Genomic DNA, 42,386 nt, shown 5'->3' with positions numbered 1-42,386 from the left:
GCATCGGGTGTCCCGAAAGTGGCTTTCGCGACACCCGAGGCCGACGCACGGGCGAGCGACACAACACGCCACATTGGCCTTGCCCCTCAATAAGTCCCTATTCGGTTACCGCCCGCCGGGGTAGAAAGGACATAGGGGAAGGGACGCAATCAAAGGCGAGGTGCAACCGTGCTCGAAGTCGAACTCGACATCTTCTCAGGGATGCCTAATCCGACCTGGACTCTCTCGGGAAGAGAGGAACAGGAACTGATCGACAGAATCGTGGCGGACCCGGCACAGGTGTCGCCCGCGGTCACTCCCGACGAACAGTTCAGCCTCGGCTACCGGGGTCTGCTCGTCCGGGTGGCCAAGACGGACGACGGACCGTGGAACGAACGCGCGTCCGCCTGGGGAACCCGGCTTCCGGCCGAATTCCGGATCGGCAGCAGACCCGCGGCGGAACCGGCCGCCGACTGGCTCCTGCGGACGTCGGAGGCCTATCCGGACGCCGGAGTCGACGACGAATTGCGCGAGGTCGCGTCGAACGGGGTCGCCTTGCTGCAATCGTCCTTCGACGCGGTGAATCCCACCGGATTCGTCAGCCGCCACGCGGACGGCACCGCTCTTTCCGATCTCGAAGGCGAGGGAGCGCATTCGCCCAACGAACCGGGCGAGGTGCACACCGAGGGCGCGACGTGGTGGGACTGCAATTCCAACTTCTTCAGTGCGAACGCGGACCTGTTCAACCGGCCCGAAAACGTCGGCCGGAACAACTGTTACTGCTTCGCCAGCAACCATCTGGCGGGCGTGCGGTTCGCGCTGCCGGGGAGGCGGGGCGGACGGCCCGCGACCTCCATCACCTGTGGCGGCGTGACCAACGGTCTCTACGCCGACGGCTGGAAGGACGGCTGCCAGACCAACGGTCTCACGATCGTGCTGGTGATCTGGCCGAACCGCGACTACCACTTCTACCGGCTCGTCACCGACGCGCCGTACTGGTGGTGGGGCCACAAACCGGGCGGGACGCCCGCCAAGTACACCGACGACTGCGGCCACAGTATTTACCAGTACAACGGCCGGGGCTACGCTCCCAACAACTGCTGTCGGGGGAACTACACCGACTTCTGCGGTTACTTCTACCAAAACAACAGCACAGCCCTCGTCGCCTAGGAGCAGCCATCATCGTCTGTTCGGGTCTCCGGTGGGTCCTCCTGGCGCTCGTCCTCTGTGCGTGCGGCACGGCTCCGACGACGTCAGGAGGGAACACCACCGTGGCCGACAACGTCTCCGTCGAACTCGACATCTTCTCGGGGATGCCGAACCCGGCATGGACCCTGCGGAACGCCGAAGCCGCCGAATTCCAGCGCAGGCTCGAATCGTTGCCGCGGGCCTCCGACGGCCGGATCGCCAACGATCTCGGCTATCGCGGCTTCGTCACGCACGCGGGCGCGACGACCGCGCACGTCCAGCGCGGGACCGTGCGGGTCGGCAGGGACGGCGAAACCGACTTCCGCACCGACTCCGGCCGCGAACTCGAGCGCTGGCTGTTGCAGTCGGGGAAACCTTTCGTCGATCCTGGAACCTTCGCTCTCGCGGAGCGCGAGTTCGGCTAGCGCTGCCGGGCGGGGCGTCGCCGCGATCTTCATGCCCGCCACTGCGATTCCACAACATTCCCACAGGAGCGCCGACCTAACTTCCTCCAAGTCTCAACCACTTCGGAGGAAACATGATCGCGATACGCAGCAGACGCGGCACCGGCTTCGCGGCCGGTCCGCCGAGCCGCCGGGTACTGGTCAGAGCACTGGCGGGGGTGGCCATGGCCGCCCTTGTCCGGAACGGCGCACAGCGCTGGCGCCGCGGTCGCGGCCTCGGCAAGGTTGAATCACCGGTCAGGCAAGGGCCGACCGCATCGCTCGACAGCGATTCGTAAATGGCGTCACGAATTTCGCATGGATGCCGATCCTCCCAAAGGAGATCCGAAAAATGCTTCGTATTCGTCTTCGTCCTGTCCTCATTCCTTTGGCCATGGCGGTCACCGCCGCGGCCCTCACGGCGACCGTGCCCGCGACCGCGACCGCATCGACCGGAACCGGTCCGGAGATTCAGCGGGGCTGCGCGTCCTTGGCCGCCAACGGGCCCGGCAAAGCGAAGATCAAGAACATCTGTACCCACCGGATCAACGCCACCGTCGAGGTCGACGGGTTCAACCCCGACTGCATCTCGATCAACGCGGGCAAGACCGGAACCATCCGTCCCGATCCACAGCCGTGAGCCGGGCCGGGGGCGCGTCGGAGCCCCCGGCCCGGCCGCGGGCGAACCCGGCTCAGGTGTCCGCCTGAAGGCCTTCTGGATCGGGCCGCACAGGCATGGGCGGCGCGGAGATCGGCGGTCCGGAAAGCGTCGCACCCAAGCGCGGGTCAGTGCCCCGGGAAACGGTCCGCCGCGAACCGCGCGTACCAGCGCAGCGCGTCCGGATCGTCGACGGAGGCCAGGTTCGCCGCGCGTTCGAGTTTCTTGCCCGCCAGCAGTTTCTTGATCGGGACTTCGAGGCGTTTGCCGCTCAAGGTGTGCGGCACGGCGGGCGCCTCGACGATCTCGTCCGGGACGTGCCGGGGTGTCAGACGCGACCGCAGGGTGGTGACGATCTTCCGTTCGAGCGCGTCGTCGAGGTCGTGTCCGGGTGCCGGGACCACGAACAGCCCCAGCCAGTACTCGTCGTCGGGCAGGTCGATCCCGATGACCAGGGTCTCGGTGATCTCCTCCATGGCCTCCAGCACGTCGTAGAAGTCGCCGCTGCCCAGCCGCACGCCCTGACGGTTGAGCGTCGAGTCCGACCGGCCGTGGATCGAGACGCTGCCGTCGGAATGCATCGTCACCCAGTCGCCATGTCGCCAAACACCGGGCCAGGTGTCGAAATAGGACTCCGTGTACCGGACGGCGCCGGGGTCGTTCCACAGCGACACCGGCATCGACGGCATCGGCTGGGTGATCACGAGGTCACCGACCTCGTCGACCACCGGCTCGCCTCTCTCGTCCCAGGCCGCGCAGTCGACTCCGGCCAGCCGCCCGCCGACGCGGCCCACCCGGACCGGGGCGTACTCGTTGGCGCCGACGAACGAACCGGAGATGTCGGTACCGCCGCTGGTCGAGTCGATCCGCAGGTCGGGGCTGACGTGGTCGCTCACCCAGTGGTAGCCGGCCGGGGGCAGCGCCGAGCCGCTGACCATCACGTGCCGCAATCCGCTCAGGTCGTGCTGTTCCCGGGGCGAGACCCCGGTTTTCGCCGTGGCGGTGATGACCGCGGCCCCGAGCAGCATGAGATCCGTCCGGGTGCGGGCCACGACCTCCCAGACCGCGCCCGGCGGATGGTGGGGACCGCCGTCGTAGAGCGTGATCGCCGCGCCCTGGGTGAGCGCGCCCAGCTGCATGTTCCACAACGCCCAGCCGGTCGAGGTGTAAGTGAACATCCGTTCACCGGCCCGCAGCCCGCAATACAGCCCGGACCATTTCAGCCCTTCCAGCGTGATTCCGCCGTGCCCGTGCACCAGCCCCTTGGGCAGCCCCGTGGTGCCGGAGGTGAACAGCACCCACAGCGGATGGGAGAACTCGACCTGCTCGAACACGAGCGGTTCCTCGTGTGCCAGCAGTTCGTCCCACGGTGTCGAACCTTCGGGATGCGGACGGTCGAACGCATACGGGACGTGGACGACGTGACGCAGCGTCGGAAGCTCCTCGCGCAGCCGCGTGACGACGTCGGCGCGGTCGATCTTCTTCCCGTTCCAGTGGTAGCCGTCGGCCGCGATGAGCACGCAGGGCTCCAGCTGGGCGAGACGGCTGATCGTGCCGTCGGCGCCGAAGTCCGGAGAACAGCACGCCCACACCGCGCCGACGGCCGCGGTGGCGAGACAGGCGATCACCGCGTGCTCGGTGTTGGGCAGAGAGGCGCCGACCCGGTCACCGGGCCGCACCCCCGCCCGCCGCAACCAGCCCGCCGCGGCCGCCACCGACCGGCGCAGGGCGCCGAAGGTGATCTCGCGTGCGGGCAGGCCTCCTTCTTGGACACACACGAGCGCCGTGGCGTCCTCTGCGCCCTTGCGCAACGCGTGCTGGGCCCAGTTCAGATGCGCCCCGGTGAACCAGCGGGTGTGCGGCATGGGGTCGGCGGTGCGCACCCGCGTCCACGGCTCGGCGAAGTCGACGCCGTAGTAGTCGACGACGGAGAGCCAGAACCGGTCCAGCTCCTCCACCGACCAGATCCAGAACGCGTCGTGATCGGGGAACGATCGCCCCTCGCGCCCCTCCAGCCAGTTCAGATAGGCCCGCAGCGCGGACTTCTCGACGCGGTCCGCCGCAGGGCTCCACAGCACGTCCATGGAGGGAACATAGAGAGGGTTCGCGCCACCCGTCGGCGCTGTTGTCCGGGATTTGAGATTCGCGTGTGATCACGTTGAGGCGGTCTGGGCACGATCAGCGTGACGACGACGTCTCGAGGAGGCCGGACGCATGAAGCTCGCTCTCTACCTGCCCAACTTCCGCGACGAGGTGACCGTCAAGGAGCTCGAAGATCTCACGGCCCTCGCCGAAGACCTCGACTTCGACTCCGTCTGGACACTCGACCGGGTCATCGTCCCGGAGACCTCCGACCGCGCCGAAATGACGTACCCGTTCGGCATGATGTCCGACCTGCCCAACGCGCTGCCGGTGGTCTCGCGCGGCAAATGGTTCCAGGGCATGACGCTGATCCCCTGGCTCGCCGCGAAGACCACGAAGGTCCGGATCGGGATGAGCATCATCGACACGCCGTACCGCTCCCCCGGTGTGCTGGCGGCCGAGCTCGCCACCCAGGACCACCTGTCGGGCGGCAGGCTCAACGTCGGCATCGGCTCGGGATGGATGCCCGAGGAGTTCGCCGCCGCCAGCGTCCCGCAGCTGTTCCCGCGCCGCCACGCCCACGTCCGCGAGACAATCGAGATCATGCAGGGCATCTGGTCCAACGACCTGTTCGAGTACCACGGCGAGTTCGCGGACTTCCCGCTGTCGGGCTTCGGCCACAAGCCGGTCCAGCAGCCCCCGCCGATCTTCTTCTCCGGGCTGAAGGATCCGAAGCGGTCGGCCAAGCGCATCGCGAAGTACGGCCTGCAGGGCTGGATCGGCATCCAGGACACCCCCGAGGACATCAAGCGCTGGAAGGGCGAGATGGAGCGCGAGCTGGGCGAGCTCGGCCGCGGTTTCCCGGACGGCTTCGAGATGTGCAGCATGATCTGGTTCGTCATCACCGACGAGCCGATGGACCAGACCCCGGCGGGCAAGGGCACGAACCTGCTGGCGGGCAGCGCCCGGCAGATCGAGGACATCCTCAAGCGCTACAAGGAAGCCGGGTTGACGATGCCGCTGCTGTGGCCGCCGTTCCGGGACGTGCCGACGTCCAAGACCCTCGACGACCTCAAGCGGCTGACCGAGGAGATCATGCCGAAGGTCGAGGCCGCCTGAGCGGGAGTCGCCGATCTGGCCGCTGCGCCGCAGGTGAGGCACCATGGGTGTCGGCCGCGACGCGGAGGCCGGACGTCGGTGAAGGAGCTCGCGATGGAAGCGCAGGCGACGCTCGCCGGCGGTCGTGAGGCCGCCGGAGGGCTGGTCCTCGTCGTCGACGACGACCCCCGGGTGCGGACGGTCGTGACGTGGCAGCTGGAGGCCGAAGGGTTCCGGGTCACCGAAGCGGCCGACGGGCGGCGCGCCCTCGAAACCATCGAACGCGAACGGCTGGACCTCGTCATCCTGGACCTCGCCCTGCCCGGGGTCGGCGGGCTCGACGTGCTGCGGAGCCTGCGCGGCGGCGAGCACGCCACGCTGCCGGTGATCGTGCTGTCCGGCCGCAGCGGCGAGACCGACCGGATCGTCGGACTCGACCTCGGCGCCGACGACTACCTCGTCAAACCGTTCTCCCCCGGCGAACTGGCGGCGCGCGTCCGGTCGGTGCTGCGCCGGGCCGCTCCCGCCCCGGTGGTGACCGCGACCGGTCTCCGGATCGACCACGGCGCGCGCGAAGTGTTCCTCGACGGCCAGGAGCTCACCATGACGGCCAAGGAGTTCGACCTGCTGGCGTTCCTGGCTGCGCATCCGCGGCAGGTGTTCACCCGCGCCCAGTTGCTCGAACGGGTCTGGGCGAGCGCCGCCGAGTGGCAGGGCGAAGCGACCGTGACCGAACACGTCCATCGCTTGCGCCAGAAGATCGGACCGGGGCCGGTACGGACCGTCCGCGGCGTCGGATACCGGTTCGAACCGTGACCACGTCCGAAGCCGTCTCCGACACCGAAGCGCTGCTGCGGGCGCAGTCCGACGTCCTCGAACGCATCGCGGGCGGCGCGCCGCTGACAGCGGTGCTGACGGAGGTCGCGAGCACCCTCGAACGGCTCATGCCGGGCTGCCACTGCTCGATCCTGCTGCTCGACGTCGGATCGGCGACGTTGCGCCACGGCGCCGCGCCCTCGCTGCCGCCGGCCTACTCGTCGAGCATCGACGGCCTCCCCATCGGCCGCGACGCCGGGTCCTGCGGCGCGGCCGCGTACCTGGGGGTGCCGGTCGTCGCCGAGGACGTCACCACCGACCCGCGCTGGGTCCGCTACCGCCACCTCGCGGGCGCGCACAGCCTGCGGTCGTGCTGGTCGACGCCGATCCGCGGACGGGACAACGTGGTCGGCACCTTCGCGGTGTACCACGAGCAGCCGCATCAGCCGACGCCTCGCGAACAGGATCTGGTCGATCGGCTCACCCACCTGGCGTCGGTGGCCATCGACCACGACATCCTGTTCGGCGCGCTCGCCGACAGCGAGGAGCGGTTCCGGCGGGCCTTCGACGACAACGCGATCGGCATGGCGATCACCGAACCCGACGGGGCGGTGACCAGGACCAACCAGGCGCTGCGGCAGCTGCTCGGCCGTTCGGAACACGAACTGACCGGGGTCCGGCTCACCGAGCTGTTCACCACGGCGGGCCCGCCGGAGGCGCCCTACGAGGCGATGCTGCGCCATCCGGACGGCAGGACGCTCGACGTGGTCGTCTCGGTCTCGCCGGTGGCCGGGCCCGACGGCAGGCCGGTCCGGCTGATCGCCAACGTCCTGGACGTCACCCAGCGCCGCGCCGCCGAACGGGAACGCCGGGGCCGCCACGAGGCGGATGTCGCGCGTCAGGCCGCCGAGCAGGCGAGCCGCGCCAAGACCGACTTCGTCGCGGCCCTCGGCCACGAACTCCGCACGCCCTTGCAGGCCATCACCGGGTTCACCGAACTGCTCGGGTCTCTCGACCTGCCGCCGGAACGCCGCCGGGCGGCGCTGGAACACATCAACGGCGCGGCCGGGCACATCCTCGCCATGGTGGACGACGTCCTGGACATCGCCCGGATCGAGGCCCGCGCCCTGCCGCTGCTCCCGGCGGACATCGACCTGCCCACGGTGGTGGCGGAGGTGCTGAACCTGCTGGAACCTCTGGCCGACGCCGAGGGAGTCGGTTTCCGCGACGAGAGCGAACCGATCATGGTGCGCTGCGACGAGCGCAGGCTCAAGCAGATCCTGCTCAACCTCACGGGGAACGCCGTCCGCTACAACCGCCCGGACGGCATCGTCACGATCACCACGCGCGCCGGAACGGACGCGGTGACCATCACCATCGCCGACACCGGCCGCGGCATCACGCCGGAGAACCTCGGCCGCCTGTTCACCCCGTTCGACCGGCTCGGCGCCGATTCCGGTCAAGGCATCGGCCTCGGCCTGCCGCTCGCGAAGGGACTCGTCGAGGCCATGGGAGGCAGGCTCGCGGTCACCAGCACGCTCGACGAGGGCACGACGGTCGAGGTGACACTGCCGCGGTGAGCGGGCTCCGGATCAGAGCCAGTCCGCCTCGATACCGCGCGCACGCAACATCTTCAGCGCCTCTTCGTTGCCCGTGTAGAGCAGCGTCATCGACTTAAGGTGGGGAAAGTGCGCCAGGTCGGCGAACTCGTCGACGTCGAACAGGCTGTCCTCGCCGTCCCAGTTCGGCGCGATCTCGAGGTAGATCTCGTTGCCACCGTCCATCTCGATCTCGGTGATCTTCTCCGCGAGCTCGACAGGAACTTCGAGCGCCTCGAAGTAGGCCAGGGCCTCGGGCACCGCCTCGACGCCGCCGTCGTCGTAGGTGAAGCCCTGCTCGGCGGCGTACTCCCGCAGGCTGAACCTCGGGAGGAGGTCCTGGTTGTACATCAGCTCCTGGACGACGGCGATCTTGAAGTTGGGGTCGGTGAACGGGATCGACTGGCTCATGCCCGGAACCCTATAGACGGTCCGGCCCTCCGGAAGCCGGAACGGGAAAGAGGTATCCAGCGCCGCGGCGTCCCGCCCTTCCCCCGGTGACCGTGCCCTTCGGCGCGGCAGCACGAGGGAGGACCACCATGCCGGACGATCACGCCGCCAGCCCGGCGCGGTCCCCGCTTCCTCGCAATCCCGGACGCCCGATGATCGTGCTTCGCCCACCGAAGTGCGAGTGTGAATGCACGGTCGGGAAATGCGGCTTTCCGGTAACGATATCGGGCGGATCACGGTAATGCGATCACCGCGAGTTTTTCAACGAACGGAACCAATCCAGTACGATGAACGGGCGCGAACGGATATGTCGAGTGCCGGTTCCCGGCCCGGCGGGAACCGAATGAAGTCGAACCCATCGGATCATCCCTCCCCGAGGGGAACTTGACAACACAACAGCGTGCGGACTTCCACGTGTCCGGCGCGGCGCGTTCGGAATGTGTATCGCCGATCCGCCGTCCGGCCCAAATCCGGCCTCCTCGCGTGGCGGCTTTTCTCCCGTGTCACCCGATTGCTGGTCCTCACTCGCGAGGAGAAGCGGGAAGATCCATGCCGGACCGCGACGAAAGAGGATTCGACGAACAAATGAGTACCGACGTCGCCGCGGCGGTCGGTTTGACGGATCGCCCGAGCGAGCGACCCTGTTCTCGGCGAATGCGGGCGCCGCACGGCCCGGGGCCACACCGGGCGCCCGTCGATACCCCAAGGGGAACCATGAACCGCGTCACCATGCTCGTAGTAGACGATCAACCCCTCATCAGATACGCGCTCAGCAGGCTGCTGCGCGATTCGGCGGGGGTGGAGGCGGTGGCCGAAGCCGCGAGCGAGCCGGAAGCGTTGTGGCAGTGCGAAAAGCGTCATCCCGACATGGTCATCACGGAACTGTCGATCTGGGGCGAACCCGCCGGGACCGCGATCTGCAGGTTCGCAGCCGGACGCCTCCGCAGTCTGTGCGAGTACCACCGACGCACTTTCCCAAGACACTGGAGGAAACATGAACCGGATGCGGACACTCGCACTGGCGGTCGTCACAGCGGGAGCCGGCCTCGGCGCGATCGCGGGTCCCGCGATCGCCTCGCCGTCCACCGACGGCACGCCCATCGTCACCGCGGAAGACGGCACCACGCTGGTCTCCCAGCAGACCGGCGAAATGGGCGCCTTCAGCGCGACCGTCACCAACCGCAACGGCAAGTACATCGGCCACGGCAACAAGGTCTGCGGTTCCATCGAGGGCCTCGACGTCGCGTGCGTGAAGATCAAGAAGTAGCCGCGTCCAGCGCGGTGGCGGACCGCGGGTCCGCCACCGCGATCCCTTCGCGTGAGCGGTGGCCGATAGCGTTCGGCGGAACCCCGTGCGGGCTTTTCCCGGAGCAGATGCAATACGGTCGGGCGATGACCGTATCGCTGCAGCCCCTTTCCCGTGAGAACGTCCGCGCGGTGTGCGAGCTGCGTCTGGCCGAAGATCAACGCCATCTGGTCGCACCGGCCGCCTTCACCGTCGCCGAGGGCAATTACGAACCGGGCGCCGTCCTGCGGGCCATCCACCTCGACGACCTGCCGGTCGGCGTCCTGCTCGTCGAAGTCGAGACCGGCACTCCGCACCTGGTCCGGTTCATGGTCGACGCGGACCACCAGGGCCGCGGCATCGGCGGCCGTGCCGTCGAACTGATGGTGGACGAACTGCGCGCCGCCGGCTGGGAATCGCTGGAGACCAGCGTCGTGCCGGTCGCGGGCGGCGCCGAGGGTTTCTGGCGCCGGTGCGGTTTCCAGAGCACCGACCGCACCTAGTTCGATGAACCGGTGTTCGTCCGCCGGCTCACCTGATCTTCGGACTCGACCATTCTGGCACCCCGAGGCTAAAATTCGTATGGCGATAGCTGTATTCCGCCATGCGGATAAGTCCGAAGACGTCTTCGGGAGGCAAGATGGCAGGCTCGCTCGACGGCATCACGGTGGTCGAGGTCGGCGTTTTCCTGGCGGCGCCGTTCGCCACCGCCCAGCTGGCCGATCTCGGCGCCAGAGTGATCAAGGTCGAGTCGCGCGAGGCACGCGACCCCGTCCGCGCCACCGGCCCCTTCGTCGGCGGGGTGAGCAGCACTTTTCTCCGTCTCAACCGGAACAAGGAAGCCGTCGAGCTGAACCTGAAGTCCGAGGAGGGCCGGGCGGCGTTCCTCCGGCTGGCCGCCGCCGCGGACGTGGTGGTGGAGAACCTCCGCCCCGGCGCGATGCGACGACTGGGCCTCGGCCCCGACGAACTGCTGGCCGCGAATCCCGGTCTGGTCTACGCGTCGGCCTCGGGCTGGGGGCAGGACGGCCCGCTGGCCGATCAGCCCGGGCTGGACATCATGGCGCAGGCCCGGTCCGGGCTGATGTCGGTGACCGGTGAGCCCGGGGCCGGACCGGCGAAGGTCGGCGTGCCGATCTGCGATCTGACCTGCGGGCTGTACGTCGCACTGGCGGTGACCGCGGCGCTGCGCCACCGCGACCGCACCGGCGAGGGCCAGCACGTGGACGTTTCCCTGCTGGAATCCGGGGTTTCGCTGGCGGTCTGGGAGGCCGGGCAGTACTTCGCCACCGGCGAGCCGGGGGAACGGCACGGCACCGCGCATCAGTCGCAGGCGCCGTATCAGGCTGTCGAGACGGCCGATGGCTGGATCACCGTCGGCGCGATCACGCCGAACACCTGGGCCGCGTTCACCAAGGCGCTCGGCAGGGAGGACCTGTACGACGATCCACGCTACGAAAGCAGCACCTCGCGGCTCGAACTGCGCGGCGAGCTGATCCCGGACATCGAGCGCACCACCCGGGAGCGCACCACCGCCGAGCTGGTCACGACGCTGGTCGCGGCCGGAGTGCCGTGCGCGCCGATCTCGGATCACACCGAGGTGTTCACCGACGAACACCTGAACCATCGCGGATTCTTCTGGGACACCGCGCATCCCGACGCCGGACAGGTGCGCCAGCTCGGCTCGCCCATGCGTTTCTCCCGCACCCCCACCCGCCGGGAGACCGCCGGACCCGATTTCGGCGAACACACCGAGAAGGTGCTCGCCGAGTTCGCGCCGAAGCCCGTCTCCGGCCCCGGTGACGATCTGCTCGTCGACCTCGACGACGACGTGCTGACCGTGACGTTCAACCGGCCCGATTCGCGCAACGCGCTCACTTTCGCCATGTACGAGGGGCTGCACGCGGCCTGCGAACGGGCCGACGCCGATCCGGACGTCCGGATGCTCGTGTTGCGGGGCGGCGGGGACAAGGCGTTCGTCGCGGGCACGGACATCGGGCAGTTCGCCGGGTTCCGCACGGGACAGGACGGCGTCGACTACGAGGCCTCGATCGCGCGAGTGGTCGACAGGCTGGAAGCGGTCCGGAAACCGACGGTGGCCGTGGTGCGCGGCGCCTGCACGGGTGGCGGCCTTGCCCTCGCGGCGGCGTGCGACCTGCGGGTCGCGGACACCAGCGCCCGCTTCGGCGTGCCGATCGCCAGAACGCTCGGGAACTGCTTGTCCGCCAACACGATCTCCCTGCTGATAGGGCACGTGGGCCCGGGCGCGACACTGGACCTGCTGCTGCGCGGGCGTCTGCTGGACGCCACCACCGCCGAAAGCGCGGGCCTGCTCACCGAACTCGTGCCGCCGGAGGAACTGGACGACGCGGTCGACCGCGTGCTCGCCGATCTCCGGCGAGGCGCGCCGCTGACCCAGTGGGCCGCCAAGGAGATCGCCCGCCGGATGCGGCGGCGGCTTCTGGTACCGGACGAGGACGTCGTCTCCGCGGTGTTCGGCAGCGAGGACTTCGCCGTCGGCGTGCGCTCGTTCCTGGCCAAGGAGAAACCGGACTGGACAGGCCGCTGAGAATGCCGGTTCGGACGAACACGACCTCTACGCCCGGCTCACCCCCTGAGCCGCCGCGAGAGAACCGTCGGGCCGAGGGATCCGCCGGGCCCGTGACAGCAGCGCGATCTCGCGGGTGACGCTCATCGCGAGCGCCATCAGCAGGAAGAACGCGCCCACGCCGTCGGGGCTGCCGTCCAGCCGGTCGAGGAGCCGGCCGAACGAGACGGCGAACGACGGGGAATGCTCCAGCGCGGCGATGAACGCGATCCGCCCCACCAGCACGAACAGCCAGATGGCCAGGTAGACGGCGCCGCCACGGGTGTACAGGCGGCCGTTCCGGTGCGGATCCCGGTACAGGGTCATGGCGCGGTTGAGGCACAACCCGAAGAAGACGCCGATCGCCACCCCGGCCGCGGCGATGCCGGGATCCCCGGAGGCGTATCGATGTGAGCCCAGACCGAGGACGAGGTAGCCCATCACGACAGAGGTCACGAAGGGCATCGCGGCCAGGAAGAGGTTGTGCGGGCGCACGCCGATCTGGGTGATCAGCACGATGATCAGGAAGATCGCGCCGACTATCAGGGCGTCGGTCATGGAGTTCTCCGTCCGTCAGTTTTATAGCACGGTCATGCTACATCAGAAATAGCACAGTTGTGCTACAAAAGCGGCGAAGCGAGCCCGAGCAGGGGACAGACGGCTGGCACGGTGCTCCACCGCCAGAGTGAGCGCTAGCTGTTCGTGACTTGAGTGGCAGCCGAATCAGCGCACCGCAGAGGGGTAGAAGGACGCCCTGAACGGATCATTCCGGTATGGGGTGTTCTGCTCTGTTCGAGTGGTTGTGATTTTCGGGTACTGCGGGTGGTGATCACCGAACGCTAGCGTCGGCTGGGTCCGGCGGCGAACCGCCGCCTGGGGAGAGCCTTCGGGCACAAGGGGAGATTTTCTTATCATGCAAAGAAAATTGTTGCGGACTTCGACGATGATCCGACTCGTGGCCGCGTTCACCGCGGCCGGGTTGATCGCCACCACGGGCACCGCGCACGCCGGCACCGACACCGACCGCGAGGTCGTGCAGGAGGCGCTGGACCAGATCGTCGCGAGCGGAGGGGCGCTCGGCGCGCAGGTCAGGGTGACCGACGGTCACCAACGATTCTCCGCACGCTCCGGCAAGGCGGAACTGAATTCGAACCGCCCGGTCCCGGAAAACGGCCGGTTCCGCGTCGGCAGCATCACCAAGACGTTCGTGTCGACGGTACTGCTCCAGCTCCAAGGCGAAGGCAAGTTCGCGCTCGACGCGCCGGTCGTCCGCTATCTGCCCGGCCTGATCGACAGCCGCATCACGGTACGCCAGGTCATGCAGCACACCAGCGGTCTCTACGACTACACCAAAGCGCTGCCGCTCGACCCCGACGAGTTCGAGCAGATCCGCTACAAGCACTGGACGCCCCAGGAAATGCTCAAGATCTCCACCGACCGGCCGCTCGACTTCGATCCCGGCACCCGGTGGAGCTATTCCAACACCAACTACGTGGTCGCGGGCCTGCTGGTGGAGAAGCTGACCGGCAAGCCGTACGGGAAAGCGGTCGAACAGCGGATCCTGAAGCCGTTGCACCTCGACGGCACCGAGGTGCCCGGTGACAACCCTGACATCCGGGGTCCGCACGCCCATGGCTACGTGACCGTGGCGGGCAAGCCGAACGACATCACCCGCATCAACCCGTCGGTCGCGTGGGCCGCCGGCGAGATCATCTCCACGACCCGCGACCTCGACACGTTCGGTGTGGCGCTGGCCGAAGGCAAGCTGCTCAAGCCCGCGCAACAGCGGGAAATCACCAAGACCACCGCCGTCAGCCCCGAATACGGCCTCGGCCTGCAGGTGCAGCCCCTGCCGTGCGGCACCAAGGTGTGGGGCCACGGCGGCGGCATCCCCGGCTACTCCTCGCAGCTGCTGACCACGCCGGACACCACCAAACGGCTGGAGCTTTCGATCACGAGCGCACCGACCGAGGGCGATCCCAACCCGGCGTTCGTCAAGCTGCTCAACGCGGTTTTCTGCTGATATAGAAACAACGAAGCGCGCCACCGGCTTTCGCTTCTCCAGCCGCTGTCAACCGGCGAAAGACGGTGGCGCGCCGGAAACCTTCGTCGCAGACTGTCGCGGCGAGGTGAGCCATGACCGAGACCGACGAGTTCGCCGAGGCGCTGCGGGCCGGGCCGTTCTGCCGCGCGCTGTCGATGGCGGCGCAGGCCCGCGGCCTCAGCCTCCGGCAGTTGCACTACCGCCTCAGTGCCCGGGGCACTTCGGTGAGCACGATGACGCTGAGTCATTGGCAGAGCGGCCGAAGCGTCCCGGAACGGGAGGAATCGCTTCGGGCGGTGGAAATCCTGGAAGAGGTACTCGCGGTGCAGGCCGGCTCCCTGCGACGGCTGATCGGTTCCCCACGCCCGCGAGGTCGCGGGGTGCGTTCCGCGACGTCGCTTCACCGTCGGTGCCGGGCGTGGGGACATCCGGCTTTTCTGCCGCCACTGCTGGAAGAATTCCGGGACAGCCTGGTGGACCCGGTCCGCAAGATCGAACTGCACGAGACGTTCCATGTTCGACCGGACCGGCAGACCGGCCGCCTCGTGGTGCGGGAGCTCGTCGAAGCGAGACAGGACCGCACACGCACGATGATCTTCGCGGCCAGAAGCAAGCCGGGCGTTCCGCCGCCGCTGGTGGTCGACGGCGACGGTTGCCGTCCCGGCACGGTGCTCACCCTCGACGAAGAGGGCTTCTCGCTGACGGAATTGTTGCTGGACAAGACTTTGCGGCGCGGCGAGCGGCTGGCCATCGGCTTCGTCCAGGAGTACCCGCGGCCTTTCGTCGCCGAAAACCATCACCGGCGGATCGCGGAATCCGTGGGGCATTACCACTGTGAGGTCGTCTTCGCCCCGGGAGCGGAGCCGGTCGCGTGCCGGACTTGGCGGACCCGCACGCCCGAAAACCGGACCACCGGGTGGATCACTGTGCGCCCCGACGCCACGCGCACCGTCCACGTGTCGCGGCGGAACGCGGCTCCCGGAGTCCACGGCCTGCAATGGAGCTGGGAATAGCGTTATGGTCGTGCACGCCAGTGATGCCGCACCGACGGGTCCCCCGGAGACAGCCATCTGCTGCGCCTGGTCATCCGCAGGCTGAGCCCGGCGCGATTCGACGAGGTCACTTTTCGGATCAAGGTCCACTCGCATATCGCCCCGATGGGCGTCACCTCGGCACCACCCCGATGGCCTACCTGCGAAAAGCCCGGATGGACTGCGCGCATCGTGACCTGCTCGCCGCCTCCCCTCCTCACGACACCGTCGCCGCCATCGCCGCGCGGTGGGGTTTCTCCAACCCCGGCAGACTCGCCGCCGCTCACCGCGCAGCCTTCGGGCACCCGCCCAGCCATACCCTCCACCGATGACCGGGCCGTCGAAGCATGTGCGCCAGCGGCCGGGGTCCGGAGCCAGTGGCGCACGGACAGCGTGCTCGCCCACCCAGTGAGGTCACCAGCCACGATCCGCATCCGCACAGGACAGATGGCGTGACGGCCGTCCGCCCCGCGCCTCGTACAGCGGCATCTCCTCCCAGCGTATGCGGCGTGAACACGGACAACTATCTCCTTAGTACTAAAAGTAATAGTAGACAGCCGGGGCGGCGTGACCTTACTGTGACCGCCAGGCCTTCGGGGAGGCCGACCACGCCGCACATTCGCACGACAGGAGATCCAGTACCCGTGACACCGCACCGGCGTCGCTCCCTCCGGCACCCTCTCGCCGCAACCGCCGCACTCATGGTTCTCGGCATAGGCGCGCTTCCCGCCGGCGCGCAACCCGCGCCACCACCCTCGGGGAGCCAAGATCCGATGCAGCGCTACCAGGAGCTCGGCTCACAGGCCGCGAAGGCCGACGAGGATCTACGTGAATCGGAAGACCGGCTCAAGACCCGCGAGGCCGACCGGGACAACGCGAATGCCGCCCTGGGCAAGGCGAACAGCGATCTCACGGAGGCACAGGACGCCATCACGCGATTCCGCCCGCAGGTCGAGACGATCGCCCGCTCGGCGCTGGCGGGTGAGCGACTCAACACCGGCATGGCGCTCCTGGACAGCACCAGCAGACAGGATTTCCTCGACCGCTCGTCCGCGCTCGCGCTCCTGGCCGACCACAAGTCCCGGGCACTCGACGGTCTTCGCGACGCTTTGAACAAGGCCCAGTCAGCGCGAGCCTCCGCGGCGGACGCACAGGAAATGGCGCGACTGGCGGCCGACGACGCGTCCTGGGCACTGGACCAGGTGCGCACTCGCAAGAAAGATCTGGACACCCAGATCAAGAAGGTTCGCGAAGCGCTGGGTGAGCTTCCCTCGTCGGACAAGGCGAAACTCGGCAAGGTCCAGGACAAGGGCTCCTACCTCGGCCCGCCCGGCGCCGCCAACGACGCGCTGCAAGCGGCATTGTCCAAACGGGGCTCGCGCTACGAATGGGGTGCCACCGGGCCGAGCGAATTCGACTGCTCCGGCTTGACCTCCTGGGCGTACAAACAGGCGGGCATCTCACTCCCCCGCACCAGCCGCCAGCAGTACACCGTCGGCAAGCCCGTCCCGCTCGACCAGCTCGTCCCCGGCGACCTCGTCTTCTACGACGACGGGACCGGAAACCCCGGCGCCATCCATCACGTCGGCATGTACGCCGGCCCGGGCAAAATGGTCGACGCGCCCACCGAAGGTCAGCTGGTCGACGTCCGATCGGTCAAGGGAGACGGGCACCTGATGGGCGCCCGGCGCATCGTCGGGTAGCCGGAGGCACGGCATCGCGACAGTCTACTATCGTGGATAGTAGGAGGTGTTCGTGGTGGTTCTCAGTGCCGTCGAGACCGTCGTCCTCGCAGACGGCTCCGGGCGCGCCGGTGTCTTCACGTTGATCGGCATCGTCGTCGGCCTCGCTGTCGTGCTGACGCTCATCGGGATCGCCCAGGCCCGCGATCCGAAGCGTCGTCCCCCAGCCGGAAACGACGAACGACGTCGAACGTCCCGGCCGCGCCGCTGACCTTGTCCACCTCGCCGACCGTGGGGAACTGGGAGCCGGTGCCCGCCCTGCTCGGCACCTGGCACTTCCGCGCGGTTCGCACGACCAGGCGCCGGGCAGGACAGGCCACGCGTGCGTGTGGCGTGTCAGCTCCGCAGGTGGCCGCGGCCTTCAGCGCGTTTCCCCTCTCCCGGCCGACCTCCTTGCTGGGCACTCCCTGTCTGGTCGAGGAGTGGGGTCTACCGGAACCGCTGGTGCCGCTCTCCGGAGACGGCCACTACTGGATCGCGCTCGACTACCGCGACCGCGGCCGGACCGGCGGGCCCGCGGTGACCTGGTTCGACGCCGAATTCGAGACGGAACTCGCTCTCGCCGACGACTCCCGGTCGTTCGCCGAAGGCCTTACCGACCCGCGTTCCTTTCCCGATTCCGATTCCCGCCAGACCTTTTGAACCCCGATCACGTCTGTCGGCAGCACAACCGCGGAACGGCCGACGACACCCGCCGCCAAGGCACGAGCGGAGTTCGTCGCGCAAGAACGTTCGCATCACAGACGCCGCCGCTTGCCCGGATCTGTGTTTTATGCCCCCGCCCAGGTGCCTATACGGTCGCTTCATGGAGTGGAATTTTGCGACGGCCCAAGAACTTTCGGCCGCCTTGCGCGCCGGTGAAGTGACGTCGGCGGAGCTGACCGACGACGCGATCGCCCGTATCGAGCGGGAAGACGAAGCGATCAACGCGATCTGCGTGCCGGACTTCGACCGTGCGCGGGCCGCCGCGCGCGATGCCGACCAGGCGCGCGCCCGCGGCGAGGACCGGCCGCTGCTCGGGATTCCGGTGACGGTCAAGGAGTGCTACGACGTCGCCGGGCTCCCGACGACCTGGGGCATGCCGCAGCACCGGGACTTCATGCCCGCCGAGGACGCGGTGCAGGTGTCGCGGCTCAAGGCCGCCGGCGCGGTGGTGCTCGGCAAGACCAACGTTCCCTTGGGGCTGCAGGACATCCAGAGTTTCAACGGGATATACGGCACCACCGGCAACCCGTGGGATCGCAGCCGCACTTCGGGCGGGTCCTCCGGCGGATCGGCGGCGGCACTGGCGTCCGGGTTCGGCGCGTTGTCCATCGGCTCCGACCTCGCCGGCTCGCTGCGCACCCCCGCGCACTTCTGCGGCGTCTACGCGCACAAGCCGACCCTCGGGCTGGTGGCGAGCCGCGGCATGGTCCCGCCGACCACTCCCGCCCTGCCGGTCGATCTCGACCTCGCCGTCGCCGGTCCGATGGCACGCACCGCCCGCGACCTCGCGCTCCTGCTCGACGTCATGGCCGGGCCGGATCCGCTGACGCACGGCGTGGCGTACGACCTGAACCTGCCGCCCGCGCGCCACAGCCGGCTGAGCGACTTCCGGGTCCTGGTCCTCGACGACCATCCGTTCATTCCGACCGGGTCCGCCGTGCGCGCGGGCGTCGACCGGGTGGCCGGGGCGCTGGCCGAAGGCGGCGCCCGCGTCGAACGGCACAGCCCGCTCCTGCCCGACTTGGCCGAATCCGCGACGCTCTACACGCAGTTCCTGTTTTCGAGCACCGTCGCGCGCTTCCCCGTCGAGGACCTCGAGCGACTGCGGACCCGCGCCGCCGAGCTGAGCGCGGACGACCAGAGTCTCGACGCGGCGCGGCTGCGCGGCATGGTGCTCAGCCACCTCGACTGGATCGAGGCGAACGGCCGCCGCGAACTCCACCGTCACGGCTGGCGGCGGTTCTTCGCCGAGTTCGACGCCGTGGTGTGCCCCATCACGCCCACTCCGGCGTTCCCGCACGACCACAACCCGGATCCGTTGCAGCGCAGGCTCGACATCGACGGCGTCGGGTACCCGTATTTCGACCAGCTCGTCTGGGCCGGTCTGGCCACCATGCCCGGCCTGCCCTCCACCGCCGTGCCGACGGGCCTGTCCCCCGAGGGGCTGCCGGTGGGAGTGCAGCTGATCGGTCCGATGTTCGAGGACCGCACCCCGCTGCGGCTGGCCGAACTGCTCGAACAGAGGATCGGCGGTTTCCAGGCCCCGAGGCAGAACGCGGCACCGGCTGCCGGTCGATCATCATATTGACAATTTACGATATGTAGATCCAAGATCGAGGCATGCCGACTTCGATGCGCGCGGTGGAACTCGTCCGCTTCGGTGACGCGGACACCTCGTTCGCCCTCCGTGAGCTGCCGAGACCCGCTCCCGGTCCCGGACAGCTGCTGGTGCGCGTGCTGGCGACGTCCGTGAACCCGCTCGACCTGCAGACCCGCCGCGGCGACTACCGCGACCAGGTGGCGCTGCCCGCGGTGATCGGCAACGACGTGTCCGGCGTGGTGGTCGAAGCGGGTCCCGGGGCGGACGACTTCCAGCCGGGCGACGAGGTCTGGTATCTCGCGCCGATCTTCGCCGGGCAGGGGACCTACGCCGAGTTCCACGTGGTCGACCAGGCCCTGGTCGCGCGCAAGCCCGCGCGGTTGTCGCACGTCGAGGCCGCCGGTCTCGCGCTCGTGGGCGTGACGGTCTGGGAGGCGCTGGCCGAACGTGCCGGGGTGCGGGCCGGGGAACGGGTCCTGGTGCACGGCGGCGCGGGCGGCGTCGGCTCGGTCGCCGTCCAGATCGCCGTCGCACTGGGAGCCGAAGTGGTGACCACCGCGCGGGCCAGGGATCACGAGTTCGTCACCGGGCTGGGAGCCGACGTCGCGATCGACTTCTCGGCCGGCGACTACGCGCCGCGGGTCCGCGAGCTGGGCGGGGCGGACGTCGTTCTGGACACGGTCGGCGGGGACACCCTCTCCCGCAGCCCGGAGGTCCTCGCCGGCCAAGGCCGCGTGGTGTCCATTGTGGACACGCCTGAACCCCAGAACCTGCTCGCCGCGTGGGGTGTGAACGCGACCTACCACTTCCTCTTCGTCAGCCCCGGCCGGGCGAAGCTCGAAGCCCTCGGCCGCCTGGTCGAGCAGGACGAGGTCCGGCCGGTGATCGGCGCCGTGCTGCCGCTGGACGAAGTCGCGCAGGCGCACGCACTCCTGGAGGGCGGCACCGGCCGCGGACGCCCACGCGGCAAGATCGCCATCGCCGTGCCTCCGCAGGACGAAACCTGAGCAAGGGTTCCAGGTCACCCAGGACCCGGCGTTCACCGATGGGTGCCCACGGACGTCCACGTGATCTTCGTGGACGCTTCTGCGATACGGCTGACCTGCGGGAATTCGGAAGACCGCCGTCTGATGTCCACGAGTGGACCCGAGCCGGTCGGCAGCGGGTCATTCTGGTTCTCGTCAGGAAAGGACATCCATCCGCACCGGAGGGGAGGCACCGTGATCACCGATGTCGTACCGTGGGGGCCTCGTGGTCTGTCTCGTTCCGTGCCGATGACTGCCCGTGTCGTGTCTTCTCCGCCCGTGAGTGGGGGTGGCGAGGTCCTGAGGCCCTTCTGCGTGGTTGCGGTGGAGCACAGGAATCGGCGGTCTAGCTGGAACTAGCCCGCGCACTCAGGCGAGGCCTCGAGCGTAATTCCGCTCGGGGCCTTCGTCGTGTCCACGGGGCCTTCACCGGGCACGTATAGACATCGTTTAAGCCGCCAGTCTTCTCATGTGCGTGCCCGTGCGGGACGATTTCCTGGTTCCGGTCCCATCCCGGGACGTCGCCGACAGGGCCGTGGTTCCAGCCACGACAGCCCGACCGGCGAACGCTCGTAAATCCGCAACCACGAAACGCACCACCCTCGCCCGCCCCTTCTCCAACTCGGGGCGGGCAGGCGCGTTTCTCGCAGAAGGGCAACGACATGACGTTGAAAGCGGTGAGACCGTCCTCCGGGGGCGGCACCGTCCCGGCCGCGGTCAGACTGACCTGGCCGGAGGCCTTCATCATCACGCTGGCCGTCGGCCTGACCATCTTCCTCAACGTGCACGACAGCACCCCGATCCTCGCGGCCGCGGGCATCGCCGCGGGCGTGATGGTCGTGTTCGTCGCCGTCCTCGCGGTCCCGCGCGGCATCGGCGAGATCGTGAAGAACCTGCGGTTCCTGCGCTCGGCGGCCGACGAACTGGCCCGCCTGCACCGCGAGCAGGAGGGCCGGTAATGACCATGACCATCCCCGGCAAGCAGGAACTCGTCTTCGAAGCGGTCGACGCGGCCGGGTTCCGGGCCCTGATGGGCCGGATCCTCGACACCTCGCCGCTGAGCTGCGGCCAGATCTCCATCAAGACGGGCATGCCGCGCTCCACCGCCTACAGCCTGCCCGACACCAAACGACCCGGTCTTCCGAGCAACCCCGACCAGGTCGAGGCCTTCGTCAAAGCCTGTGGCCTGACCCCCACGCAGGTCGATCTGGTGATGGACCTGTGGCAGAAGCTGCACCAGGAGGCGGAGAACATCCGCGCCGTCAGCGAGAAGGCCGTCAGCACGACGCCGGCACCGTCGGTGAGCGAGACGGACAAGGCACTGTTTCGTCAGCTGAGCTTGAACACCGGTGTCCAGTTCACAGCGGAGCGCATTCGTTCCTCGTGCGGCGAGGACGAGCCCCGAGGTCCTCGTCCGATCGACTGGGCGAGTCTCGGCGTCACACCGCCGTACCCGCGCAGGAACACCAGCTGGACCGAGCTGCTGCACTACGTCCTGGGTCACCCGGACCGCACCCGGCACGCGGTCATGCTGCTGATCCCGGTCACGCTGCTGCTGCTCGGCATCGTGTGCGCGCTGGTGTTCCTCGCGGTCAAGATGCCCACCGCCACGCCACTGGTCGTGGCCGGGCTGCTCTCCCCGCTCCTGCTCGCCCTCCGCAAGGCCGGCCGGAAGCCTAAGAAGAAGACCGACGGCTAAACCCCTGTGAAAGTCGAGGGGCCCCGGCAGCCGATGCGCTGCCGGGGCCCCTCGACGTCCAGCTGATCGCGGTGAAACCTGTCCAGCCCCTAACCTACCCGTGGGACAAGCCCGAGGTCACGGCCGTCGAGCTGGCCCGCGGCTCGGCGGACTATCTGGCGTGGGCCGAAGAGTCGACCCGACCTCGCTAAGCCTCCAGCCGTGCGAGCAGATCGGCGATGGCCGGAGTGGAGCGGTGGCGGCCGAGGCGGCGCGCCACCGTGTCAATCCGGCGTGCTGGACGAACCGACGTGACACCGGCAGCTAGGTCGGCCGCGTGCCTCAGCGTCGCCGCGGCCTGCTCGACCTACGTGTGGCGGAAGACCGTGAGCGACGTGCTGAACGAGGCCGGCCTGTCATCGACGGCGATCGAACGGCACTACAGGAACCCCCGGAAGGCGAACCTGGAGACGGCCGTCGCGCTGGAGTCGATGATGACAGAGGAAGAATTCGATGGTGAGGGCTGAGAATTTCTGATGGGTTTGTGATGGATCCGGGTTGTCCGTCCTTGGGCACGAAGAAGCCCAGGCCCCGTGGCCTGGGCTTGAGCTCCCTCGCTTGGACTCGAACCAAGAACCCTCCGGGTAACTGGCTCCGACGAAGTCGGTTGTCTCACTGTGCCACCTCATGTCATCTCGTGTCTTCTAGCTGCAAGGACGACTACCCCGCCCCTGAGCGTCGTGTTACCTCATGTCTGCCCATTTGTGGACGGTTTGTGGACACCTGCGCGGGCTCGACCTCGCATAGGTAAAGACCGCACGATCTCGTCGGCAAGTACACTGACTCTCGTACCTCTTCGCAGAGGATCGCCCCCGGGTAGCTCCCGGGGGCACGCGAAGAGGTCGACTCTGCGAATGAGGGTGGTCTCTTTGGTGCCCGACGATTTGAACGAGAACGAGTTCGGTGCTCGGATCCTCGAACTCCGCAGCTGGCGAGGACTCACCATCCGCACGGCCGCCGATTTGGCCGGCATCAGCTTCGGCTACTGGGCGCAGATCGAGCGCGGTGACAAGGTCGTCAACAACCGGCAGAAGCTGGAAGCCATCTCCTACGCCCTGAAAGTCTCGCCGACCGAGCTGACGCGGAAACCTCATGGGTCGGTCGACCCGGAGACGGCGGCTGCGCAGGCCGGGCTGACCGCGCTGAGCGACGTCCTGCTCGGCTACCGAATCGGTGAGGTGCCCGACGTGGTCCCACGCGAGTGGGAAGAGATCGTCGCCGAGTCTGTTCGTCTCCATCTGGAGTTGCGCCCGGCGTGCAAGTACGCCGAGGAGGTCGAGCTACTCCCTCGGCTGCTGCAGGAACTGCTTGTCCTGTCTGCACGCGGGCCGCATCGTCACGACGCACTGATCCACCTCATCCAGGCCTATGACGTGGCCACGTCCCTGTCGGGGAGGCTCGGTGACGCGGGCCTGCCGATCGTCGCGATCGAGCGGATGCACGCCGCGGCCGCCGAACTGGGTGATCCGCAGTGGGTCTCGGCGGTGGACTGGGTGCGGGCGCAGACACTGTCCGGCACGGACCGGCCCCGGCAGTATCAGCTCGCGGTGGCGGTCGCCGATGGTGCCCCGCGTGAGCGGCCGGAGATTTTCGGCATGGCGCACCTGACCGCCGCGATGGCGGCTGCCGCCCAGGGGCAGGCGGATACCGCGCGGATGCACCTCGCCGAGTCGGGTGAGATCGCCGAACTGATCGAGCCCGACGTCAGTCCTTGGCCGCTGTCGATGTTGGTCTACGGCCGGACGAACGTGGGGATCTGGAAGGTCAGCATCGGCGTGGAGCTGGGTGACGGGCCGAAGGTCGCCGAGACGGCGCGCGGCCTCGACGTGACCCCGATCAGCGTGTCCAGGCAGGTGGCGTTCTGGACGGAGATGGGCCGCGGCCTGATCCCAGAGCGGAAGACCCGGCGTGCTGGGATCGAGGCGTTCAAGCGCGCCGACGGGCTCGCCGTTCAGCAGCTGCGGAACAACCTGCTCGCACGCGAAGCGGTCCGTGACCAGCTGCGCCACGCCCAGCACGATGACGCGGACGGGCGGGACATCCGGTATCTGGCGTGGCGGATGGGGCTTGCCCCAACCGGGTGACGTGAGGGCCTTGTGTACTTCCAGCACACAAGCAGAGGTTGATCACTCTTAGCTTCGTTCCCGTGACAAATCGGGGATGGCGCAGAGAGCGGGTCCTGAACCTGCTGGATCCGAACGGCACAGCCGTCGATCGGGTCGTCGGCCTGGCCAGAAATCAGAATCGCGTCGAGGGTCGCCGGTGACGGCCGTGCTCGCGATGACCGATGAGGACTACGCGCCGTGCTACTGCACGGGCCAGGTCCTCGGCGGTCAGGCGCACGACCTTCTTAAGGCCGAGTTTGGCGACGGGTCGATCCAATGGTTCATCCCCCGGTGCCAGGAAGCCGCGGCCGAACCGCGCCGTATTCCCCGGTCGGAAGTGAGCGCCGCGGTTCCCCCGCGCGCCCACTCTTGCGACGCGTGCGCCTCACGGCGACGCCGCGACACGATCATCCGCCACCCACTGATCTGGAGGCGATAGCCCATGACGGACTCTGCGTTCGGTGCGTCGCGGCCGCCGATCCCCGGCGTGCTCCAGAACGGTGGGCAGCGCGTCGTCCAGGCCGGCGCCGTGTACCTGCCGATGTTGCTCGGTCACGGTCACGGTGACGGGCTCGTGCACTGGATGTACGGGCCGAAGGTGCGGATCGGCCGGGCCGAACTGTGGTGCAAGAACAGGAACACCGGCCAGCCGCCGCTCGAATCGTCGGCCGAGGGCATGAGCCCTCACCTCGGGTTCGCGCCGCCGTGCCAGGACTGTGCCGTCCTGGCGCCACTGCCCACGAAAGCCCCGGAGCCGGAGTCATGACCGCCGCGACCGAGCGCCCGAGCTACCCGCATTCGCAGCTCGCCGACTCGAAGGTGATCAAGGGCTGGCCCAAGGACTACAAGGAGATCCGTACCTGCCTCGCCTGCGGGAAGGTCTACCTGAAACCGTGCGCCGCGTACACCTGCGAGCAGGGACACCTGAACAGGTCCGCCGAAACGCGCCGCCGGAAACATCTGACCGCGAGAAAGCAATGACCGACTCCCGACGCCGGGCCCCTCTCACCCGCGTGGCGTCGGGCCGCCTGGTCGGCGTCGCTCTTCCCCTGCTCGCTGGCCAGGTCTCAAACCCCCGTCGCTCGGCTGAGACGACGGGAAGTCCCGCATCGGCTACTGGTCTAGGGGCCGGTGCGGGCGCCGGGGGCGGGTCCTAGCCGCCCGCCCCCGGCTTCCAACCCCCGTCGCCTTAGCGGAGCGACGGGTGCCGGGGGCGGCAGGGATACGTGCCCCGGCAAACCCGTCACGGGCTGGGGCTTTTACTCCCGTGACGGGCGCCGGGGGCAGGGAGTCAGCACCCTGCCCCCGGCAACCCTCAGCCCCGGCCGTGCCTACCATCCGGCCGACACAGAGAGGCCCCCGCGCTCAACCACCAAACGGTGGGAGCGCGGGGCCTCTCTGTGTCGGCCGCCGACACGACCAGTCGGCAGCCGGTCCGAACGAACTACGGCACGACCGTGGCCTGATACCTGGACCCGGTCTCCGACGCGAAGTAGCAGGTCTCGCCGCCGCCGTGCGACCAGGCATCCGGGTCCCGTTTGGACTGCCACTCTTCCCGGTCACCCGAGATCGACGACCGGTCCACCCACTGCGCGGGCTCGTTGGTAAGCGCGGGCCGATCTTCCCTGCGTTCGGCGCAGAGTGGCTTGACCCCCGCGACGATGATCAACCGGATTCAGGAGGCCTTCACAGCGGTCGGGTCACCTCACACGTGTTCCGGAAGACGGTCGCGACGATCCTCGACGAGGCCGACCTGCCGACGACGCAGATCGCCGGTCAGCTCGACAACACGGTCGTGGTGGTCGAAAAGCACTACCGGAAGAAGCGGGTCGCAAACGCGCAGACGGCGGAGGCGATGGAAGGGCTGGACTGGCTAAGCCGTCGTCGTGAAAGTGGACGGTTCGTGGACACCTCGGTGCGAGAGCCCGGGAAAAGTAAAAGCCCAGGCCGCGTGGCCTGGGCTTGAGCTCCCCCGCTTGGACTCGAACCAAGAACCCTCCGGTTAACAGCCGAATGCTCTGCCAGTTGAGCTACAGGGGATTGTGCTCCGTACCAGCCGGATCGCTCCGACCGATGAGAGAACTTTAGCCCATGCCCTCCGATGCCCGCGCACCCACCCCCCACTTTCGGCGTCGCCTCGTCAAGCTCGCGTTTTGAGGGACAATGGCAGTCGGAGCAAGATCGAACGGAGGCGTGGACTCGGATGAAGATGTTCCTGCTGGGTGCGGCCGCGGGCTACGTACTGGGCGCGAAGGCCGGCCGGGGACGGTACGAGCAGATCGTGCGGACCTACCGCAAGATCGCTGACCACCCCATGGTGCAGGGCGCCGCCGGGGTCGCTCGCGCCAAGGTCGGCGAGAGGTTCGGACGGCCTCAGCGCTGATCCCGCTCGCGACACGTCGAAAGGGCCCTCCACCTGCGGGCGGAGGGCCCTTTTCACGGGACGACGGCGACCACGAAGACGCGCCGGAACTCGAACCAGGTGGTCCCGTCGGGACGCGGCGGGTAGGCCTCGTCCAGTTTGCGGGCGATCTGCGCGCGGAAGTGGTCCCAGTCGGCCCCGGGGAGGGCTTCCTTGACCGGCCGCAGCGAGGTGCCGGTGATCCATTCGAGGACGGCGTCCTCCCCTGCCAGCCGCTGGAGGTACGTCGTCTCCCAGGCGTCGACGGCGCAACCCGCGTCGGCGAGCAGGTTCCCGTAACCGAGCGGACTGTCGACGGCCTCGTTCTCCCGCAGGACGACGTCGGCCAGGCGCGAGGCCCATTCCTCGGTGCGTGCGTGGGCGCGGACCAGGGCGTGCGACGGGGCGTCGAAGTTGCCGGGCACCTGGAACGCGAGCGTCGCCCCGGACGGCAGGAGGTCGACCCAGCGACGGAGCAGGACGCGATGCTCCGGCACCCACTGGAGCACGGCGTTCGAGATGACGACGTCGGTGTCCGGTTCGGGCGCCCAGTCGTTGACGTCGAGGACTCGCGCGTCGACGCCCCGGGAGCGGGCGGCTTCGACCATTTCGGGTGAACTGTCACTGGCCTCGACGATCGCGTCCGGCCAGCGTTCCGCCAGGTCGGCGGTCAGGTTCCCGGGGCCGCAGCCGAGGTCGACGACCCGGCGGGGCTTCTCGGCCGGTATCCGCCCGATGAGGTCGTAGAACGGCCGGGCCCGCAGGTCGGCGTAGTCGAGGTATTTGACCGGATCCCACATGGCGCCTCCCAGCGATACAGTACGAGCGTACTGCTAGCCGCGCGGCTTGGCCAGTTTCTCGGCCGCTTCCTCGGCGATCGCCTTGATCACGTCGACGTCGGTGCCCAGATCGGGCCGCACCTGCAGCACCGTGCCGTCCTGGCCGGGGACCTTGCGCTCGACGAACCACGCGCCCCCGTTTTCGAGGTCCTTGCGGTGCCGCCCCCGGATCGAGCCGTCGACGCGCTGCCGCAGCAGGATCGGGACCTTGCCCGGCCTCGCGAGCCTGAACCGGACCGGGGGTTTGTCGGCCAGCACCACGGCCTTCCCCGCGGTCCCGGTCTCCTCGGACTCGGTCAGCGTGAGCACGCCATCGGCCCAAGCGGCCTTGCCGACCAGGTGCCAGCCGACCCGGCGCGGGCCCGGGATCCACAGTCCCAGCGCGGTGACCAGCAGGTATCCGCCGCCTTCGACCGCGGCGCCGCCGACCACGTGCTCGCCGTCGTCCAGCGTGCCGTCGAAATCCGCCGGGACACGGTCACCCAGCAGGTGACGCAGCCAGCCCATGCTCAGTCCAATCCGCCGATGGCCTGTTCCTTCAGCGCCTTCCGGTACTGCTCGAGCGCGACGAGGTCACCGAACAGCGCGCGGTAGTCGTCCGGCGCCTCGACCGGGGAAAGCCGCTGGAGCTTCGACTTGATCTCGTTGATCTGACGGCCGACCAGGCTTTCCTGCACCGCCGCGAGCTGCGCGGAGATGTAGCGCGAGTCGACCTCACCCTTGGCGCGCAACGGTTCCACCGAAAGTTCGCTGAGCACCCGCCGCACCGTCCCCTGCGGGCAGTGCGGGGCGGCCGCGTCGAGCAGGGCGGGCCCGGTCAGCCCGGAACCCGCTCCCCCGGCGGACAGCAACGCCTTGTGGATCGCGATGTAAACCGGATGGGTGAACGCGTCCTCGGGGAGCGCGTCGTACTCCGTCCCGGCGAGCATCGGCTGCTGCAGCGCCGCTTTGAGCGCCTCGCGCTGCGCGATGAACCGCGGATCGCCGGGCGCGGGCCTCGGCAGGTCCTCCTCGGCGGTGGCGGTGACCGCCGGAGCGGGCCGCCGGACCTCGACGGTGGAGGCGCGTTTCGCCGTGGCACCCGCGCTGCCGCGGACCCGGTTCACCACCTGCGCCGCGTCCTGCCAGCCGACCCACCAGGCGAGTTTCGACGCGTAACCGTCACGGCTGGCGCGGTCCTTGATCCCGGCGACCATCGGCACGGTCTTCTGCAGCGCGGCGACCTGACCGTCGACGGAGTCGAGGTCGAACGCCTTGAGCATGCTCTTGATCGCGAACTCGAACAGCGGGATCCGCCGCGCGACCAGGTCGCGCACCGCGGTGTCCCCCTTGGCGAGCCGCAGTTCGCAGGGGTCCATGCCGTCGGGCGCGACCGCGATGTAGGTCTGCCCGGCGAAGGTCTGGTCACCCTCGAAAGCCTTCAACGCGGCCTTCTGGCCGGCTTCGTCACCGTCGAAGGTGAAGATCACTTCGCCGCGGAAGGCGTCGTCGTCCATCATCAGCCGCCGGAGGACCTTCATGTGGTCCTCGCCGAACGCCGTGCCCGACGATGCGACGGCCGTCGGGACCCCGGCGGCGTGCATCGCCATCACGTCGGTGTAGCCCTCGACAACGACGACCTGGTGCCGCTTCGCGATCTCGCGTTTGGCCAGGTCGAGGCCGAACATCACCTGCGACTTCTTGTAGATCGGCGATTCCGCGGTGTTCAGGTACTTCGCCGACACCCGGTCGTCGTCGTACAGGCGCCGCGCGCCGAACCCGACGACTTCGTTGCCGACGTCGCGGATGGGCCAGAGCAGCCGCCGGTTGAACCGGTCCATCGGCCCGCGCTGGCCTTCCTTGGCGAGCCCGGCCGTGAGCAGTTCCTTGACCTCGAACCCGCGGTTGAGCAGATGCTTGGTGAGCTTGTCCCAGCCCGCCGGGGCGTACCCGCAGCCGAACGTCTGCGCGGCGGCGGCGTCGAAACCCCGTTCGGAGAGGAAGTCCCGTGCCGCGCGCGCGTCCGGGGTGAGCAGCTGCTCCGCGTAGAACTCCTGGGCCGCGCGGTGGGCTTCGATCAGCCGCGCGCGGGTGCCGCGGTCGCGCTGGACGCTTCCGCCGCCGCCTTCGTAGGTCAGCCGGAAGCCCACGCGGTCCGCGAGCCGCTCGACGGCCTCCACGAACGAGATCAGATCGATCTTCTGGACGAACTTGATCACGTCGCCGCCCTCGCCACAGCCGAAGCAGTGGAAGGTGCCGTGGGTGGGGCGCACATTGAACGACGGGGTCTTCTCGTTGTGGAACGGGCAAAGCCCCTTCAGGCTGCCGCCGCCGGCACTGCGGAGGGCGACGTAATCGCCGATGACCTCGTCGATCCGGTTGCGCTCGCGCACCTCCGCGATGTCGCTCTCCCGAATCCGTCCTGCCACGCTCATCACTCTAGTTCCCGCCCCCGGAGCACTGTGCGGCACACTCGGGGAATGAGCACCGCCCTGGACGAACTCGCCGGGAACTTCGCCGCGATGCGCCCCCACCTGGTGTCGGTCGCGTACCGGCTCACCGGCACGTTGTCCGACGCCGAGGACGCGGTCCAGGAGTCGTGGCTGCGGCTGAGCGGCCTCGACGAGAGCCGCCGCTCGGCCATCGAGGACCACAAGGGCTGGCTGACCACCGTCGTCAGCCGGATCTGCCTCGACCGGCTGCGCTCGGCGGTGGTGCGCCGCGAGCGGTACGTCGGCGAGTGGCTGCCCGAGCCCGTCCTCGGCCCGCTGGGCACGCCGTCGTCGGAGGACCCGCTGACCGTCGCCGTCCGCGACGACGGGATGCGGATGGCGGCGATGGTGGTCCTCGACCGGCTGACCGCCGAGCAGCGCGTCGCGTTCGTCCTGCACGACGCGTTCGCGGTGCCGTTCGGCGAGATCGCCGAGATCCTGGGCTGCACGGCCGACGCCGCGCGCCAGCACGGTTCCCGCGGCCGCCGCGCGGTCGCCGACGCCGATCCGCCGCCCCGGACGGCGCTCACCGAGCAGCAGCAGATCATCGAGAAGTTCATGACCGCGATGCTCACCGGCGACATCCAGGCGGTGGCCGAGGTGCTGCACCCGGACGTCGTCCTGGTCGGCGACGGCGGCGGCAAGGCGCGCACGGCGGTGCACACGGTCACCGGGTTCGACAAGGTCACCCGGCTGTTCCAGGGGCTCATGCGGATGTACGACCCGGCCGGGATCGAGCAGGCGAGGCTCGCGCTGGTCAACGGCGACCTCGGCCTCTACATCCCGCCGCAGGCCGCTTCGGAGGGGTACCGGGCGCTCGACGAGCACGTCGACGCCTTCGTCATCCGCGACGGGAAGATCGTGGAGATCTACGACATGGCGAACCCGGACAAGCTCACTACCGCCCGGGCCCGCGTCGGCGCCTGACCGCGTTTAAGTCCTCTGAATGCGTCCACAACGCATTCAGAGGACTAAACGCGGGAAGTCAGGGCATCGGGATCTTGCAGGCGTCGCCCGAGGTGAAGCCCTGCGCGGTGATGTCGAGCGCGCTGTTCATCCGGGCGCGCATGTTCTCGAGCCCGATCTGGTAGGTCAGCTCGATGACGCCCTTGCGGCCGAACTCGCGTTCCAGCTCGGCGACCTGCTCGTCGGTGACGGTCACCGGGCTCGTGGTCATCGCGTCGGCGTACGCGAGCGCGAGCCGTTCCCGCGCGGTGAAGGCGGGCGACTTCGCGTAGTCGTCGATGTTCTTCAGCCGTTCGATGTCGAGCCCTTCGTGCAGCTGCAACATGGTCCCGAAATCGATGCACCACGAACAGCCGAGCAGGGTCGCGACGCGGTAGACGGCCAGCTCGCGCACGTTCGGCGGAAGCGTCTTGCTGGCCTTCTCCGCCAGCATCTCGTGCACGCCGTTCGCGCACAGCAGCGCCGGATGGTGCGCGTAGACGGCCATCGGCTCGGGCACGGCGCCGAACCGCTTCCCGGCGAACTTGTAGACGAGCTTCAGCAGGAAGCCGGCTTCGGCGGTTTTGACGGCGGGAATACGCGGCATGGTGTCCTCCTCGTGCGGTTGCGATCACCAGGTGGACGAGACGGCAGGCGCGGACGTGACAATCGCTTCCCGGTGACGTGCGCCACCCCGCTTCCGAGCACGGAGCCCGATCACAGAGCGGGATCGGAAAACGATGGATCGGACCAAGGCGATTCCCTGGGAACGGGACGAAATGAAGAACTTACTGTCGGTATGCTGTCGAACCTACTTTAGTCATCGTCCGCCCGGGTAGGTGACGATTAGCCTTTTCGCCGGAACCCCCATTCGATCATCGAAGGTACGCTGACGATCAGCAATCCCCCCGAGAAACCGGTGCCGCCACATCGGTTTATTCGGCGATCCCTCCGCTCTCCCCATCGGAGGAAACACATGGACTACCTCGTCATCGGCGCGGGCCCGGCGGGCCTCCAACTCGGACATTTCCTCCAGCGGACCGGAAGAGATCACGTCGTGCTGGAAGCGGAAGACACTCCCGGCTCGTACTTCCGCACATTTCCGCGGCACCGGAAACTGATCTCGATCAACAAACCGCACACCGGCTGGACCGACCCCGAACTGAATCTCCGGATGGACTGGAATTCCCTGCTGTCCGACGATCCGGACCTGCGGTTCACCCGGTACACCGAGGAGTACTTCCCCAGCGCGGACCTCCTGGTCGACTACTTCGCCGACTACGCGGCGAAAACGGGCGTCCAGGTCGAATACGGGACACGGGTCACCTCGATCGACCGGGACACCGAATTCCGGATCGCCACCGACACCGGCCGGACCTACTCCGCGAAACGGGTCATCGTCGCGACCGGGCTCGCCCGCCCGTACATCCCGGACATCCCCGGAATCGAAACGACGGAATCGTACGGCGAGGTTTCGGTCGATCCCCGCGATTTCACCGACCACCGCGTGCTGATCCTGGGCAAGGGGAACTCGGCGTTCGAAACCGCCGACAATCTCGTCGCGAACGCGGCGCTGATCCACGTTCTCGGCCCGGAGTCGCTCCGGTTCGCCTGGCGCACGCATTTCTCCGGCGATCTGCGCGCGGTGAACAACAACTTCCTCGACACCTATCAGTTGAAATCACAGAACCTGGTCCTCGACGCCACCGTGGAAAAGATCGAGCTCCGCGACGCCGAATACCATGTGACCCTCCGCTATTCCCGCAGGCCGAAGACCGTGACGCTGGTCTACGACCGCGTGATCACCTGCACCGGGTTCCGGATGGACACCGGCGTCTTCACCGACCGGGTGCGACCACGCCTGACGATGAACGACCGGTTCGCCGATCTGACCCCGGCCTGGGAATCGGCGAACGTGCCCGGGCTGTACTTCGCGGGCACGCTGACCCAGGTCCTCGACCGCCGCAAGTTCACCAGCAGCGTCCTGCACGGCTTCCGCTACGGCGTCCGCGCCCTGCACCACGTGCTCGAACAGCGCTACGAAGGCGCTGTGTGGCCGGGCGAGGACCTGCCCGCCGACCCGGACGTCGTGGCGGGCGCGATCCTGGCGCGGGTGAACCGCAGCTCCGGGCTGTGGAACCAGTTCGGCTTCCTCGCCGACGTGCTGGTGCTGAAGGACGACGGCACCTCCCGGTTGCTGGAGGAGATCCCGGTCGGTCTCGCCCTCGCGGAGCGGCCCGGCGCGCATTTCGTCACGATCACCCTGGAGTACGGCTCCGGCTATCCCGCGATCGACCCTTTCGACGTCGCCGCCGGACGGGCCTGGGAGGACGACCCCGCGACCGAGGCGCTCTACATGCACCCCGTGCTGCGCCGGTACCGCGACGGCGAACTCGTCGAGACGCGGCATCTGCCCGAGGACGTCGCCAACGACTGGACGGGCGAGGCCGAGTACCGCGCGCCGGTCCGGGAACTGGTGGCCGTCCGGTGACCGGGCCGGTCAACCTCCGCGAGGTCGAGCAGGCCGCCCGCGCGATACTCGACAAGGTCCGCGACGACTACTTCGCCGGCGGCGCGCAGGACGAAGTCACCGTGCGGGGCAACGAATCCGCGTTCGAACGGCTGGCGCTCCTGCCCCGGGTCCTGACCGGCGCGGGCGAGCCGTCGCCGGAAGTGACTCTCCTGGGTGAACGCGCTTCGATGCCGGTCCTGCTGGCGCCGACGGCGTTCCACGAGCTCGCGCACCCCGAGGGCGAACGCGCGACCGCCCGGGCGGCGGCGGCCGCGGGCACGATCCTGATCTCGGCGATGCTGTCGACGGTGGCGATCGAGGACATCGCCGCCGAGGCCCGCAAGGTGTCCACCGAGCACGAACCACCGATCTGGTTCCAGCTCTATCTACAGCCCGACCTGGGTTTCACCGAGGCGATCGTCCGGCGGGCGGAGGCAGCGGGCTGCCGCGCGCTGGTGGTCACCGCCGACTCCCCCGCGCTCGGCAGGCACGAACGCAACGACCGCAACGACTTCCACGACCTTCCGCCCGGGATGAAATGCCCGAACCTGGCCGAGCAGGCGGGCGAGGTCCGCAACGTCGTGCTCTCGCCCGAGATCTCGTGGCGGCACATCGAGTGGCTGCGCGAGACGACGTCGCTGCCGATCCTGCTCAAGGGCGTGCTCCATCCCGACGACGCCCGGCTCGCCGCCGATCACGGCGCCGCCGGCGTGATCGTGTCCAACCACGGCGGGCGGCAGCTCGACACCACGCCGCCGTCGATCCGCCTGCTGCCCAGGATCGCCGACGCCGTCGAAGGACGCGTTCCGATCCTGCTCGACGGCGGTGTCCGCCGCGGCACGGACGTCGTCAAGGCCCTCGCCCTCGGCGCGCGGGCGGTCGCGATCGGCCGCCCGGTCGTCTGGGGGCTCGCCTACGACGGGGAAGCCGGCGTCACGAAGGTCCTGGACCTGCTGCGCCGGGAAATCGTCAACGCGCTGACCTTGTGCGGGTACGCCGACCCGGCCGCCGTCCGCCGCGATCTGGTGGAGGAGCCGCCATGGCGCTGACCGCGCTGCGCAACTGGGTCTTCGCCAAGGTCAACGGCCAGGAGGCGGTGCCGATCCCCGGCGACACCGTCGGGATCGAGCACTTCCGCGAGGTCTACGCGCATCCGAACGCCGACGGCCGCAGCGAAGGCGCCGTCCTGTCCGACCTCTTCTGGTACTGGCTCGCCCCGGGGCCCCAAGTGCACCAGGAACATCTCGAACCGGGCGAACGCTACGACGAGGTCGCCCGCACCACCCGGCGCTTCCTCGCGCGGCCGCACCCCGAGAGCGCCGAACGCGCCACGCGGGCGGCGGAACGGGTGCTCGACGAAAAGCCCGGGCGCACCAGGCTGGTCCGCCTGCGCGACGAGATGATGCCGATCTGGGCGGAGTTCTACTACGAGCTGGTGTTCGGCGAACCGTGTCCCCGGCGGGCGCGGGACCTGATCGTGGCCAACGCGACCGACGTCGTCACCGCGCTGAAATGCCTGGGGCTGCGGCATATGGGCAAGCGGGCGGCGCTCACCCGGTACCTGGCGGAGAAGCTGCGCGACCATCCTTTGCCGCTGCCGCAGAGGCTTTCTCCCGAAGAGCAGGTCCTGTACCTGCAGGGCACGTTCTTCAACACCGCCGTCGTGCAGTCCTCGGAGGCGATGACCCACCTGCTGCTGGCCATCGCACGGCATCCGGAGGTGCAGGAACGCCTGCGGACCGAAACCGGCGACGCCTACCTCGACCGCGTCCTGTCCGAATCCTTCCGCCGGTACCCGCTGTTCGGGATCGCGCACCGGATCAGCTCGGGCGAGATCGCCGTCGACGAGCACACGACGTTGCCCGCCGGTTCGGTGCTGTGCTTCAACTACGCGGACTTCCATGCGACCGGGTTCACCGATCCGGAGCACTTCGACCCGGACCGCTGGGAGCACCGGGCCGCGTCGCGGTCGAACCACATCCCGTTCGGTGTCACCGCGAACCGTCCTTGCCCCGCCAAGGGCATGGTGCCACCGACGATGCGCGCGGTCGCGAAGACCGTGCTGTCGCGGTACCTCCTGAGTTCCACGGCGACACACGTCCGCTCGATCCTCAACCGGGGGCCGTGCGTGCTGCGGCCGGTGGACGGCCCCGGTCCGGATCGGTGGCTGCTGCGGTATCTCCGCGTGCGAGACCGCGCCGGGGAGGTCCGGCGCGACGTGGTCCAGCTGGTGCTCGGCACCTACATGGTGCTCGACGCGCGCCGGAAACGGCTCGCTCAAAGGTATTTCGCGACCCACGACGCCGAAGGACGGGTGAAGCGATGAACGACGCGGCCGAGATGGACGACGAGAAAGAGTACCTGGCCGAGGCGAAGCTGCGGCGGCGGAACAACGCCCCGCACGACCGGTTCCTGTCCTCCTACCGGGCCCGGATGGGCTACCGGGGCGACGTTCTCGTGCCGCCCGCGGTGTTCGGCGTCGAGGGCGCCGTCGACATCCACTGCCACGGTCACGAAGGACAGCAGGACGGCCTGTCGATCGCGAAACTGGCGTCCGCCAGCGGCGTGAAGGGCCTGCTGTTCAAGAGCATCGTCTGGCGGGCGCGCACCGACGTCGACGGGCCCGCGGGAGTCGTCCGCGAGGTCGAAGGCGAACTGCGCAAGTGGTGCGACGAGGCCGGCGTACCACCGGCGCGGCTGTGGTCCGGCTGGATCACCACCGACACGATGGGTCTGTCCATCCCGGAACAGGCGCGCAAACAGCTGGCCGACGGCGTCTCGGCGGTGTGGATGCCGGTGTTCCGCAGTGCCAACACCTTGAGCAAGGTCGGCGGCATGAGCGGCTGGTGGGGCGAGGAACCCAGTGTGTGGACCGATCCGCTGCCGTGGGACAAGGCGCTGCGCGTCGGCACGTACACCCTCGACGAACACGGGAAGCTCAAACCCGAGTACCGCGAGGTGTTCAAGATGGTCGCGGACCACGACGTGATGATCTCGTTCGCGCACGCCACCCACGCCGAACTCTGGGAGATGGCCGAACAGGTCCGCGACCTGGGGATCACGAAAGCGGTCATCGACCATCCGTTCAGCCCGTTCATCGATCTCTCGCTGGCGCAGATGCGGGAACTGACGTCGGCGGGCATCTACCTGAACTTCACCTACGACGAGATCTCGCCGCTGCTCGGCGTCGACCCGGCGGAGATGTGCCGGACGATCCAGGCGCTCGGCACGGAGTACGTCACGTTGTCCAGCGACGCCGGGGAACCGTTGTTCCCCAACACGGTCGAGGCGTTGCGGCTGCTGCGCGCGCACATGGAGGCCTTCGGGCTCACCAAGGAGGAGGTCCACACGACGAGTTCGGTGAATCCGTCCAAACTGCTCCACGCGGAGGAGTGATGCTCGCCGTCGAGGATCCCGCGACCGGGCAGCGGATCACGTCCGTCCCGGACGCCGGACCGGCCGATGTCGACAAAGCGGTACGCGCCGCCGTCGACGCCTGGCCTGCCTGGCGCGTCACGGACCGGCACGCGGCGCTGACGTCGTGCGCGGCCGTCGTCGAGGAGGCCGCGCCCGTGCTGGCCCCCGTGCTGACCGAGGAGCAGGGCAAACCGCTGCGGGAGGCCGAAGCCGAGTTCGCCAGGGCGGCGGCACGGTTCCGCTACTTCGCCGGGCTGCGGATCGAACCCCAGGTCCTCGGCCGGACCGAGGTGCACCGGCGCCCGCTGGGCCCGGTCGCCGCGATCACGCCGTGGAACTTCCCCGTGCAGCTGGCCGTCGCGAAACTCGCGCCGGCGTTCGCCGCGGGGAACACGGTGGTGCTCAAACCGTCGCCGCACACCCCGCTCACCACCTTGCACCTCGGCCGGATGCTGGCGGAAGTGCTGCCGCCCGGCGTGCTGACCGTGCTCACCGGCCGGGACCCGCTCGGCGAGCATCTGGTCACGCACCCCGGAATCAGGAAGATCAACTTCACCGGTTCCGTCGCCACCGGGAAACGGGTGGCCGCGGCGGCCGCGCCCGGCCTGAAGCGGCTGACGCTGGAACTGGGCGGCAACGATCCCGCGATCGTCCTCCCCGGCACCGATCCGGCCGCCGTCGCGGAAAAGCTGTTCTGGAGCGCTTTCGCCAACTGCGGGCAGATCTGCATGGCGATCAAACGGGTCTACGCCGTCGGGTCCGCGTACGACGGCGTCGTCGAGGCGCTGGCGGCCCTGGCGGCGAAGGCCGTGGTGGGCGACGGGCGGACGCCCGGGACGCAGATCGGTCCGGTGAGCAACCGCCCGCAGTACGACCGGGTCGTCGGCCTCACCGAGGAAGCGCGGTCGGACGGCGCGCGGATCGTCACCGGCGGACGGCTCGACGGACCCGGGTACTTCTTCGCCCCGGCGATCCTCGCCGAGGCACACGACGGGATGCGGGTGGTGGCGGAGGAACAGTTCGGCCCGGTACTGCCGATCGTGCGATGCTCCACAGTGGACGAAGCCGTCGGGCTCGCGAACGCCACGACCTACGGGTTGTGCGGATCGGTGTGGGGCGCGGACGAGGAGCACGCCGCCGGCGTCGCGATGCGGCTCGAATGCGGGACGGTCTGGGTCAACGAGCATCTGGCGATGTCCCTCGACGAGCCGTTCGCGGGGTCGAAGTGGAGCGGGCTCGGCGTTTCCGGTGGCGTCTGGGGCATCGAGGGCAACACGGAACCGTTCGTCGTGCACCCTCCGGCGGGTGCGCGATGACCGCGCTCGATACCGAGGTGAACCGGCGGCGCGTCGTGCTCATCAGCGCGCTCGCGGGCTTCGTGCTGACCACCGTGTGGTCCGCGCAGTTCGTCGACACGGTGATCGGCGGCGGCGTCACCGAAGCGGTGCTGGGCAAGCCCGCGCAGTCGCCGATCGACGGCGTCGTCACGGGAGTGGTGTACGCGTTCGTGTCCGGTCTCGCGGGGACGTTCACCGGCTGCAACGTCGCGGTTTTCGGGGCCATGTCACCGATGCTGGGCTCCGAAGGCGGCCGCTGGGCCCGGTTCCGCGCGACGCTCGCGCCGCTGGGGTTGCTGGCCGCCGGGATGATCGCCGTGTCCGCGCTCTACGGCGTGGTCGTCAGCCTGGTGGGCACGAAGATGCCGCAGTTCACCGGCGACCAGGCACCGCTGGGCGAGCTGACCGCACGCAACGTCCAGTCGATGGCGGTGTTCGGGTTCATCGGGATTTCCCTGACGTACCTGGGACTCGCGCAGCTCGGCTACGTCCGCGACCCGTTCTCCGCGCGGGCCCGCACGGTGTTCCTGGGCGCGCTGATCGGCGCGTTCCTGATCGGACGGCCGTGGGTGCTGTTCCGGCAGATCTTCCGTGACGCCGCGGAAAGCGGCAACCCGCTCTACGGCGCGGCGGCGTTCACGCTGCAATCGGTGGGGAATATCCTGGTGATGGCGATCCTGCTGATCCTCGTCAACGTCGCGGGCGGCGGGCTACGGCGCCGCCTGGCCGCCAGGCCGGGGAGGATCGTGGCGGTGACGGCGGGCGCGCTGATCTTCACCGGCGTGTTCACGCTGTTCTACTGGGACGTGCGGATGCTCCAGTTCCGGGGCATCCTGCCGTGGTACCCGCTCGCCCCCTGGACCTGACGTCTCAGGGGGTGATCGTCCGGACGTCCCAGACCCAGACGCCGTCGACGAACTCGGCGGGCTTCCGCAGCAGCAGATCCACCGTGGCCCGGAAGGCGTCCTGGTGCTCGCGCGGGATCAGCACGAGGACGTCGGCGTTCCAGTACCGCAGATCCTCCAGCGCCTGCACCCGCTGCGATTCGGTGATCGTCGCCGGTACCCCGGTCTGCTTGATCTGGTCGAAGATGATCGACGTCGGACGCTGGATGGCGCCGTAGCGGCCGCGTTTGTCGTCCGGGCCGCTCGGCCCGACGAAGTAGCCCTCCGGCATCGAATAGCCCAGGCCCGCGTCGATCTGCCAGTGCAGCGGCTCGGATTCGCCGGAACTCGGCAACGGCACGGGCACCACTGTGCCGCCGGGCGCGACGTAGGACCGCCAGGTGCCGTCGGCGAGGAACCTCGGGGTCGCCGGCCGTTCCTTCACGATCAGCTGCGTCGGCGCGATCGGCAGCAGGACCGCGATCACGACGCCGATCCACACCAGCCGCAACGGGAATCGCCGCTCCCCCGGCACTTCCGGCAGCTTCGACGCGACCGTGTGGACGCGCTCGGTCGCCAATGCCAGCAGCGCGCCGATCAACGGGATGCAGCCCATCGCGAGCCGTGATTCCAGCAGCGATTCGAACAGCGGCAGTTCCGACAGGAGCTTCCACGGCCCCGGGATCCCGGTTTCCTCGTGCACCACCACGAGCTGCACACCGAGCGAGAGCCAGGCCATCACGAACATCGAGATCGCCAGCGCCCGCGCGAACACCTCGCGCCACAGCCAGACGGTGATGACCACCATCAGCACGATCAGCGGCCAGCCGAAGAACGCGTTCTCCTCGGTGCGGTTCATCGACACGTCCGCCGCGGCCTGCGGCTGCCCGGCGACCGACTGCGTCGCGAACCGGGTGAAGGCGGCCGTGTCGTTCCCGACGGGACCGTGTTCGATCGCCTGGTAGCTCTGCGGGCCGAAGAACTGCCACCACAGCGGGTACGCGCACAGTACGAGCGCGAGGAGGACCCCGATGCCGACGCCGATCCCCAGTGGTTTCGCCATCGGCCGGAACTCGCGGTGGTTCGTCGCGAAATAGGCGATGGCGAAGATCGCGAACGACATCGCGAAGATCAGCAGCGGCTCTTCACCGAGGAAGATCTGGTACGCCGCCAGCAGACCGAGGAAGATCCCGTTGCGGACCGGGCGCTCGCCGCGGGCGATCTTGAAGATCAGCAGCGCGAGGAACGGCAGGACGAACCACGCGACGAAGTTCGGATGCGCGTTGCCGTGCGAGATCATCGGCGGGGCGAACCCGACGAACGCGCCGCCGATGGCCGCGCCGACCCGGTGGGTGACGAGGTGCCGCGAGAACACCCAGTACCAGGCCGCCGCCGTGCCGGCGAGACCGCCGGTGAGCGCGATGGCCCAGGTGAGCGTCGGGCCGAAGGTGAGCGTGATCGGCGAAAGCGGGATGCCGATGCCGAGCATGGCCGTGTTGGCCATCAGGTTCACGCCGAGCGGATGGTTCTGGAAGTGCGAACTGAGCGGGTTCCTCAGATGCAGCACGTTGTCCGCGGTGACGGAGAAGAACCACTCCCACAGGTTCTGGTCCGACGCGCTGTTCCAGAGATAGCCCTCTTCGAGGTCGAGCCAGAGCCCGTTGTAGAGCAAGAAGGCGAACAGCACGAAGGCGCCCATGATCGCGGCGTCGGCTGCCGCGAACTTACGGGGTCTCGTGGGAGTCTCGTCGGCCTCCACGTCCGCCGCCTCAGCCTGGAAAAGACTCACTGACCATCCTCACGGCTCGACAACGCGGGCGAGAAAGTAGATCACACCCGTCGAGGCATGCCTCACGAGCAGAAGGAAGGGATGATCGACGGTCACCTCGAGCGGTTCGTCGACCATGATCGACGTCAGCCGCATCAGCACCGCCGTCGCGGCGGCGCCTTCGAGGCCTTGTTCGTCGATACGGAGCACGGACTGGTGGAGGACGTCGGACACTTCGAGCCGGTCGTCGTCGGCCAGCCCGGTGAGATCGGCGTCGCCGGTGAACATCGTCCGCACGCCGAGGTCCTTGAGTTTCGCCGTCAGCGGGCTGTCGACGTCCAGGTCCAGTTTCGGCAGCGACAGGGCGAGCGTCCTGGACCGCGTGTTCTCCAGGAGCCCCGCCAGCTTGCCCGCGTCGAGCTCGGCGTCGTCGAGGTCGCCGTCCGGCAGCAGGATGATCGCCTCCACCCCGCCCTCGGCGCCGAGCCGGACGACCTGCCAGCCGTCCTCGTGGGTGTGGTCGAGCTGTTTTTCGAGCCACATCGTCGGCACCGTACGGGTACCGGAGGGCGCGTGGAAGTCCGCGGGCGCGGTGTTGTCACTTGAGAACGGATTGTGCCAAGCGGTTTTGAGATACAGCGCGTTGACGATCGCCGCGACCGTGTCCGGCGCGACCGTCCCCGGCTTGAGCAGCTCGGGGATCAGTTCGCGGGTGGCCCCGGCGACGTCGGCGTTGATCAGCCGCCGCGCGGCCTCCGGGTCGTCGCGGAACGGCGCGCTCTGGACCTTGCCGCCCGGCCAGGTGGCGAGCTCCTCGCGGAAGGACTCTTCGAGCGGGAGCCCGTCCCAGGCCCAGAGCGTGTTCGCGACCGCGAGTTCGGGCCCGTCGTCGAGCAGCGACGAGGCCTTGCCCAGCAGGTCGGCGAGCTCGTCCGGGTCGCCGAGCAGCGCGATCAGTTCTTCTCTGGTCTTCCCCTTGGCGGCCTGCGTCACCAGGCCGAGCGCGCTCGCGATCGAGTACGGCGAGAAGCACGCGTTCTCCGCGCGGCTCGCCAGCACCCGATAGAGGTCCAGACCAAACCGGAGGTGGCTTTCGACAGCGCCCATGTCGCAGACCGTACCGTGGACGGGCCCGTCCGTCTCCTGTCCGGAGGTTCCACTCTTGGTCGAGGGGCGGCGCGGAGGTGCGGTGCTTCACGCCAGGCCAAGTCCGTGAAGGCCTCCTTGCCTACCCTGAAGGTAGTGAAGGAGGCCTTCACGGACTTCGGTCGGGCAAGAGCGCCGGTACCGAGTAGGGCGGGCGCGTCGCGAGTGCCGATCCGGGCTATTGAGAGGACAGGCAAGGCGGCGTGTCCTGTGAGGCGTCGGTACAGGTGGTCGTGAATGGCGATTCGGGTTGGAGCGGACGGTGTCTTAGGTACTTGCGGTCGGGCGGTTTCGCGTGACCGGTGGGACGACTCACGTGATCAGACGGACGACACGGGTGACTGGCCGGACGACACGCGGTGGAACTCGGCCGCCACGTGAGTCGTCCGTCTGATCACACGTGGAGTTGCCCCTGTGGTGCGGACACCTTGATTCCAGACAGTGGTCTGGAGGGAGGATGTCCTGGTGTCTCGTTCGAAGTATCCGGAGCAG

At 68.7% G+C, this 42,386-nt stretch carries 42 protein-coding genes, 1 tRNA gene and 1 pseudogene; 33 read left to right on the top strand and 11 right to left on the bottom strand.

Annotated features, from left to right (window positions below):
* Positions 1-201: 201 nt before the first annotated feature.
* The 3 genes from AB0N89_RS34020 (at position 202) to AB0N89_RS34010 (ending at position 2,250) form a co-directional block, all read left to right on the top strand.
* A complete protein-coding gene (locus AB0N89_RS34020; protein ID WP_364213430.1) occupies positions 202-1,149 on the top strand; it encodes a hypothetical protein in 948 nt (315 codons plus the stop codon).
* Between the two features lie 101 nt (positions 1,150-1,250).
* Complete coding sequence (locus AB0N89_RS34015; protein WP_364213427.1) at positions 1,251-1,592, top strand: hypothetical protein; 342 nt, start codon at positions 1,251-1,253, stop codon at positions 1,590-1,592.
* A gap of 412 nt (positions 1,593-2,004) precedes the next feature.
* Entirely contained in the window at positions 2,005-2,250 is a 246-nt protein-coding gene (locus tag AB0N89_RS34010; RefSeq protein ID WP_364213424.1) for a hypothetical protein, read from the top strand.
* A gap of 146 nt (positions 2,251-2,396) precedes the next feature.
* On the opposite strand, the gene AB0N89_RS34005 is transcribed toward AB0N89_RS34010, so the two are convergent.
* Positions 2,397-4,352, bottom strand: coding sequence for an acetoacetate--CoA ligase (locus AB0N89_RS34005; RefSeq protein WP_364213421.1), 1,956 nt, complete (start codon positions 4,350-4,352; stop codon positions 2,397-2,399).
* 130 nt (positions 4,353-4,482) lie between these two features.
* Here AB0N89_RS34005 and AB0N89_RS34000 point away from each other — a divergent pair, with 130 nt between their 5' ends.
* From AB0N89_RS34000 to AB0N89_RS33990, 3 genes are all read left to right on the top strand, one after another.
* The gene (locus tag AB0N89_RS34000; protein WP_364213418.1) at positions 4,483-5,469 is read left to right on the top strand and encodes an LLM class flavin-dependent oxidoreductase; all 987 of its coding nucleotides are present in this window, start codon (positions 4,483-4,485) and stop codon (positions 5,467-5,469) included.
* Between the two features lie 93 nt (positions 5,470-5,562).
* On the top strand, positions 5,563-6,264 hold the full coding sequence (locus AB0N89_RS33995; RefSeq protein WP_364213415.1) for a response regulator transcription factor: 702 nt from the start codon (positions 5,563-5,565) through the stop codon (positions 6,262-6,264).
* On the top strand, positions 6,261-7,844 hold the full coding sequence (locus AB0N89_RS33990) for an ATP-binding protein (RefSeq protein ID WP_364213412.1): 1,584 nt from the start codon (positions 6,261-6,263) through the stop codon (positions 7,842-7,844). Before AB0N89_RS33995 ends, AB0N89_RS33990 begins: the two co-directional genes overlap by 4 nt.
* 12 nt (positions 7,845-7,856) lie before the next feature.
* Here the strand turns inward: AB0N89_RS33990 and AB0N89_RS33985 are convergent, their stop codons facing one another.
* A complete protein-coding gene (locus AB0N89_RS33985) occupies positions 7,857-8,273 on the bottom strand; it encodes a hypothetical protein (RefSeq protein ID WP_364213409.1) in 417 nt (138 codons plus the stop codon).
* 588 nt (positions 8,274-8,861) lie between these two features.
* On the opposite strand from AB0N89_RS33985, the pseudogene AB0N89_RS33980 reads away from it, so the two are divergent.
* The 4 genes and pseudogenes from AB0N89_RS33980 to AB0N89_RS33965 all read left to right on the top strand — a co-directional run.
* Positions 8,862-9,194, top strand: a pseudogene (locus AB0N89_RS33980) (response regulator); the annotation flags it as partial.
* 121 nt (positions 9,195-9,315) lie between these two features.
* Complete coding sequence (locus tag AB0N89_RS33975) at positions 9,316-9,579, top strand: hypothetical protein (protein WP_364213436.1); 264 nt, start codon at positions 9,316-9,318, stop codon at positions 9,577-9,579.
* A 125-nt stretch (positions 9,580-9,704) separates the two neighbouring features.
* Entirely contained in the window at positions 9,705-10,100 is a 396-nt protein-coding gene (locus tag AB0N89_RS33970; protein ID WP_364213433.1) for a GNAT family N-acetyltransferase, read from the top strand.
* 137 nt (positions 10,101-10,237) lie between these two features.
* The gene (locus AB0N89_RS33965) at positions 10,238-12,166 is read left to right on the top strand and encodes an enoyl-CoA hydratase (protein WP_364213406.1); all 1,929 of its coding nucleotides are present in this window, start codon (positions 10,238-10,240) and stop codon (positions 12,164-12,166) included.
* A 27-nt stretch (positions 12,167-12,193) separates the two neighbouring features.
* Here the strand turns inward: AB0N89_RS33965 and AB0N89_RS33960 are convergent, their stop codons facing one another.
* Positions 12,194-12,742, bottom strand: a complete 549-nt coding sequence (locus tag AB0N89_RS33960) for a hypothetical protein (protein WP_364213403.1) — start codon at positions 12,740-12,742, stop codon at positions 12,194-12,196.
* A gap of 385 nt (positions 12,743-13,127) precedes the next feature.
* On the opposite strand from AB0N89_RS33960, the gene AB0N89_RS33955 reads away from it, so the two are divergent.
* The 14 genes from AB0N89_RS33955 (at position 13,128) to AB0N89_RS33890 (ending at position 25,155) form a co-directional block, all read left to right on the top strand.
* Positions 13,128-14,207 carry a serine hydrolase domain-containing protein gene (locus AB0N89_RS33955; protein ID WP_364213400.1) on the top strand — a complete coding sequence of 360 codons (1,080 nt, stop codon included), beginning with the start codon at positions 13,128-13,130 and terminating at the stop codon, positions 14,205-14,207.
* Between the two features lie 113 nt (positions 14,208-14,320).
* On the top strand, positions 14,321-15,241 hold the full coding sequence (locus AB0N89_RS33950) for a hypothetical protein (RefSeq protein ID WP_364213397.1): 921 nt from the start codon (positions 14,321-14,323) through the stop codon (positions 15,239-15,241).
* The gene (locus tag AB0N89_RS33945; RefSeq protein ID WP_364213395.1) at positions 15,226-15,591 is read left to right on the top strand and encodes a helix-turn-helix domain-containing protein; all 366 of its coding nucleotides are present in this window, start codon (positions 15,226-15,228) and stop codon (positions 15,589-15,591) included. Before AB0N89_RS33950 ends, AB0N89_RS33945 begins: the two co-directional genes overlap by 16 nt.
* Before the next feature lie 441 nt (positions 15,592-16,032).
* Complete coding sequence (locus AB0N89_RS33940; RefSeq protein ID WP_364213390.1) at positions 16,033-16,962, top strand: NlpC/P60 family protein; 930 nt, start codon at positions 16,033-16,035, stop codon at positions 16,960-16,962.
* Positions 16,963-17,014: 52 nt separating this feature from the next.
* Entirely contained in the window at positions 17,015-17,212 is a 198-nt protein-coding gene (locus AB0N89_RS33935; protein ID WP_364213387.1) for a hypothetical protein, read from the top strand.
* Positions 17,213-17,334: 122 nt separating this feature from the next.
* Positions 17,335-17,643 carry a hypothetical protein gene (locus AB0N89_RS33930; protein WP_364213384.1) on the top strand — a complete coding sequence of 103 codons (309 nt, stop codon included), beginning with the start codon at positions 17,335-17,337 and terminating at the stop codon, positions 17,641-17,643.
* A 163-nt stretch (positions 17,644-17,806) separates the two neighbouring features.
* Positions 17,807-19,294 (top strand): amidase, encoded by a 1,488-nt coding sequence (locus AB0N89_RS33925; RefSeq protein ID WP_364213381.1) that lies wholly within the window; start codon positions 17,807-17,809, stop codon positions 19,292-19,294.
* Positions 19,295-19,326: 32 nt separating this feature from the next.
* Entirely contained in the window at positions 19,327-20,313 is a 987-nt protein-coding gene (locus tag AB0N89_RS33920) for a zinc-binding dehydrogenase (RefSeq protein ID WP_364213378.1), read from the top strand.
* A gap of 680 nt (positions 20,314-20,993) precedes the next feature.
* Positions 20,994-21,290, top strand: coding sequence for a hypothetical protein (locus AB0N89_RS33915; RefSeq protein ID WP_364213375.1), 297 nt, complete (start codon positions 20,994-20,996; stop codon positions 21,288-21,290).
* The gene (locus AB0N89_RS33910; RefSeq protein ID WP_364213372.1) at positions 21,290-22,030 is read left to right on the top strand and encodes a hypothetical protein; all 741 of its coding nucleotides are present in this window, start codon (positions 21,290-21,292) and stop codon (positions 22,028-22,030) included. The genes AB0N89_RS33915 and AB0N89_RS33910 overlap by 1 nt, the downstream gene beginning before the upstream one ends.
* Positions 22,031-22,395: 365 nt before the next feature.
* Positions 22,396-22,536 carry a hypothetical protein gene (locus AB0N89_RS33905; RefSeq protein WP_364213369.1) on the top strand — a complete coding sequence of 47 codons (141 nt, stop codon included), beginning with the start codon at positions 22,396-22,398 and terminating at the stop codon, positions 22,534-22,536.
* Between the two features lie 405 nt (positions 22,537-22,941).
* A complete protein-coding gene (locus tag AB0N89_RS33900) occupies positions 22,942-24,153 on the top strand; it encodes a helix-turn-helix transcriptional regulator (protein WP_364213366.1) in 1,212 nt (403 codons plus the stop codon).
* Positions 24,154-24,616: 463 nt separating this feature from the next.
* On the top strand, positions 24,617-24,940 hold the full coding sequence (locus AB0N89_RS33895) for a hypothetical protein (RefSeq protein ID WP_364213362.1): 324 nt from the start codon (positions 24,617-24,619) through the stop codon (positions 24,938-24,940).
* Positions 24,937-25,155, top strand: a complete 219-nt coding sequence (locus AB0N89_RS33890) for a hypothetical protein (RefSeq protein WP_364213359.1) — start codon at positions 24,937-24,939, stop codon at positions 25,153-25,155. The genes AB0N89_RS33895 and AB0N89_RS33890 overlap by 4 nt, the downstream gene beginning before the upstream one ends.
* Before the next feature lie 463 nt (positions 25,156-25,618).
* Here AB0N89_RS33890 and AB0N89_RS33885 read toward each other — a convergent pair whose 3' ends face one another.
* Positions 25,619-25,843 carry a hypothetical protein gene (locus AB0N89_RS33885; RefSeq protein ID WP_364213356.1) on the bottom strand — a complete coding sequence of 75 codons (225 nt, stop codon included), beginning with the start codon at positions 25,841-25,843 and terminating at the stop codon, positions 25,619-25,621.
* Positions 25,844-25,885: 42 nt separating this feature from the next.
* Between AB0N89_RS33885 and AB0N89_RS33880 the strand changes: the two genes are divergently transcribed.
* Complete coding sequence (locus tag AB0N89_RS33880) at positions 25,886-26,140, top strand: hypothetical protein (RefSeq protein WP_364213353.1); 255 nt, start codon at positions 25,886-25,888, stop codon at positions 26,138-26,140.
* Between the two features lies 1 nt (position 26,141).
* On the opposite strand, the gene AB0N89_RS33875 is transcribed toward AB0N89_RS33880, so the two are convergent.
* Positions 26,142-26,214, bottom strand: a tRNA-Asn gene (locus AB0N89_RS33875).
* Between the two features lie 163 nt (positions 26,215-26,377).
* On the opposite strand from AB0N89_RS33875, the gene AB0N89_RS33870 reads away from it, so the two are divergent.
* Positions 26,378-26,557 carry a hypothetical protein gene (locus tag AB0N89_RS33870; RefSeq protein ID WP_007031230.1) on the top strand — a complete coding sequence of 60 codons (180 nt, stop codon included), beginning with the start codon at positions 26,378-26,380 and terminating at the stop codon, positions 26,555-26,557.
* A gap of 53 nt (positions 26,558-26,610) precedes the next feature.
* Here the strand turns inward: AB0N89_RS33870 and AB0N89_RS33865 are convergent, their stop codons facing one another.
* From AB0N89_RS33865 to dnaG, 3 genes are read right to left on the bottom strand one after another with little or no spacing between them, the layout of a single operon-like run.
* Positions 26,611-27,375 (bottom strand): trans-aconitate 2-methyltransferase, encoded by a 765-nt coding sequence (locus AB0N89_RS33865; protein WP_364213349.1) that lies wholly within the window; start codon positions 27,373-27,375, stop codon positions 26,611-26,613.
* Positions 27,376-27,408: 33 nt separating this feature from the next.
* Complete coding sequence (locus AB0N89_RS33860; RefSeq protein WP_364213346.1) at positions 27,409-27,921, bottom strand: hypothetical protein; 513 nt, start codon at positions 27,919-27,921, stop codon at positions 27,409-27,411.
* 2 nt (positions 27,922-27,923) lie between these two features.
* On the bottom strand, positions 27,924-29,828 hold the full coding sequence (gene dnaG / locus AB0N89_RS33855) for a DNA primase (RefSeq protein WP_364213343.1): 1,905 nt from the start codon (positions 29,826-29,828) through the stop codon (positions 27,924-27,926).
* 45 nt (positions 29,829-29,873) lie between these two features.
* Here dnaG and AB0N89_RS33850 point away from each other — a divergent pair, with 45 nt between their 5' ends.
* Positions 29,874-30,812 carry a sigma-70 family RNA polymerase sigma factor gene (locus tag AB0N89_RS33850; RefSeq protein ID WP_364213340.1) on the top strand — a complete coding sequence of 313 codons (939 nt, stop codon included), beginning with the start codon at positions 29,874-29,876 and terminating at the stop codon, positions 30,810-30,812.
* A 58-nt stretch (positions 30,813-30,870) separates the two neighbouring features.
* Here AB0N89_RS33850 and AB0N89_RS33845 read toward each other — a convergent pair whose 3' ends face one another.
* A complete protein-coding gene (locus AB0N89_RS33845) occupies positions 30,871-31,437 on the bottom strand; it encodes a carboxymuconolactone decarboxylase family protein (RefSeq protein WP_364213337.1) in 567 nt (188 codons plus the stop codon).
* Positions 31,438-31,806: 369 nt separating this feature from the next.
* Here AB0N89_RS33845 and AB0N89_RS33840 point away from each other — a divergent pair, with 369 nt between their 5' ends.
* From AB0N89_RS33840 to AB0N89_RS33815, 6 genes are read left to right on the top strand one after another with little or no spacing between them, the layout of a single operon-like run.
* Complete coding sequence (locus AB0N89_RS33840) at positions 31,807-33,321, top strand: NAD(P)-binding domain-containing protein (protein WP_364213334.1); 1,515 nt, start codon at positions 31,807-31,809, stop codon at positions 33,319-33,321.
* Complete coding sequence (locus tag AB0N89_RS33835) at positions 33,318-34,391, top strand: alpha-hydroxy acid oxidase (protein ID WP_364213331.1); 1,074 nt, start codon at positions 33,318-33,320, stop codon at positions 34,389-34,391. The genes AB0N89_RS33840 and AB0N89_RS33835 overlap by 4 nt, the downstream gene beginning before the upstream one ends.
* Positions 34,382-35,668 (top strand): cytochrome P450, encoded by a 1,287-nt coding sequence (locus AB0N89_RS33830; RefSeq protein WP_364213328.1) that lies wholly within the window; start codon positions 34,382-34,384, stop codon positions 35,666-35,668. Before AB0N89_RS33835 ends, AB0N89_RS33830 begins: the two co-directional genes overlap by 10 nt.
* Entirely contained in the window at positions 35,665-36,738 is a 1,074-nt protein-coding gene (locus tag AB0N89_RS33825; protein ID WP_364213325.1) for a DUF6282 family protein, read from the top strand. The genes AB0N89_RS33830 and AB0N89_RS33825 overlap by 4 nt, the downstream gene beginning before the upstream one ends.
* Positions 36,738-38,075 carry an aldehyde dehydrogenase family protein gene (locus AB0N89_RS33820; RefSeq protein ID WP_364213322.1) on the top strand — a complete coding sequence of 446 codons (1,338 nt, stop codon included), beginning with the start codon at positions 36,738-36,740 and terminating at the stop codon, positions 38,073-38,075. Before AB0N89_RS33825 ends, AB0N89_RS33820 begins: the two co-directional genes overlap by 1 nt.
* On the top strand, positions 38,072-38,962 hold the full coding sequence (locus AB0N89_RS33815) for a hypothetical protein (protein WP_364213319.1): 891 nt from the start codon (positions 38,072-38,074) through the stop codon (positions 38,960-38,962). The genes AB0N89_RS33820 and AB0N89_RS33815 overlap by 4 nt, the downstream gene beginning before the upstream one ends.
* Before the next feature lie 4 nt (positions 38,963-38,966).
* Here AB0N89_RS33815 and AB0N89_RS33810 read toward each other — a convergent pair whose 3' ends face one another.
* Both AB0N89_RS33810 and AB0N89_RS33805 read right to left on the bottom strand, forming a co-directional pair.
* Positions 38,967-40,769, bottom strand: a complete 1,803-nt coding sequence (locus AB0N89_RS33810) for a glycosyl transferase (RefSeq protein ID WP_364213316.1) — start codon at positions 40,767-40,769, stop codon at positions 38,967-38,969.
* A 9-nt stretch (positions 40,770-40,778) separates the two neighbouring features.
* Positions 40,779-41,855: a serpin family protein gene (locus AB0N89_RS33805; RefSeq protein ID WP_364213313.1), complete on the bottom strand. Its 1,077-nt coding sequence runs from the start codon at positions 41,853-41,855 to the stop codon at positions 40,779-40,781.
* Between the last annotated feature and the right edge of the window lie 531 nt (positions 41,856-42,386).

Source organism: Amycolatopsis sp. NPDC089917, assembly GCF_040684635.1.
Classification (GTDB): Bacteria; Actinomycetota; Actinomycetes; order Mycobacteriales; family Pseudonocardiaceae; genus Amycolatopsis.
Note: the sequence above shows the minus strand (reverse complement) of the source record. Positions and strands in the feature narration are given on the sequence as shown.

What these genes read in the sequence shown, in the direction of transcription:
- AB0N89_RS34020 (WP_364213430.1), top strand. Translation starts at nt 202, where the DNA reads ATGCCTAATCCGACCTGGACTCTCTCGGGAAGAGAGGAACAGGAACTG.
- AB0N89_RS33950 (WP_364213397.1), top strand. Translation starts at nt 14,321, where the DNA reads ATGACCGAGACCGACGAGTTCGCCGAGGCGCTGCGGGCCGGGCCGTTC.
- AB0N89_RS34010 (WP_364213424.1), top strand. Translation starts at nt 2,005, where the DNA reads ATGGCGGTCACCGCCGCGGCCCTCACGGCGACCGTGCCCGCGACCGCG.
- AB0N89_RS33870 (WP_007031230.1), top strand. Translation starts at nt 26,378, where the DNA reads ATGAAGATGTTCCTGCTGGGTGCGGCCGCGGGCTACGTACTGGGCGCG.
- AB0N89_RS33985 (WP_364213409.1), bottom strand. Translation starts at nt 8,273, where the DNA reads ATGAGCCAGTCGATCCCGTTCACCGACCCCAACTTCAAGATCGCCGTC.
- AB0N89_RS33970 (WP_364213433.1), top strand. Translation starts at nt 9,705, where the DNA reads ATGACCGTATCGCTGCAGCCCCTTTCCCGTGAGAACGTCCGCGCGGTG.
- AB0N89_RS33860 (WP_364213346.1), bottom strand. Translation starts at nt 27,921, where the DNA reads ATGGGCTGGCTGCGTCACCTGCTGGGTGACCGTGTCCCGGCGGATTTC.
- AB0N89_RS33845 (WP_364213337.1), bottom strand. Translation starts at nt 31,437, where the DNA reads ATGCCGCGTATTCCCGCCGTCAAAACCGCCGAAGCCGGCTTCCTGCTG.
- AB0N89_RS33955 (WP_364213400.1), top strand. Translation starts at nt 13,128, where the DNA reads ATGATCCGACTCGTGGCCGCGTTCACCGCGGCCGGGTTGATCGCCACC.
- AB0N89_RS33895 (WP_364213362.1), top strand. Translation starts at nt 24,617, where the DNA reads ATGACGGACTCTGCGTTCGGTGCGTCGCGGCCGCCGATCCCCGGCGTG.
- AB0N89_RS33865 (WP_364213349.1), bottom strand. Translation starts at nt 27,375, where the DNA reads ATGTGGGATCCGGTCAAATACCTCGACTACGCCGACCTGCGGGCCCGG.
- AB0N89_RS33920 (WP_364213378.1), top strand. Translation starts at nt 19,327, where the DNA reads ATGCCGACTTCGATGCGCGCGGTGGAACTCGTCCGCTTCGGTGACGCG.
- AB0N89_RS33915 (WP_364213375.1), top strand. Translation starts at nt 20,994, where the DNA reads ATGACGTTGAAAGCGGTGAGACCGTCCTCCGGGGGCGGCACCGTCCCG.
- AB0N89_RS33925 (WP_364213381.1), top strand. Translation starts at nt 17,807, where the DNA reads ATGGAGTGGAATTTTGCGACGGCCCAAGAACTTTCGGCCGCCTTGCGC.
- AB0N89_RS33965 (WP_364213406.1), top strand. Translation starts at nt 10,238, where the DNA reads ATGGCAGGCTCGCTCGACGGCATCACGGTGGTCGAGGTCGGCGTTTTC.
- AB0N89_RS33850 (WP_364213340.1), top strand. Translation starts at nt 29,874, where the DNA reads ATGAGCACCGCCCTGGACGAACTCGCCGGGAACTTCGCCGCGATGCGC.
- AB0N89_RS33805 (WP_364213313.1), bottom strand. Translation starts at nt 41,855, where the DNA reads ATGGGCGCTGTCGAAAGCCACCTCCGGTTTGGTCTGGACCTCTATCGG.
- AB0N89_RS33995 (WP_364213415.1), top strand. Translation starts at nt 5,563, where the DNA reads ATGGAAGCGCAGGCGACGCTCGCCGGCGGTCGTGAGGCCGCCGGAGGG.
- AB0N89_RS33945 (WP_364213395.1), top strand. Translation starts at nt 15,226, where the DNA reads ATGGAGCTGGGAATAGCGTTATGGTCGTGCACGCCAGTGATGCCGCAC.
- AB0N89_RS34005 (WP_364213421.1), bottom strand. Translation starts at nt 4,352, where the DNA reads ATGGACGTGCTGTGGAGCCCTGCGGCGGACCGCGTCGAGAAGTCCGCG.
- AB0N89_RS33890 (WP_364213359.1), top strand. Translation starts at nt 24,937, where the DNA reads ATGACCGCCGCGACCGAGCGCCCGAGCTACCCGCATTCGCAGCTCGCC.
- AB0N89_RS33940 (WP_364213390.1), top strand. Translation starts at nt 16,033, where the DNA reads ATGCAGCGCTACCAGGAGCTCGGCTCACAGGCCGCGAAGGCCGACGAG.
- AB0N89_RS33815 (WP_364213319.1), top strand. Translation starts at nt 38,072, where the DNA reads ATGACCGCGCTCGATACCGAGGTGAACCGGCGGCGCGTCGTGCTCATC.
- AB0N89_RS33825 (WP_364213325.1), top strand. Translation starts at nt 35,665, where the DNA reads ATGAACGACGCGGCCGAGATGGACGACGAGAAAGAGTACCTGGCCGAG.
- AB0N89_RS33975 (WP_364213436.1), top strand. Translation starts at nt 9,316, where the DNA reads ATGCGGACACTCGCACTGGCGGTCGTCACAGCGGGAGCCGGCCTCGGC.
- AB0N89_RS33960 (WP_364213403.1), bottom strand. Translation starts at nt 12,742, where the DNA reads ATGACCGACGCCCTGATAGTCGGCGCGATCTTCCTGATCATCGTGCTG.
- dnaG (WP_364213343.1), bottom strand. Translation starts at nt 29,828, where the DNA reads ATGAGCGTGGCAGGACGGATTCGGGAGAGCGACATCGCGGAGGTGCGC.
- AB0N89_RS33840 (WP_364213334.1), top strand. Translation starts at nt 31,807, where the DNA reads ATGGACTACCTCGTCATCGGCGCGGGCCCGGCGGGCCTCCAACTCGGA.
- AB0N89_RS34000 (WP_364213418.1), top strand. Translation starts at nt 4,483, where the DNA reads ATGAAGCTCGCTCTCTACCTGCCCAACTTCCGCGACGAGGTGACCGTC.
- AB0N89_RS33830 (WP_364213328.1), top strand. Translation starts at nt 34,382, where the DNA reads ATGGCGCTGACCGCGCTGCGCAACTGGGTCTTCGCCAAGGTCAACGGC.
- AB0N89_RS33910 (WP_364213372.1), top strand. Translation starts at nt 21,290, where the DNA reads ATGACCATGACCATCCCCGGCAAGCAGGAACTCGTCTTCGAAGCGGTC.
- AB0N89_RS33820 (WP_364213322.1), top strand. Translation starts at nt 36,738, where the DNA reads ATGCTCGCCGTCGAGGATCCCGCGACCGGGCAGCGGATCACGTCCGTC.